This window comes from Pseudoalteromonas sp. RB2-MNA-CIBAN-0110, assembly GCF_040309305.1.
GTDB lineage: Bacteria > Pseudomonadota > Gammaproteobacteria > Enterobacterales > Alteromonadaceae > Pseudoalteromonas > Pseudoalteromonas arctica.
In genome coordinates, this window is record NZ_JBEOOQ010000003.1 from 1 (window position 1) to 57,671 (window position 57,671).

The 57,671-nt window shown below is 39.9% G+C and carries 49 protein-coding genes and 1 pseudogene (1 of these 50 running past the window's edge); 24 read left to right on the plus strand and 26 right to left on the minus strand.

What is annotated here, in order from left to right; all coding sequences use genetic code 11:
• Positions 1-211 precede the first annotated feature (211 nt).
• On the minus strand, positions 212-703 hold the full coding sequence (locus AAEY68_RS02680) for a hypothetical protein (protein ID WP_350585425.1): 492 nt from the start codon (positions 701-703) through the stop codon (positions 212-214).
• Positions 704-940: 237 nt separating this feature from the next.
• On the opposite strand from AAEY68_RS02680, the gene AAEY68_RS02685 reads away from it, so the two are divergent.
• Positions 941-1,909 carry an integron integrase gene (locus AAEY68_RS02685; RefSeq protein ID WP_024592411.1) on the plus strand — a complete coding sequence of 323 codons (969 nt, stop codon included), beginning with the start codon at positions 941-943 and terminating at the stop codon, positions 1,907-1,909.
• Between the two features lie 244 nt (positions 1,910-2,153).
• On the opposite strand, the gene AAEY68_RS02690 is transcribed toward AAEY68_RS02685, so the two are convergent.
• The 7 genes from AAEY68_RS02690 to AAEY68_RS02720 all read right to left on the minus strand — a co-directional run bounded on the left by AAEY68_RS02690 (position 2,154) and on the right by AAEY68_RS02720 (position 9,952).
• Positions 2,154-2,933, minus strand: a complete 780-nt coding sequence (locus tag AAEY68_RS02690; protein WP_024592410.1) for an SDR family oxidoreductase — start codon at positions 2,931-2,933, stop codon at positions 2,154-2,156.
• 9 nt (positions 2,934-2,942) lie between these two features.
• Positions 2,943-3,842 (minus strand): 3-hydroxyisobutyrate dehydrogenase, encoded by a 900-nt coding sequence (gene mmsB / locus AAEY68_RS02695; protein ID WP_166418994.1) that lies wholly within the window; start codon positions 3,840-3,842, stop codon positions 2,943-2,945.
• Positions 3,843-3,866: 24 nt separating this feature from the next.
• A complete protein-coding gene (locus AAEY68_RS02700) occupies positions 3,867-5,024 on the minus strand; it encodes an enoyl-CoA hydratase/isomerase family protein (protein ID WP_024592408.1) in 1,158 nt (385 codons plus the stop codon).
• On the minus strand, positions 5,024-5,815 hold the full coding sequence (locus AAEY68_RS02705) for an enoyl-CoA hydratase (RefSeq protein WP_169060213.1): 792 nt from the start codon (positions 5,813-5,815) through the stop codon (positions 5,024-5,026). The genes AAEY68_RS02700 and AAEY68_RS02705 overlap by 1 nt, the downstream gene beginning before the upstream one ends.
• Before the next feature lie 10 nt (positions 5,816-5,825).
• On the minus strand, positions 5,826-6,983 hold the full coding sequence (locus tag AAEY68_RS02710) for an acyl-CoA dehydrogenase family protein (RefSeq protein WP_007580235.1): 1,158 nt from the start codon (positions 6,981-6,983) through the stop codon (positions 5,826-5,828).
• A 167-nt stretch (positions 6,984-7,150) separates the two neighbouring features.
• The gene (locus AAEY68_RS02715) at positions 7,151-8,641 is read right to left on the minus strand and encodes a CoA-acylating methylmalonate-semialdehyde dehydrogenase (protein ID WP_024592407.1); all 1,491 of its coding nucleotides are present in this window, start codon (positions 8,639-8,641) and stop codon (positions 7,151-7,153) included.
• 129 nt (positions 8,642-8,770) lie between these two features.
• Positions 8,771-9,952, minus strand: coding sequence for a thiolase family protein (locus AAEY68_RS02720; protein WP_024590172.1), 1,182 nt, complete (start codon positions 9,950-9,952; stop codon positions 8,771-8,773).
• 330 nt (positions 9,953-10,282) lie between these two features.
• Between AAEY68_RS02720 and AAEY68_RS02725 the strand changes: the two genes are divergently transcribed.
• The 9 genes from AAEY68_RS02725 (at position 10,283) to AAEY68_RS02765 (ending at position 19,917) form a co-directional block, all read left to right on the plus strand.
• Positions 10,283-10,717, plus strand: coding sequence for a MerR family transcriptional regulator (locus AAEY68_RS02725; protein WP_024592405.1), 435 nt, complete (start codon positions 10,283-10,285; stop codon positions 10,715-10,717).
• Between the two features lie 55 nt (positions 10,718-10,772).
• On the plus strand, positions 10,773-11,948 hold the full coding sequence (locus tag AAEY68_RS02730; protein WP_024592404.1) for an isovaleryl-CoA dehydrogenase: 1,176 nt from the start codon (positions 10,773-10,775) through the stop codon (positions 11,946-11,948).
• A 10-nt stretch (positions 11,949-11,958) separates the two neighbouring features.
• Complete coding sequence (locus tag AAEY68_RS02735) at positions 11,959-13,578, plus strand: carboxyl transferase domain-containing protein (protein WP_350585426.1); 1,620 nt, start codon at positions 11,959-11,961, stop codon at positions 13,576-13,578.
• A 12-nt stretch (positions 13,579-13,590) separates the two neighbouring features.
• Positions 13,591-14,361: an enoyl-CoA hydratase/isomerase family protein gene (locus tag AAEY68_RS02740; protein WP_024592403.1), complete on the plus strand. Its 771-nt coding sequence runs from the start codon at positions 13,591-13,593 to the stop codon at positions 14,359-14,361.
• 8 nt (positions 14,362-14,369) lie between these two features.
• Entirely contained in the window at positions 14,370-16,373 is a 2,004-nt protein-coding gene (locus AAEY68_RS02745; protein ID WP_350585427.1) for an acetyl/propionyl/methylcrotonyl-CoA carboxylase subunit alpha, read from the plus strand.
• Positions 16,373-17,269 carry a hydroxymethylglutaryl-CoA lyase gene (locus AAEY68_RS02750; protein ID WP_024592401.1) on the plus strand — a complete coding sequence of 299 codons (897 nt, stop codon included), beginning with the start codon at positions 16,373-16,375 and terminating at the stop codon, positions 17,267-17,269. The genes AAEY68_RS02745 and AAEY68_RS02750 overlap by 1 nt, the downstream gene beginning before the upstream one ends.
• Positions 17,270-17,332: 63 nt before the next feature.
• Complete coding sequence (locus AAEY68_RS02755; RefSeq protein ID WP_007580250.1) at positions 17,333-18,031, plus strand: CoA transferase subunit A; 699 nt, start codon at positions 17,333-17,335, stop codon at positions 18,029-18,031.
• A 14-nt stretch (positions 18,032-18,045) separates the two neighbouring features.
• Positions 18,046-18,702, plus strand: coding sequence for a CoA transferase subunit B (locus AAEY68_RS02760; RefSeq protein WP_007580251.1), 657 nt, complete (start codon positions 18,046-18,048; stop codon positions 18,700-18,702).
• A 333-nt stretch (positions 18,703-19,035) separates the two neighbouring features.
• Positions 19,036-19,917 (plus strand): LysR family transcriptional regulator, encoded by an 882-nt coding sequence (locus AAEY68_RS02765; RefSeq protein WP_024592400.1) that lies wholly within the window; start codon positions 19,036-19,038, stop codon positions 19,915-19,917.
• Positions 19,918-20,798: 881 nt separating this feature from the next.
• Here AAEY68_RS02765 and AAEY68_RS02770 read toward each other — a convergent pair.
• Both AAEY68_RS02770 and msrA read right to left on the minus strand, forming a co-directional pair.
• On the minus strand, positions 20,799-21,575 hold the full coding sequence (locus AAEY68_RS02770) for a transporter substrate-binding domain-containing protein (protein ID WP_024592399.1): 777 nt from the start codon (positions 21,573-21,575) through the stop codon (positions 20,799-20,801).
• A gap of 133 nt (positions 21,576-21,708) precedes the next feature.
• The gene (gene msrA, locus AAEY68_RS02775; protein WP_024592398.1) at positions 21,709-22,998 is read right to left on the minus strand and encodes a peptide-methionine (S)-S-oxide reductase MsrA; all 1,290 of its coding nucleotides are present in this window, start codon (positions 22,996-22,998) and stop codon (positions 21,709-21,711) included.
• Positions 22,999-23,254: 256 nt separating this feature from the next.
• Here msrA and pxpB point away from each other — a divergent pair, with 256 nt between their 5' ends.
• The 6 genes and pseudogenes from pxpB (at position 23,255) to AAEY68_RS02805 (ending at position 28,328) form a co-directional block, all read left to right on the plus strand.
• On the plus strand, positions 23,255-23,905 hold the full coding sequence (gene pxpB / locus AAEY68_RS02780) for a 5-oxoprolinase subunit PxpB (RefSeq protein WP_024592397.1): 651 nt from the start codon (positions 23,255-23,257) through the stop codon (positions 23,903-23,905).
• Between the two features lie 7 nt (positions 23,906-23,912).
• A complete protein-coding gene (locus AAEY68_RS02785; protein WP_024592396.1) occupies positions 23,913-24,839 on the plus strand; it encodes a 5-oxoprolinase subunit C family protein in 927 nt (308 codons plus the stop codon).
• Positions 24,840-24,873: 34 nt separating this feature from the next.
• Positions 24,874-24,969, plus strand: a pseudogene (locus AAEY68_RS02790) (5-oxoproline transporter, DUF979 family subunit); the annotation flags it as partial.
• Positions 24,962-25,630 (plus strand): pyroglutamyl-peptidase I, encoded by a 669-nt coding sequence (pcp, locus tag AAEY68_RS02795; RefSeq protein ID WP_080670012.1) that lies wholly within the window; start codon positions 24,962-24,964, stop codon positions 25,628-25,630. The pseudogene AAEY68_RS02790 and the gene pcp, both read left to right, overlap by 8 nt.
• Before the next feature lie 153 nt (positions 25,631-25,783).
• A complete protein-coding gene (asnB, locus tag AAEY68_RS02800) occupies positions 25,784-27,457 on the plus strand; it encodes an asparagine synthase B (RefSeq protein ID WP_007583083.1) in 1,674 nt (557 codons plus the stop codon).
• A complete protein-coding gene (locus AAEY68_RS02805) occupies positions 27,441-28,328 on the plus strand; it encodes a PhzF family phenazine biosynthesis protein (protein ID WP_024592394.1) in 888 nt (295 codons plus the stop codon). The genes asnB and AAEY68_RS02805 overlap by 17 nt, the downstream gene beginning before the upstream one ends.
• Before the next feature lie 16 nt (positions 28,329-28,344).
• Here the strand turns inward: AAEY68_RS02805 and egtD are convergent, their stop codons facing one another.
• Positions 28,345-29,319 (minus strand): L-histidine N(alpha)-methyltransferase, encoded by a 975-nt coding sequence (gene egtD / locus AAEY68_RS02810; protein ID WP_024592393.1) that lies wholly within the window; start codon positions 29,317-29,319, stop codon positions 28,345-28,347.
• Complete coding sequence (egtB, locus tag AAEY68_RS02815; RefSeq protein ID WP_024592392.1) at positions 29,316-30,587, minus strand: ergothioneine biosynthesis protein EgtB; 1,272 nt, start codon at positions 30,585-30,587, stop codon at positions 29,316-29,318. Before egtB ends, egtD begins: the two co-directional genes overlap by 4 nt.
• Before the next feature lie 895 nt (positions 30,588-31,482).
• Here egtB and AAEY68_RS02820 point away from each other — a divergent pair.
• Positions 31,483-33,063, plus strand: coding sequence for a BCCT family transporter (locus AAEY68_RS02820; protein WP_024590156.1), 1,581 nt, complete (start codon positions 31,483-31,485; stop codon positions 33,061-33,063).
• A 242-nt stretch (positions 33,064-33,305) separates the two neighbouring features.
• On the opposite strand, the gene AAEY68_RS02825 is transcribed toward AAEY68_RS02820, so the two are convergent.
• From AAEY68_RS02825 to trhO, 3 genes are all read right to left on the minus strand, one after another.
• Entirely contained in the window at positions 33,306-34,016 is a 711-nt protein-coding gene (locus tag AAEY68_RS02825) for a 3'-5' exonuclease (RefSeq protein WP_024592391.1), read from the minus strand.
• Between the two features lie 3 nt (positions 34,017-34,019).
• Entirely contained in the window at positions 34,020-35,915 is a 1,896-nt protein-coding gene (locus AAEY68_RS02830) for a DUF294 nucleotidyltransferase-like domain-containing protein (RefSeq protein WP_024592390.1), read from the minus strand.
• A 148-nt stretch (positions 35,916-36,063) separates the two neighbouring features.
• Positions 36,064-37,071 (minus strand): oxygen-dependent tRNA uridine(34) hydroxylase TrhO, encoded by a 1,008-nt coding sequence (gene trhO / locus AAEY68_RS02835; protein ID WP_350585431.1) that lies wholly within the window; start codon positions 37,069-37,071, stop codon positions 36,064-36,066.
• A gap of 208 nt (positions 37,072-37,279) precedes the next feature.
• Here trhO and AAEY68_RS02840 point away from each other — a divergent pair, with 208 nt between their 5' ends.
• Together AAEY68_RS02840 and AAEY68_RS02845 are read left to right on the plus strand one after the other, a co-directional pair.
• Positions 37,280-38,608 (plus strand): DEAD/DEAH box helicase, encoded by a 1,329-nt coding sequence (locus tag AAEY68_RS02840; RefSeq protein ID WP_007583068.1) that lies wholly within the window; start codon positions 37,280-37,282, stop codon positions 38,606-38,608.
• 2 nt (positions 38,609-38,610) lie between these two features.
• Entirely contained in the window at positions 38,611-39,444 is an 834-nt protein-coding gene (locus AAEY68_RS02845) for a CvfB family protein (RefSeq protein ID WP_024590152.1), read from the plus strand.
• A 43-nt stretch (positions 39,445-39,487) separates the two neighbouring features.
• Here AAEY68_RS02845 and AAEY68_RS02850 read toward each other — a convergent pair whose 3' ends face one another.
• The 10 genes from AAEY68_RS02850 to gyrA form a co-directional block, all read right to left on the minus strand.
• Positions 39,488-39,862, minus strand: a complete 375-nt coding sequence (locus AAEY68_RS02850; protein ID WP_007583062.1) for a hypothetical protein — start codon at positions 39,860-39,862, stop codon at positions 39,488-39,490.
• 93 nt (positions 39,863-39,955) lie between these two features.
• Positions 39,956-40,660 carry an orotidine-5'-phosphate decarboxylase gene (gene pyrF, locus AAEY68_RS02855; RefSeq protein ID WP_010552857.1) on the minus strand — a complete coding sequence of 235 codons (705 nt, stop codon included), beginning with the start codon at positions 40,658-40,660 and terminating at the stop codon, positions 39,956-39,958.
• Positions 40,661-41,011: 351 nt separating this feature from the next.
• Positions 41,012-42,148: a lipopolysaccharide assembly protein LapB gene (lapB, locus tag AAEY68_RS02860; RefSeq protein WP_010552858.1), complete on the minus strand. Its 1,137-nt coding sequence runs from the start codon at positions 42,146-42,148 to the stop codon at positions 41,012-41,014.
• A 2-nt stretch (positions 42,149-42,150) separates the two neighbouring features.
• The gene (locus tag AAEY68_RS02865) at positions 42,151-42,432 is read right to left on the minus strand and encodes a lipopolysaccharide assembly protein LapA domain-containing protein (RefSeq protein WP_007583056.1); all 282 of its coding nucleotides are present in this window, start codon (positions 42,430-42,432) and stop codon (positions 42,151-42,153) included.
• A gap of 21 nt (positions 42,433-42,453) precedes the next feature.
• A complete protein-coding gene (gene ihfB, locus AAEY68_RS02870; protein ID WP_007583054.1) occupies positions 42,454-42,741 on the minus strand; it encodes an integration host factor subunit beta in 288 nt (95 codons plus the stop codon).
• Positions 42,742-42,808: 67 nt separating this feature from the next.
• Complete coding sequence (gene rpsA / locus AAEY68_RS02875; RefSeq protein ID WP_002961176.1) at positions 42,809-44,476, minus strand: 30S ribosomal protein S1; 1,668 nt, start codon at positions 44,474-44,476, stop codon at positions 42,809-42,811.
• A 95-nt stretch (positions 44,477-44,571) separates the two neighbouring features.
• On the minus strand, positions 44,572-45,282 hold the full coding sequence (cmk, locus tag AAEY68_RS02880) for a (d)CMP kinase (RefSeq protein WP_007583052.1): 711 nt from the start codon (positions 45,280-45,282) through the stop codon (positions 44,572-44,574).
• Positions 45,283-45,388: 106 nt separating this feature from the next.
• A complete protein-coding gene (aroA, locus tag AAEY68_RS02885; RefSeq protein WP_024590150.1) occupies positions 45,389-46,666 on the minus strand; it encodes a 3-phosphoshikimate 1-carboxyvinyltransferase in 1,278 nt (425 codons plus the stop codon).
• Positions 46,666-47,748 carry a 3-phosphoserine/phosphohydroxythreonine transaminase gene (gene serC / locus AAEY68_RS02890; protein WP_197151488.1) on the minus strand — a complete coding sequence of 361 codons (1,083 nt, stop codon included), beginning with the start codon at positions 47,746-47,748 and terminating at the stop codon, positions 46,666-46,668. Before serC ends, aroA begins: the two co-directional genes overlap by 1 nt.
• A 321-nt stretch (positions 47,749-48,069) precedes the next feature.
• Complete coding sequence (gene gyrA / locus AAEY68_RS02895; RefSeq protein WP_007583046.1) at positions 48,070-50,769, minus strand: DNA topoisomerase (ATP-hydrolyzing) subunit A; 2,700 nt, start codon at positions 50,767-50,769, stop codon at positions 48,070-48,072.
• A 176-nt stretch (positions 50,770-50,945) separates the two neighbouring features.
• Between gyrA and ubiG the strand changes: the two genes are divergently transcribed.
• The 5 genes from ubiG (at position 50,946) to yfaE (ending at position 56,495) form a co-directional block, all read left to right on the plus strand.
• On the plus strand, positions 50,946-51,656 hold the full coding sequence (gene ubiG / locus AAEY68_RS02900) for a bifunctional 2-polyprenyl-6-hydroxyphenol methylase/3-demethylubiquinol 3-O-methyltransferase UbiG (protein ID WP_008171708.1): 711 nt from the start codon (positions 50,946-50,948) through the stop codon (positions 51,654-51,656).
• Positions 51,656-52,336: an HAD family hydrolase gene (locus AAEY68_RS02905; protein ID WP_350585432.1), complete on the plus strand. Its 681-nt coding sequence runs from the start codon at positions 51,656-51,658 to the stop codon at positions 52,334-52,336. The genes ubiG and AAEY68_RS02905 overlap by 1 nt, the downstream gene beginning before the upstream one ends.
• Before the next feature lie 408 nt (positions 52,337-52,744).
• Positions 52,745-55,027, plus strand: coding sequence for a class 1a ribonucleoside-diphosphate reductase subunit alpha (gene nrdA, locus AAEY68_RS02910; protein WP_010552863.1), 2,283 nt, complete (start codon positions 52,745-52,747; stop codon positions 55,025-55,027).
• A 65-nt stretch (positions 55,028-55,092) separates the two neighbouring features.
• Positions 55,093-56,223 (plus strand): class Ia ribonucleoside-diphosphate reductase subunit beta, encoded by a 1,131-nt coding sequence (nrdB, locus tag AAEY68_RS02915; RefSeq protein WP_007583038.1) that lies wholly within the window; start codon positions 55,093-55,095, stop codon positions 56,221-56,223.
• Positions 56,223-56,495, plus strand: a complete 273-nt coding sequence (yfaE, locus tag AAEY68_RS02920; protein WP_007583035.1) for a class I ribonucleotide reductase maintenance protein YfaE — start codon at positions 56,223-56,225, stop codon at positions 56,493-56,495. The genes nrdB and yfaE overlap by 1 nt, the downstream gene beginning before the upstream one ends.
• A 79-nt stretch (positions 56,496-56,574) precedes the next feature.
• On the opposite strand, the gene pbpC is transcribed toward yfaE, so the two are convergent.
• On the minus strand, positions 56,575-57,671 hold the end of the coding sequence (pbpC, locus tag AAEY68_RS02925) for a penicillin-binding protein 1C (protein ID WP_350585433.1). Its footprint extends 1,285 nt past the window's final position; 1,097 of the gene's 2,382 nt are visible here — the last part of the coding sequence; the start codon falls outside the window, past its right edge; its stop codon occupies positions 56,575-56,577.

The following is a 57,671-nucleotide window of genomic DNA, read 5'->3' on the forward strand; positions in this document are numbered from 1 at the left end:
CATAACAGTTTACCGTGGGTGAATAATATCTATTAGATCACAGCGAACAGATGGATTCAAGGTTAAAAAGCAACCAATCAAGAATAGTTGGATACGTTCCTAAAAAGAGTAATTCTACAGCCTCAACGCCCTGTTAAGGGGCAAAAAATTGTTTGCTAAAATGTTGAGGAACGAAACAGCAAACTGTTTTTTGTCCCTCTTGAACAGCTTGTTATGTGGTTGTTTCGTATACAGTATTAGCTTGCTCTTTTACTTTTTTATTAACTGAAACATTCCAAGCATCCATTCGACTATGCCATTTTTTATGAACAAGAAATTGTTGCCAAGTTAACTCATAGATTACTTGCGCCATATAATTATCAGAAAAAACTACAATTAATAAGTAATCAAATAATTTTTCTGGCACTTCATCTGAATCTCGGTGCGGCAAGCCATAAAATACACCAGTTAAATTACCTGTAATTGATTTTATGGCATACCGATTACCTTTTTCACCAACGGCATCAATACTTTTTGCGCTTGTTGGCGCATCAGATAAACTTTCAAGTTGTTCGGAGCTTGAATAATAATCTATTGCAAAGCGCTCACCTAGATCTCCAACAACATTTTTAGTTCTGATGATATTTCTATTTTTTAACTCCGTGATTAATTCACCATAAAGAGAAATTAATTTAGAGTCATTTAAACCTGTGAGGTTACTCATATGCTTCAAACCACATAACAGCTTTATCAGAGGACACTTTCCTCTTTTTATGAGCAATGTATGTCCTCTTAATTATTTTTAATATTAATAACAAATCCTGTAACACATTGCCAGCTTTAAACTTTAAGTCAGGCTGTTCTTTTATTAAAATGCAGAAAAGAGGAAAATGTCCTCATTTCTTGACTTAGGAGGAAAAATGTCAATACTGTATATAAATACAGTTAATTGAGAATTAAAATGAAAACTAAATCCCCTTTTCTTAATAGTATTATCAACTATATGTATAGCCATCACTATGCTAAAAAATCTATCGAAACTTATGTATTTTGGATTACTGCCTATATCCATTTTCATAATAAGCGGCACCCTACCAGTATGGGCAATAATGAAGTTGAAATATTTTTAAATCACTTAACAGTCACTAAAAAAGTAGCAGCGAGAACACAAGCAACCGCTTTAAATGCACTAGCTTTTTTATATAAACATATTATCAAGAATGAGCTCTCATTAGATTTAAATTTCGTTAAAAGTAACCGCCAACAGAAACTTCCTGTCGTACTTACACAGACTGAGGTATCGCTATTTTTTAGAAATATAAATAAACGACATTATTTGATAGCAAGCCTGCTATATGGAAGTGGTTTACGGCTGATGGAAGCAGTAAAAATAAGAGTTCAAGATATTGACTTCGACTATAAAAACATACGCATTTGGAACGGTAAGGGTAATAAAAATCGTATTGTGACACTTGCTGAAGAATTAATACCAATGCTAAGAAATCAAATAATTCAAGTTGATGAATATTTACAGTTAGATTTAAAAAATGATGCGTACGCCGGTGTATGGATGCCTCATCGACTTAGTAAAAAATACCCAAGCGCTAATAAGTCTTTACAATGGCAGTTTTTGTTCCCATCACATAAATTAAGTACAGACCCTGAAACAGGAGAAATAAGACGTCACCACTTAGATCATTCAGGGGTAAGAAAGGCAGTTAAACTGTCTTCAACAAAAGCTGAAATTAATAAACACGTTACGCCACATACTTTGCGTCACTCTTTCGCTACGCATTTGCTGCAAAGCGGCGCTGATATCCGCACAGTACAAACACAGCTAGGTCATAGTGATGTGCGTACTACACAAATATATACGCATGTACTACAACAAGGTGCCAACGGTGTTATTAGCCCTTTTTCAAGATTATAAATATCTCAGTAACAAGGCAAAAATTTAGTTATATTGTTTGTCTATATGAGAAGTTTTTAACGCAGTTAATTAGAACGCTAGAATGTTCTACGCTTTAATTCAACGGGTATCCTACTCATGTTTTACAACAAATTGTCAACGCCGTTGTTAGCCCTTTTTCAAGGTTATAAACTCCCCGATTTAAAACAAAAAAGCACAGTCCACAACAACCATGCTTTTTAAATAAACCTTAATTCAGTTCGGTTTACAAACGAATACCGCCGTCTATTTCAACCACGCGACCGGTAAAAAAGTCGTTTTCGATTATGTATTGTGCAGTATGCGCAATTTCGTCGCTTTCGCCTAAGCGCCCGACTGGCGTTACTGCAAGCATACGCTGTTTGGCTTCGGGCTTCATGGCGTCGGTCATGGCGGTGCTTATTACACCTGGTGCAATAGCGCCTACACGTATACCAAAACGACCAAGTTCTTTAGCCCATGTGGTGGTAAGTGCCACTACGCCTGCTTTTGATGCCGCGTAGTTTGTTTGGCCTATGTTACCTGCTCGCGCTACGCTCGACATATTAACGATTACGCCGCCTTTACCTGATTCAATCATGTGGCTTGCCGCTTCGCGCCCTGCTAAAAACACACCTGTCAGGTTTACATCAATCACGGATTGAAATTGCTCAAGAGACATTTTTTTAACGACTTTACCGTCTTTTGCTTTTATAAACATGCCATCGCGTAAAATACCGGCGTTGTTTATAAGGACGCCAATGTGACCAAAATCGCTGTTAATGGTATTAAATACGTTTTCTACTTCGCTCTCATTTGTTACGTTTGCGGCATACCCTTTTATATTGCTAGTTACACCTTCAAGCTGCATTAGTTGCATAAGTTGCTCGCATGCGGTGTTTAATAAGTCTTGTGCCATATCTATTAAAGCGATATTTGCACCCATAAGAGCAAACTTTTGCGCCATTGCAAAGCCTAAACCTTGTGCGCCACCGGTTATTACTACCGTGTTATTTTTAATTTCCACGCGTTGCTCCTACTTAGAAAACAGTTTAAAAATAGCACTAAAGTCATCACTACCCGCACCTTGGTGCTGTAGCATAGTGTATAAATTTTTAGCCATTGAACCCATTGGGGTTGTTGAATTACTTTGCTGCGCGGCTTCCATGGCAAGCCCTAAGTCTTTAGCCATTAAATCAACCATAAAGCCTGGTTTATAACCGTTACTTGCAGGTGCACCGTCCATTACACCTGGACAAGGATTATAAAGTTCAAGCGTCCAGTTACGGCCAGAACTTGCGGTCATTATGTCGCTAAGTACTTTAGGATCGAGGCCGTTATTGATGCCCATTTGTAGTGCTTCGCTGGTGCCTGCCATTAAAATGCTAAGTAGCATGTTGTTACATATTTTGGCAACTTGCCCTGCGCCAATATCGCCTGCATGAAATATGTTTTTACCCATATCACTAAGCACTGTATTTGCTTTATCAAACGCTGCTTTTTCGCCGCCTACAATAAAGGTAAGTGTGCCTGCAGTTGCGCCTGCAACGCCGCCCGACACCGGTGCATCTACAAAGTTTATGCCCTGATCGCCAAGCGCACTGCCTACAATACGAGCTGACTCTGCATCTATTGTAGAGCAGTCAATTACTAATGTACTTTTGCTCAGCACGTTAATTAAACCGCTGTCGTCGTTATTACCTAAGTAAAGCGATTTAACATGTTTGCCCGCAGGTAACATGCTAATAAGCACGTCAGCATTAGTTGCACAGTGCTTTGCATCAACCGCTGCTTTTGCACCTTTGCTTGCAAGCTCATTTACGACCGATTGGTTTAAATCGAACACGCTAACAGTATGTCCAGCTTTAATTAAGTTAGCCGCCATTGGGCCGCCCATATTACCTAAACCAATAAAACCTATGTTTAATTTACTCATAGTTGTTCCTTTTAGATACCAATTTTATTTAACAGCAAGCTCATTGAGCGGGTGATTTTCGCCAAAGCGGTTAGCAAAAAAGCTATCTATTATTGTTTGTGGTACATCACTAAGTGTTTTGTATTGCCAATTTGGCGCACCGTCTTTATCTATTAGTAGCGCCCTTACACCTTCTTGAAACTCACCTACTTCGCCAGCGCGAACCGACATACCCAGCTCCATTTTAAAACACGCTAATAAGCTTTTGCCTTGGCTTGTTTTTAATTGCTCACTTACAAGTGCACAACTTAGTGGGCAGCCATGTTTAAGTGATTTTTGGGCGCGTTGTAGCCACTTATCGTCAGTGGTTAGCCCTAAAATGTAATCAACTTGCTCCTGCAAGGTTGTAAACTCACCCAGTCTTTGAATCGTTTTTAGGTTAGCCTTTATATTGCCTTTGGGCATACACGCCGACTGGTTGTCTAAATCGGTGAGTAAATCGGTTAATCGCTCATGATTTAGCCTGTCATGATTTGAATTTGCTGTTTTATCCCACTTGGCAGTTAAAATTTGTGCAAGCATGGCATCATATTTATTGCTATCGATAAAGTGATCGCTAAGCGATACAAAACGTGCGTCTTCGCAGTTTATAGAGGCCGATGTTAGCCCTAAAAATAACCCGACACTTTGTGGCATTTTATGTAAAAAGTAACTGCCGCCTACATCTGGGTATAAACCAATGGTTTGCTCTGGCATGGCAATGCGTGATTTTTCAGTTACGACGCGGTGGCTAGCACCGGCCATTAACCCTAAGCCGCCGCCCATTACTATGCCGTTACCCCAAACAAGAATTGGTTTATCAAAGGTATGAATAAGGTAATCAAGTTTATACTCTAGTGTAAAAAACTCTTCAACTAGGCTTGTTGGTTTACCTTGCGCCATTGCATGATGAAGGCTGACAACATCGCCACCAGCACAAAATGCTTTATCGCCAGCGCCTTTTAACAACACCATTGCAATAGCATCATCGTCTTGCCAAGCTCGCAGTTGCGGCTCAAGTAATTTGATCATGTCAAAATTAAGTGCATTTAAGGCTTTTGGCGCGTTGAGTGTAATAAGTCCAATTAAACTGCCATTTTCTGCGGCTGCGGTTTCAAATACCACGGGCTCATCGGCGTTATTTAATACTGTTAAAGCACTCATTAGCCGTTTACCCAGTTAGCGCGGCGTTTTTCTAAAAAGGCATTTACGCCTTCTTGTTGATCTTCGGTATCAAATAAACCAACAAATAACTCGCGCTCAAGAGGCAATACACTTGCCATTGGTTGATGGCGCCCTTTTTGAATCAATGTTTTACATGCTGCAACTGAGGTGGGGCTTTGATCGGCCACTTGGTTGGCCAGTTTTAATGCTGCCGCAAAGCTTTCACCCTGTGGTACTACTTCTTCTACTAAGCCAATTTGCAGAGCTTTATCAGCTTTTAGGCGCTCGCCACATAAAATCATGCGTTTTGCCCAGCCTTCGCCAACTAGCCATGCTAAATTTTGTGTGCCACCCGCACACGGTAACAACCCAACTTTAGCTTCAGGGAGCGCCATTTGTGCTTGCTCTTCCGCTATACGTATATCGCACGCAAGGGCGACTTCTAGCCCGCCGCCCATTGCATAGCCGTTTATGGCTGCAACCGACACGCCTCTAAAATTAGTAAGCGCTTCAAATGCTTCACCAAATACACGCGACATATCGGCGGCTACGCCTTTATCGCCACCAGCAAATACGTTTAGGTCGGCACCTGCGCTAAAAAACTTCTCGCCTTCACCTGTCAGTACTAATGCATAAATATTTTTATTATTATTAAGCGCGTTAACGGTATTTTTTAAATCAACTAGGGTGTCTTTTGTCCAGGTGTTTGCTGGCGGGTTAGACATCGTTAAAATAGCAACATGACCTTCGGTTGTTAGTTCAATACTCGGATTAGATTTAGATTCTGACATACATTGCTCCTTATAAAACGTCGTTTGCAGACTCAGCTAAAATTCGGCGCGCTATAATCACACGCATAATTTCGTTAGTGCCTTCTAAAATTTGATGAACACGTACATCACGTACATGGCGCTCAAGCGGGTATTCTTTTATGTAACCGTAACCACCATGAATTTGCAGTGCGTCGTTACACACGGTAAAGCCAACATCAGTAGCAAAGCGTTTAGCCATGGCGCAGTAAGTGGTTTTTTCAACGTCGTTATTATCAAGTTTAAATGCAGCAAGCCTAACCATTTGGCGCGCAGCTACAAGCTCGGTGTTCATATCGGCAATTTTAAATTGCAATGCTTGAAACGCAGCCAATGGTTTACCAAATTGTGTACGTTCTTTTAAATATTCACGGGCTGTATTAAGCGCCGCTTGCGCTGTACCAATTGAACATGTGGCAATGTTAATTCGGCCGCCATCAAGGCCTTGCATCGCAAATTTAAAGCCTTCGCCCTCTGCGCCTAATAAGTTATGCGCAGGAATGCGTACATCTTCAAAGCTAATTAGGCGTGTTGGTTGTGCGTTCCAACCCATTTTTTCCTCAGCTTTGCCGTATTCAACGCCTTTTGCATCGGCAGGCACTACAAATGCCGAAATACCCGCAGCGCCTTCGCCGCCTGTACGTGCCATTACAACTAATACTTCGGTTTCGCCCGCGCCCGATATAAACATTTTTGAGCCGTTAATAACGTACTCATCACCTTCAAGTACGGCTTTTGTTTTAAGTGATGCGGCGTCTGAACCCGACCCTGGCTCTGTTAAACAGTAAGAGGCAAGTAACTCGCCCATTACTAATTGCTCTACGTATTTGTCTTTAACTGCATCGGTACCAAAACTTGCTACCATCCAGGTGGCCATATTATGAATGGTTAACATGGCCGTTGTTGCGGTACAGCCCATAGCAAGCTGCTCAAAAATAATGCTCGAATCTAAACGTGATAAACCAAGGCCGCCCGCTTCCTCTGGCGTGTATAAACCACAAAAACCAAGCTCGCCTGCTGCTTTAATCGTGTCTTTAGGAAAAATATGTTCGCGATCCCATTTTGCTGCATAGGGGGCAAGTTCTGACTCGGCAAATTGGCGTGCAGTTTGCGCAAAGGCTTGTTGATCTTCAGATAAGTTAAAGTCCATGGTAGACCTCTTTAATTGTGTTAGTTGTGTTGTTAGTGTCTCCCGTCACGGGAGTAGTTCGTGACGAGCGGCGAAGGCTTATGTGTGTTGTGTGTTGTGTGTGAAGTAGCCTTCGCGCCCATCTTTATTATTAATTATTCTTTTATTTACTCATTTTTTAATTACGATTATTTTAAGTTAATGCTCATATTTGGACCCGACGCAATGTCGTCTTCAAACCAACGTGAGGTAATCGTTTTAGTTTCTGTGTAAAAACGAATGCCTTGTTTACCGTACGTGTGAGTATCGCCATAAAACGAGCCTTTCCAACCAGTGAACGAAAAGAACGGAAGTGGCACCGGAATTGGCACATTAATACCTACTTGGCCTACTTCAATTTCGTGTTGGAATTTACGAGCTACTGCGCCGCTTGACGTAAATAATGAGGTGCCGTTACCGTAAGGGCTGTCGTTAATAAGTGCGATTGCTTCATCAAGCGTGTCTACAAACATACACGCCAGTACAGGACCAAATATTTCTTCTTTGTATAAATCCATTTCTTTGGTTACATCAGTAAATAACGTTGGGCCAACCCAGTTACCTTGCTCATACCCTTCAACCGTAAAGTCAGAACCATCAATTAAACAGGTAGCGCCTTGCTTTTTACCACCGGCAATGAGTGATAAAATACGTGCTTTTGCTGCTTTTGATGTTTGTGGACCATATGCTGCATTAGCATCATCCCACACGCCTGGGCGTACATTTTCAAAGCCTGCTTTAATTTCATCTACCCACTGACTTGCTTGACCTACAAATACAGCAACCGAAATACCCATACAACGCTGGCCAGCAGCACCGACCGATGCGCCTACTAAGTTATTTACAACGTGCGATTTACTTGCATCAGGCATAATAACCATGTGGTTTTTAGCGCCAACACACGCTTGCACGCGTTTAAGATTTTGTGTGCCTTTAGAATAAATATAAGCACCTACACCACACGAGCCAACAAACGAAATAGCACGCACTGCTTTATCTTCTAGTAAGCGGTCTACTTGTGGTTTTGTACCGTGAACAACTTGTAATACCCCTTTTGGTGCGCCGGCTTCAATAAATAGCTCTGCTAAGCGCATTGGTGTAAGTGGATCTTGCTCAGACGGTTTTAAAATAAAGGTGTTACCACACACAATAGCCAGCGGGAACATCCAAAGTGGGATCATTGCAGGGAAGTTAAATGGGGTAACACCTGCACACACGCCAAGTGGCTGCATGTAAGAATACGTATCGATTTTACGCGCTACGTTTTCCATTGTTTCACCCATCATTAATGATGGCGCGTTAGCAGCTTGTTCTACTACTTCAATACCACGCCAAACATCGCCTTTTGCATCTTCAAATGTTTTACCCAATTCATGGCAAATAATGGTAGCAAGCTCATCATGGTGTTCTTTTAATAGCGCCGCGTACTTCATCATAATGCGAGCACGTTCAGTAATGGGTACGTCTTTCCATGTTTTAAACGTTTCAGAGGCTGAGGTAATTGCTGCGTCCATTTCTGACTCGGTGGTACATGGCACTTGTGCAAGTACTTCTTGAGTTGCTGGGTTTATAACATCGATAAGCTCTTTTGACGCTGATTGAATAAATTCGCCATTAATAAGTAGTGGTACTTGGTGCATGATTAAATCCTAGTGTGTGAGTTGTGTGTTCTCTTTTAAAATTGGTAGCGCCGCTTTGTTAGTATTATTAGTGCAGCGCCTTTATAGTTATTCGTTAAAGTATTCGTCTAGCTATTCATGTAACCTTAATTAGTACGCTTCTACGGCCATAGCAACCGCTTCACCGCCACCAATACATAAAGACGCAATGCCTTTTTTAAGGCCTCGGTTTTTAAGGGCATGAATAAGCGTTACTAAAATACGCGCGCCGCTTGCACCAATTGGATGACCCAATGCACATGCACCGCCGTTAACGTTTACTTTGCTTTCATCAAGTTTTAACTCGTTAATAGCCAGCATGGTTACCATGGCAAATGCTTCGTTAATTTCCCAAAGGTCAACATCGTTTACAGCCCAACCCGCTTTTTCAAGCACGCTGCTTATTGCACCTACTGGCGCTACTGTAAATTCACTTGGTTTTTGAGAATGCGTGCTGTGCGCTACAATTTTACAAAGCGGTGTTAAGCCTTGCTCTTTTGCTTTTGATTCGCTCATTAATATAAGCGCCGCGCCACCGTCTGAAATTGACGATGAATTAGCGGCTGTAATGGTGCCGTCTTTTTTAAAGGCTGCACGCAGACTTGGAATTTTTTCTGGGCGGGCGTTACCTGGTTGCTCGTCAATCGAAACTGTTACATCGCCTTTGCGTGTTTGCATCGTATGCGGGGCAACTTCGTTATCAAAACTGCCATTTTGTATTGCTGCTTTTGCTTTACTTAATGAGCCTAATGCAAATGCATCCATTTGCTCGCGACCAATGCCGTATTCGTCGGCGGTGTCTTGTGCAAAACAACCCATTGCTTTGTTATCGTAAGCATCTTCAAGGCCGTCGCTCATCATGTGATCTTTTATTTCGCCGTGACCCATTCGCATACCGCCACGCGCTTTTGGAATAAAGTACGGTGCGTTTGTCATGCTTTCCATGCCACCGGCAATGGCAGATTGGATAGAGCCTGCTTTAATTAAATCGTTTGCAAGCATGGCGGCTTTTAAACCAGAGCCACATACTTTGTTAATTGTTGTAGCGCCAGTGCTAAGTGCAAGGCCTGCTTTTAACATTGCTTGGCGTGCGGGCGCTTGCCCAAGCCCTGCTGGTAATACACAGCCCATAATTACTTCATCTATTGCATCATTAGCTAAACCAGTTTGTGCAAGTGCACTGGCAATGGCGGTAGCGCCAAGCTCGGTAGACTGCGCATCACTTAACGCTCCCATAAAACCACCCATTGGGGTGCGTTTTGCTGCTACAATTACCACTGATTCTAAAGTCATAACTAACTCCGTTGTAATTTAATGCAAATAATTGTTAGTATATTTGCTCTATTAATTTAGTATTCATTTATTATTTAATACCTACACACAATACTAACGTTTACGCCAACGTCAACTAAAAACAGCTTAATTTTTAGTTTTATAAGTGTAAGCATTATTTTCCAGCTGTTAGGCCACACTGAGGAAATAAAATTAACCTACTGAAAATTAATAAAATAAGTCAACTCTTCGCGCCAACACTCCTTTGTAAATAGTTTCAAAACACACCAAGCTTTACCTTTACGTAAACTTCACTTATATTGGAGTTATTCGAATGAGGTAAATACAATTATGAAACCAGATAATCAAACAAACTTTGCAAGCTCAGCCAAAATGCCGGCTAGTAATGAACAAACATTTAGCATTAGCGAACTCGCTAAAGAATTTGACATTACAACCCGCTCTATTCGCTTTTACGAAGATCAAGGGTTAATAACGCCTGATCGTAATGGTCAAACACGTATTTATTCAAAACGCGACAAAGTGCGTTTAAAACTAATATTACGTGGTAAACGATTGGGCTTTACGCTTGCTGAAACAGGCCGTTTGTTTGAACTGTACGACGCTGATAAGTCGAGTGCTAAGCAGCTGGTTACCATGCTTGATTTAATAGCCGATAAAAAGTCTGACCTATCTCAACAAATGGACGACATTAAAGTTGTTCTTATGGAGTTGGTGACGGCCGAGCGCCGCTGCAGAGACACGCTTAATAAAATAGACGAGTAAGTTTATTTTAAAATAACAACACACTGACAACACACACGTCACACAGGAATGAATCATGAGCACTATTTCACTATATAAAGAAATGAACTTTGGCCTAGGCGAAACCGCCGATATGATCCGCGACCACGTAAACAGTTTTGCGAGTCAGGAGATTGCCCCGCTTGCTGAGAAAACTGATTTAGATAACGCTTTTCCAAATCAACTTTGGACACAAATGGGCGAAATGGGTGTACTGGGTATGACCGTATCTGAAGAACTTGGCGGCGCCGGTTTAGGTTACTTAGAACATGTTATTGCTATGGAAGAAATTAGCCGTGCCAGTGCCTCTATAGGTTTAAGCTATGGAGCACATTCAAACCTGTGTGTTAATCAAATTAACCGTAACGGTACACAAGCTCAAAAAGAAAAATACTTACCAAAGCTTATTAGTGGTGAGCACATTGGTGCCCTTGCAATGAGTGAACCTAATGCGGGCTCTGACGTTGTATCGATGAAACTTAAAGCCGAAAAGAAAGGCGATAAGTACATTTTAAACGGCAACAAAATGTGGATCACCAATGGCCCCGACGCACACACGTTAGTTATTTACGCTAAAACAGATTTAAACGCCGGTGCTAAAGGCATTACCGCGTTTATTGTAGAGAGCAACTTTCCTGGTTTTTCTACAGCGCAAAAGCTCGACAAACTGGGCATGCGCGGCTCAAACACCTGTGAGCTAGTATTTGAAAACTGTGAAGTACCCGAGGAAAATATTTTAGGTAACTTAAACGAAGGCGTTAAAGTACTTATGAGTGGCCTTGATTACGAACGCGTAGTACTTGCAGCAGGCCCGCTTGGCATAATGCAAGCATGTATGGATATAGTAGTACCGTACATTCACGAGCGTAAACAGTTTGACACCCCTATTGGCCAATTTCAGTTAATTCAAGGAAAAGTAGCCGACATGTATACACAAATGAATGCTGCGCGCTCATATGTGTATACGGTAGCTCGCTCTTGTGACCGTGGTGAAACAACCCGTAAAGATGCTGCCGGTGCCATTTTATATGCCGCAGAGCTTGCGACTAAGATGGCGCTTGATGCGATTCAAATTTTAGGCGGAAATGGCTACATAAACGAATACGCAACAGGCCGCCTGCTTCGTGATGCTAAATTATACGAAATTGGTGCAGGTACATCAGAAATACGCCGCATGCTTATTGGCCGCGAACTTTTCACTGAAAGCCGTTAAGGATTAAACCATGACGATTTTAAAATCGAGCGTTAATCCTCACGATCCAACGTTTGTTCAAAACCATAAAAACATGTCGGCGCTGGTGGATGATTTACGCAGCAAAGTAGCAACAATTAGCCAAGGCGGAGGCGCTGCATTAAAGGAGCGCCACGAAGGCCGTGGTAAATTATTTGTACGCGACCGTATAAGTACGTTAATTGACGAAGGCTCACCGTTTTTAGAAATTTCACAATTTGCTGCCTTTGGTGTGTACGAACAAGCAATACCGTGCGCCGGTGTTGTAGCCGGTATTGGCCGTGTTAAAGGCATTGAATGCATGATTATTGCAAACGATGCCACGGTTAAAGGCGGTACGTATTTTCCGCTTACCGTTAAAAAGCATTTACGCGCACAAGACATCGCAGAGCGCTGCCACTTACCGTGTATTTATTTGGTGGATTCGGGCGGTGCTAACCTGCCTGAGCAAGACGATGTATTTCCGGACAAGTTGCATTTTGGTCGTATTTTTTACAATCAAGCCCGTATGTCGGGTAAAGGTATTCCACAAATAGCCGTGGTAATGGGGTTATGTACCGCAGGTGGTGCGTACGTACCTGCAATGGCCGATGAAAGCATTATTGTAAAAGATCAAGGCACTATATTTTTAGCCGGTCCGCCCCTTGTAAAAGCAGCAACAGGCGAAGAAGTAACCGCCGAAGAACTAGGCGGCGCCGATGTGCACTGTAAAGTGTCGGGTGTTGCCGATCACTACGCTGAAAACGATGCTCATGCCCTGTCTATTGCGCGCCAATGTATTGAGCGCATTAACTACACACGCCCTACCGCTCAGTTACTTAAACAAGAGCTAGAAGATGTAAAACCACCGCGTTACGATATTAACGAGCTTTACGGCATTGTAGGCACCGACCTTAAAAAGCCATTTGATGTACGCGAAGTAATAGCCCGCACAGTAGATGACTCATCATTTGATGAATTTAAACGCTACTTTGGTGAAACGTTAGTCACCGGTTTTGCCAGCATTTATGGCAACCCCGTTGGCATAGTGGCTAATAACGGTATTTTATTTAGTGAGTCGGCGCAAAAAGGCGCGCACTTTATTCAGCTGTGTGCTCAGCGCAATATTCCTTTAGTGTTTTTACAAAATATTACCGGCTTTATGGTGGGTAAAAAATACGAAGCCGAAGGCATTGCTAAGCACGGCGCTAAAATGGTGATGGCGGTTTCGTGTGCTGACGTGCCTAAATTTACAGTACTTATTGGCGGCTCTTACGGCGCAGGTAACTACGGAATGTGTGGCCGTGCATTTGAACCAACCATGATGTGGATGTGGCCTAATGCCCGTATCTCGGTAATGGGCGGCGAGCAAGCAGCGGGTGTAATGGCGCAAGTTAAACAAGATGGTTTAGCACGCAAAGGTCAAAGCATGAGCGAGCAAGAAATCAGTGACTTTAAAAAGCCAATTATTGATCAGTACGAAGAGCAAGGTCATCCGTATTACGCAAGCGCACGCTTGTGGGACGACGGCATTATAGACCCTGCCGATACGCGTAATGTATTAGGGCTTGCGTTAACGGCTGCGAATAACGCACCAAAACGTGATTCGAAATTTGGCGTATTTAGAATGTAACCGGAGCGCAAAATGTCAGTAACACTACAAATAACAAAATCTAATGTGGCTGTACTTGTGTTAAGTCGCCCAGAAAAAAGAAACGCATTTAACAGTGAAGTAATACACGAGCTGATTCAGTGTATTGAACATGCAAATACGCTTGATATTCGTGCTTTGGTTTTAAAAACAGAAGGTAAGCATTTTTCAGCTGGTGCCGATTTAGCCTGGATGAAATCAATGGCGGATAACAACTACGCCGATAACCTAGCTGATTCAATGCAATTAGCTAAATTAATGCAGGTATTAGCAAGCTCGCCACACCCTACAATTTGCGCTGTGCAAGGCGCTGCTTTTGGTGGTGCTCTGGGCTTAATAGCCTGTTGCGACATAGCCCTTAGTAAAGACGATGCGCAATTTTGTTTAAGTGAAGTAAAGCTTGGCCTTATTCCTGCGGTTATTAGCCCGTATGTAATTAAAGCCATTGGTGAGCGCGCTGCTCGCAGATACTTTTTAACGGCTGAAGTGTTTGATGCCCATACTGCTAAGCAACTTGGTTTAATTCATCAAGTAACCGGTAATTTAGACTGTGCGCTCGATAATATGCTGCAAACGCTGATTGATAACGGACCTGTTGCAGTAAAAGCCGCAAAAGCATTAATTAACGATGTAGCAAATAAAGAAATTACCGATGAACTCATTGAGCTTACCGCAGAGCGTATTGCAAAAATTCGCGTATCTGAGGAAGGTCAAGAAGGGCTAACTGCTTTTTTTGATAAACGCCCACCCGCTTGGCAACTGTAGGATTAATTATGAACACACAACGATTACAAAAAATACTGATTGCCAATCGTGGAGAAATTGCGTGCCGAGTAATGCGCAGCGCAAAACAAATGGGCTTAACCACGGTCGCGGTTTATTCTGATGCAGACAAACATGCCCGGCACGTAAAAATGGCTGACGAGGCTTACCATATTGGTGCTGCACCAAGTAAAGATTCGTATTTAGTAGCAGACAAAACTTTACAAGTTGCCAAAGACTGCGGCGCTGATTGTATTCATCCTGGTTACGGTTTTTTATCTGAAAACAGCGAATTTGCTAAAGCCTGCGAAGCTAACAACATTGCTTTTGTAGGGCCACCAGCAAGTAGCATTGAAGCTATGGGGTCTAAAACCCGCGCTAAAGAAATAATGGCAGCTGCTAACGTGCCTTTAGTACCTGGTTATTATGGCGATAAACAAGACCCTGCTTTTTTACAAAGTGAAGCTGAAAAAATTGGCTACCCTGTACTAATTAAAGCCGCCTTTGGTGGCGGTGGTAAAGGCATGCGCGTTGTACAAAATGCCAAACAATTTATGAGTGCTCTTGAGGGCGCACAACGTGAAGCGATTGCCGGTTTTGGTAACGATTTAGTATTGCTTGAGCGCTACGTAAACCAGCCTCGCCATGTTGAAGTGCAAGTATTTGCGGATAACCATGGTAACTGTGTTTATTTAGGCGATCGTGATTGTTCTTTGCAACGCCGTCATCAAAAAGTAATTGAAGAAGCCCCTGCTCCGGGTTTATCTGAGGAACTACGCAAAGAAATGGGCGAAGCAGCTGTACGTTGTGCACTGGCTATAAATTATAGAGGCGCAGGTACGGTTGAGTTTTTACTGTGTGGCGATGAATTTTTCTTTATGGAAATGAATACGCGCCTTCAAGTAGAACACCCAGTGACCGAAATGGTAACCGGTGTAGATTTAGTCAATTGGCAAATTAATATTGCGGGTGGGCAAACACTGCCTCTGGCACAAAGCGATATTCAATTGCAGGGTCATAGCTTTGAAGCGCGTATATACGCAGAAGATCCAGCTAACGACTTTATCCCGTGCTCAGGCACTATTGAAGCGCTACATACGCCACTTAACAGCGAATTTGTACGCATTGATACAGGCATTGCACAAGGCGACGAAATTAGCCCGTTTTACGATCCGATGATTGCAAAACTTATTGTGCACGACGACAATCGCGAACAAGCACTGAGCCGTTTACAACACGCTCTTGAGCAATTTCATTTAGCAGGTTTTAGCACTAACATTGGCTTTTTACATAATTTAGCAAGCCATCCTACGTTTAAACAAGGTGCGCCAAGTACGCACTTTATTGCAGAGCAAGGTGACTCGTTAGTTGCGGTTAATAAATCGTTATTACAAGCAAGTCAGCTTATTGGTGCTTTTGCATATTTAGAATCGTTAACTAATACCCAAAATGCGCCAAGCAGCACAAGTCCGTGGCAACAGCTCAGTGGTTTTACACTCAATGCACCGCAAGTAATTAAAGTCCCTTTTGCTGATTTACAGCTAAGCGCTATAAAAACCACAGCGGGCTATAGTATTACGCATAACGAGCATGTATTTAACATACAGGGCACATTAAATAGTGGTCTTTGCACTGTATTTATTAATGGCGAAAAACATAGTGCGCACGTAACTACGGTAGGTAATAATACTGTTGGCAATAGTGTGACGGTGATGAATAAAGCACTGCAAACTAAGCTTGAACTAGTTGATAAGCATTATATTAGTTCGCACGAAAGTGAAGCTTTGCCACTTGCCGCGCCGCTTAATGGCACGGTAGTTAAGCACTTAATCGACATTGGTAGCACAATTACCAAAGGCGATGCGGTTGTTATTATCGAAGCCATGAAAATGGAATACACGCTTAACGCACCGCATGACGGAATTTTAAAAAGCTACTGTTTTGGTGAAGGTGAATTGGTAACGCATGGTGCTCTGCTTGCTATAGTAGAAGATACAACAGAGGAAGGTGCATAATGAGTACCTTTGCAAATAAAGTACGTATTGTTGAAGTAGGTGCGCGAGACGGCCTACAAAACGAAAAAACAGTAAGCACAGCCGATAAAGTAGCGCTTATTAACGCCCTAAGTGCTGCTGGCTTAAAAGATATTGAAGCTGGCGCGTTTGTATCCCCCAAATGGGTGCCACAAATGGCAGACTCAGCGGATGTAATATCAGCGCTAGATTTACCTGACGTAAATTTAAGTGCCCTTACACCTAACTTAAAAGGTGCACAAGCAGCGCATGCTGTTGGCATTAAAGAGTTTGCTATATTTACCGCTGCGAGTGAGTCGTTTTGTCAAAAAAACATAAACTGCTCAATAGATGAAAGTATTGAACGTTTTAGCGAAGTAATGGCGTTTGCTAAAGCGAATAACATTCGCGTACGTGGTTATGTAAGCTGTGTGCTAGGTTGCCCTTATGAGGGTGAAATTGACCCACAAGCAGTACTGAGTGTATCGCAAAAGCTGTTAGATTTAGGATGTTACGAAGTAAGTCTTGGCGATACCATTGGTGTTGGCACCGCTAAAAAAGTAACGCAGTTAATAGAGTTACTTTTAACGCACATTGATAAAGCCAAGTTGGCCGTGCATTTTCATGATACATACGGCCAAGCGCTCACAAATATTTACGCAGCCTTAAGCCTAGGTATAGCAACGGTTGACGCGGCAGTAGCGGGCCTTGGTGGTTGTCCTTATGCTAAGGGTGCGTCAGGAAATGTTGCCACCGAAGATGTAGTTTACTTGCTGCAAGGGCTTGGCATTGAACACGGAATTGATTTACAAAGGTTAAGTGACGCTGGCTGGGAGATAACCAAAGCACTTGGTAAGCAACCTGTGAGCAAAGTATCTGTGGCACTGCACACTAAATAGCTATCTTGTAAAATGATAATTCAAGATAGTTAACAACAAATAGCACACAATGAGGAGAGACTCATGGCCGGTTTTGATAAGGTAGTTTATAGCTACGAAGCTGCAATGGAAGGATTAAAAGACGGCGATACTATTATTGCCGGAGGCTTTGGTTTATGTGGTATTCCTGAGGGCTTAATTAAACAAATTAAGCACATGCAAACAAAAAACTTAACTGTAGTATCTAATAACTGTGGTGTTGATGACTTTGGTTTAGGTATTTTATTACAAGACAAACAAATTAAAAAAGTAATTGCCTCGTACGTTGGCGAAAACGCCCTATTCGAGCAGCAGTTATTGAGTGGCGAAATTGATGTAGAGCTTACACCTCAAGGTACACTTGCTGAAAAAATGCGTGCTGGTGGCGCGGGTATACCTGCATTTTACACGGCAACCGGTTACGGTACTCCTGTGGCTGAAGGCAAAGACGTAAAAGAATTTAATGGTCGCCCATATATTTTAGAAGAGTCTATAACGGGTGAATTTGCTATTGTTAAAGCGTGGAAAGCCGATCGTTACGGTAATTTAGTGTTTAGACACACCGCCATGAACTTTAATCCAATGGCAGCAACGGCTGGTAAAATTACCGTTGCCGAAGTAGAAGAAATTGTAGAGCCGGGCGAGCTTGAACCAAGCCAAATTCATACCCCGGGTATTTTTGTAAATCGCGTTATTAAAGGCAACTTTGAAAAACGCATTGAACGTGTAACAACACGAGATTAAGCAGGAGCATAATTATGGCATTATCACGTGAACAAGTTGCAATGCGCGTTGCACAAGAACTTCAAGACGGTTACTACGTAAATTTGGGCATAGGAATTCCGACACTCGTCGCAAACTATGTACCGGATGATATTGAAGTTATGTTACAGTCCGAAAATGGCCTTTTAGGCATGGGCCCGTACCCTACTAAAGCAGAGCTAGATGCCGATATGATTAACGCGGGTAAAGAAACCGTGACAGCAGCTAAAGGTGCAGCCATATTTAATAGTGCAGATAGTTTTGCCATGATACGGGGTGGTCATGTAGACTTAACTGTTCTGGGTGCATTTGAAGTTGACCAGAACGGCAACATCGCATCGTGGATGATCCCTAAAAAGCTGATTAAAGGCATGGGTGGCGCGATGGATTTAGTCGCTGGCGCGAAAAACATTATTGTTACTATGACCCATGCAAGTAAGCATGGTGACTCTAAACTATTAGAAGCCTGCTCTTTACCGCTTACTGGCGTTAATTGCGTTAAAAAAATAGTGACAGATTTAGCCGTACTAGAAGTTAAAGACGGCGCATTTCATTTATTAGAACGCGCTCCGGGCGTAACTGTTGATGAAATCATTAGTAAAACAGCAGGTAAATTACTTGTTGACGGTGAAGTACCAGAAATGGTTTTTTAGGCTTTAGCTTAAAATAACGCTTTACCCTGTACCGACCTCATTCCCAGTGCCAATGGCGCTGAGTTACCCAAAATCCCTCTCACGAGGGATTTTTTTTATCTTTTGCCATTATTTTTACCGTCATTCATACATCTGTAGTAAATTTTATCTATAATACAAATATAAATTAAATGTAAGCGCTTAGATTCTTTGCACTATTTTGTGGATAGTCTGCACCCTTTTTGTGAACTAGCGTTAAATTTATTTTTAACCTACTGATATTTAAATATTAAATAGTTGGTTCAAATTTTGCCTAAGTAAGGCGTCTCAATAAATTAAATAATTCTGGAAAACATGCAAACTCCTATTCGTGGCCTTCGCTCTTTTTGCTTTGCCGCAAGAAGCCTAAGTTTTAAGCATGCAGCTAATGAGCTGTACTTAACGCCGTCTGCGGTAAGCCATCAAATAAAACAACTTGAAGAACAACTTGGTATTGAACTTTTTCAACGTAAAACGCGTTCAATTAGCTTAACCACAGCGGGTAAAAACTTTTTTGATGCAGTGTCTCCTATCATCACAATGTTAGAGGGCACCATTAACGAGTTTAGTCAGATGCAGCAAAATACAAATTTGACGATTACCCTGCCTGAGTTTTTTGCCAGCGAGCTACTCATGCCTAAATTAAGTGAGTGGACGTCAGAACACCCTAATATAAACCTGCAAATGGACACGCTTAAAACACGCAAAGAGTTAACGCGTCATAGCGATTTATCTATTGTATTGTCCTCTGGTAAACCTACAGAAGGATTAGCAACAGAGTTGTTTAACCTTGAATATATTCCTGCATGTAATAAAAAATTGCTCAATCAATGGAGGGACGATCATCGTCAAGCGCTTAACCAAGTTCCGCTGATCCTCCACAAAGCTCGCCCTTGGGCATGGCACCAGTGGGCCGAAAAAGCGGGTATTGATGACTTTTCTCCTTCGCAGATTATTCAAATAGATAGCATGTTTGGTGTAGCGCGTGCAGCGCAGCAAGGCATGGGCATTGCGCTTATTCCACTGCCTATTAGTCAAAGCTGGTTAGATGAGCAATGGCTTTATAAATTATTCGAGCAGCCTTTAACAACTAAAGATAAATACTATTTAGTACAGCACGAATCAAGCACGCCTAATCACCCGCTTGATTTATTTGCGAAGTGGGTTGTAAATACGTTTAGAAAAATCCAAGAATAATCCCCTATTAGACGAGTTCAGTAATACAACCCACTCTGTGTTGTATTACTGAACTCATCTAAACCTCCCTGCAATTTTTAATAATATTTTTTATTTAAATACATAAGCTTAACGCCGAGTATTAGACTAAAGTCTATAGTTTAATTTTTTTCACTCATTGGTTTCATTTTTATCGTTTGTCGAAAATAAAGTTAAATATTAAAGTTACTTCATCAGCTCAAAACAACTTAGTTAATTTGTTTTTTTTAAGAGCAATAAATGCAACCTTTTGAGTTTTAGTAACTCAAACTTAGCAGTTAAAAGAATCTTATATTGTGTGTGTAAGATGTTGTCAGTGTGAAAAAGCGGTTCAAGTTAGGTGGTGACTTGGCTTGAACTGTTTTTATTCTTGGCTCAACCACATGATATGCATTACCAAGCTACTAAAGCGTGGCAAACAGAATCTTTATATTGTGTGTGAAGATGTTGTCAGTGTGAAAAAGCGGTTCAAGTTAGGTGGTGACTTGGCTTGAACTGTTTTTATTCTTGGCTCAATCACATGATATGCATTACAAGGCTACGTAAGCGTAGTAAACAGAATCTTTATATTGTGTGTGAAGATGTTGTCAGTGTGAAAAAGCGGTTCAAGCTAGGTGGTGACTTGGCTTGAACTGTTTTTATTTTTGGCTCAAACCACATGATATGCATTACAAGGCTACGTAAGAGTCGTAAACAGAATCTTTATATTGTGTGTGAAGATGTTGTCAGTGTGAAAAGCGGTTCAAGTTAGGTGGTGACTTGGCTTGAACTGTTTTTATTATTAAGCACATACATAATATAGTTATATACAGGTTAATACCTTTTAAAAGCCCCGTAAGTTATAACTTACGGGGCTTTTTTAGTTAATTTTTTATTTGATACTCTTTTTTTAATTTACTTATTTGCACTTTATGTGAAAGCAAAAATGTATCAAATTGCTTAACTACCTCAGGGTAGTCAATCGACGATAATAAAAAGGCTTGTAAATCTGTCGGCAATTCGTTTTGAAAATAAACGGGTCGGGTTAATTTGAAATATTTAACAATATTATAGTTTAATACATCGTTAGATATGTAAATACACTCCACTCGCTCTTTTAAAAGCATCTCTATTAATTCCATTACGTTAGCTGTTTCAATTAGCTCAACGTTTTCGTTATTCATTAAAGGTTTAAAGCTTTGAGACGTAAACCCTCTCACCGTTGCAAAACTAACGCATTCATCAATAGTGATATTTTTATTTAAACTCGCAATACCCGTTTTAGTCACAACGGTTGGCTGCGAATAAATAATTTCATTTAAATCACCAAAGGAAGCTTTATAACTTGGTTTCCATTGTGGATTATCTGGGTATTTAAAATCAACATGATGGTGATCAATAAATTCTTTATAAAGACGATTAATTGGCAGCGTGTAAAACTCAAATTCAAAATCGTGCTGCTGGGCGAACAAAGTAAGTAACTTTTGACTGAAGCCATAATAATCTGCACCATTTGCTCCACTACCATCAAAGTAAGGTAGATACTCTATATTCTCTACGCCGACGACATAGTGGGTTGCCGACTTAGCATCGGTTATAAAAATTAATAAAGCTAAAGGCAAATACATTAACTGCGTTGTTATTTTTACAAATCGATTCATTAATAACCTAAGTAATATTATTGACGTTTTCCTGAACGCTTTAATTTTAACAAATTTGCAAAGAATATGATAAATCTATTTTATTTTATGCAAAAAAAGCCTGATTAAAATCAGGCTTTACAAAGTAAAAGGTTTAGCTTTTATCTCTTGGTACAAAATCGAGTACTGTTGCGTTTATACAGTAGCGGTCTGTGCCTCTAGGGCCTTCTCCTGGGAATAAATGACCAAGATGAATACCTGTACTTTTAGAACGTAGCTCAATACGTGTTATTCCCCAGCTGCTATCGTCATGCTGCGTTACACTACTTTTTACTGGGTGCTTAAACGACAACCAACCAGTACCGGAGTTAAACCTATCTCTTGTATCAAATAGTGGCTCTCCACTTAATTTATCAACAAAAGTACCATCAGGTGTATTTTTAAACTCTTTGTACTCTTTACAATAAGGTCTATCTGTTCGTGCATCGAATGCAACTTTATAAGCATCACTGTTACCTAATTTAAAAGCGCCTAATGCTTTATAAAACTCTTCAGGTGTTGCATAGCCTTGACGGCCATATAACTCAACGCCATTTTCTAAAAATAAAATAGTCGGCGTTGCCCACGTGGCTGACTTAATAGTTAAATCATTAAGTTGGTCAGCATGACGAAATGTCATAGGTATTGTGCCTTTGTAATCATTTGCGACTGCTTTTTTAAATTTTTCACAGTACGGGCAGTAATCACGAGAATCAAGTACCACTATTTGCTTACCTGCGAGTAGAGCACTGTTGTCTGCTTTTTCTACGGGTGTTTTATTAAAAACTACGCCTGTAGAATGATCGGGGCAATAGCCATTAGGGTTCTTTTCTAGATAATTTTGGTGATATTCTTCTGCCGATACAAAACCTGTAAGCGGTTTAATAACCGTTTCGATTTTGCCGTAGCTCGCATCAGTTAAAAGCTGCTGATATTGCGATTTAACTTGCTCAGCTACTTTAGCTTGTGCATCAGTAGTCGTTAATACAATTGAACGATATTGCGTACCGATGTCGTTACCTTGGCGATTTTTTTGCGTAGGATCGTGACTTTCAAAATAGTTTTTTAAGAGATCTTCTGCTGAAATTATATTGCTGTTATACATAACTTGCACAACTTCAGCATAATTGTTCTCGTCAAAACGACGAGACTGATCAGTAATATTTCTGTACGTTGCTTTAAACCCATTACCGTCAGCATAACCCGACTCAGCATCAATAACGCCATTAAGCGCTTCGTAGCGTTTTTCTGCTCCCCAAAAACAACCAGACCCCAGTACAATGGTTTCTACATGCATGGTGGCTTCTACATTACTGTGTTCTACCTTTTCCATAGATAAAGCAAAGCTGCCTGCGCTAAATATAATAGCAGCGCCTGATAAATATAATAAATGCTGGTGTTTCATAAAGTACCTCATAAACAAGTGCGTGCTAATTAAGACCTCCTTATCTTAATTTTCATTTCAACCTAATTACTTATTTAGTACGAAATGTATTAAGTTTTAGTCCTCAATAAGTTAAATTCGATTAATTGAATATAAAAACACTCTTAAAGTAAGCTGGGTAAATAAACACTAAACATAACCACTTAGTCGCAATGGTGTAAATAAATTAATAAAACTGTGTTACGTTTAAATTATGTTGTACAAATAGGTTTATTTAATGAAGCCAGCTCCCCATATTTATGCATTAACAAACAGTAGTTTACTGCTTGATGCATCGCATTTAGACACTATAGATAGACTCTCTATTCAAAAGAAAATTTGGGCTTTAACCAGCCACTGTAAATGCACTGATGAATTTACCGATTTGGTGCCAGCCATGAACTCGCTCACTCTCTATTTAAAATCAGATAAACACTTAAATAAGTGGTTACAAGTGCTACCTTCGCTGTGGAATGATATTAAAACGAGTACTTTTAAAGGGCAACATCACTTAATCGAAACCATATACAAGGGTGAGGATATTAATTACGTGGCTCGTTATCATAATTTAAGCGCTGATGAGGTTATTAATATTCATAGTAAAACCAAATACCACGTTTTATTTTTAGGCTTTCAGCCCGGTTTTGCCTACCTACATGGCTTAAATCAGCAATTACATACACCAAGGCGTGATGAGCCACGCATTAAAGTTCCTAAAGGCTCTGTTGCGATAGGTGCTGAACAAACCGGAATTTACCCCGCAGATACCCCTGGTGGTTGGCACATAATAGGTCATACAGATACTGCTTTGTTTGATTCGACCTCGGAGCAACCTTGTTTAATTCAACCAGGCGATACGCTTGAATTTGTTCCGCTAGTTAATAAATGAGCAACTCATGATTAAAGTACTCAAAAGTGGTGTATTACTTACAATTCAAGATTTTGGCCGTAATGGCTACCGTCATTTAGGTGTAAGCAAAGCGGGTAGCTTAGACCCCTTTGCACAAATAATTGCTAACAGATTACTTAACAATAACGACAATGATGCCGTTTTAGAAATAACCGTTGGTTTGTGCGAGCTGGAATTCACCTGCGACACAGTAATTGCGCTTCATGGTGCAGATTTGCAAGCAACCCTTGATGGACAAGCAATTTACCCTGGTTGGACATACACAGTAAAAAATAAACAAGTACTGAGCTTTGCTACTGGTAGAGCTGGATTAAGAGCTTATTTAGCAGTGAAAGGCGGTATACAAAACACTCAGGTTATGGGCTCTAAATCTACAGATTTAAACGCATGTTTTGGCGGTATTGAAGGTAGAGCTCTCGCCACTGGTGATGAAATACCTATTACTCCTTATTATGGAGAGTTTATAAAAGTAGGCGCAATTGCTCCCGCCCAGCGCAAGCTTATACGACTGCACCCAAGCCCTCATGCTAATTTGTTAGGCGAGCCTTTACTTAACAACTTTGTATCTACCCCATTTAAAGTTAGTAGTAACAGCAACCGAATGGGCGTAAGGCTTGAGCATAAAAATAATTTGACACATTCGCACTCTTTGCCATCACTAGGGGTGAGTCCTGGGAGTATTCAACTGCCACCGAATGGTGAGCCTATTGTGCTACTTAACGATGGTCAAACAACCGGGGGTTACCCTCTTTTAGGGACTGTAATTGAAGCCGACTTACATCAATTTGCACAATTTAGACCTTTAGATACTGTTGAATTTAAATATGTAACGTTTGAAGAAGCAGCAAAGGCGAAGCAGAAACTTGACGGGCACCTACATCAATTGAGCCTTGCACTTAAAAATAACCTATAAAATATTCTAGAATCAACACGCCCTAAATTTTAAAAATAGGTACCATGTAATAAAGGTTCAAATTCCGACGGCCGTTACCTTACTCGCCGTTAATATTATTTTAATGTATAGCTTGGTGTTTAATGACTAAATCAACTTCTACTATGCCGTGTGTATTAATAACTGGCTTTGCTCCTTTTGGTGGCGAAGCTATAAACCCTTCTTGGCAAGCAGTGCAAAAACTTGATGAAACTATCATCATGAAACACAAAATATGCACACTAGAACTTGCCTGTGAATTTAATACGTCTATCAGTCAGCTTATAAACGCCATTGAGTCACACAATCCGGCGGTTGTTTTATGTATAGGCCAAGCTGGTGGGCGCAGCGAAATATCAATTGAGCGTATTGCAATAAACGTTGACGATGCACGCATTAAAGACAATGCAGGTAAGCAGCCTATCGATACACCAATAGAAAAAAATGGCCCTGATGCCTATTTCACAAACTTACCAATAAAGCGCATGTTACAAGCATTGCACAACAGCAATATACCTGCTGCCATTTCCAATACAGCAGGTACGTATGTGTGTAATCACGTTATGTATGGTCTTATGCATTACATAAATGATCACTGCGCTGTAATGAAAGGTGGCTTTGTGCATATTCCTTATTTACCAAGCCAAGCTGTGCACCACAATGGCGCACCAAGCATGAGCGAAGAAACCGTTATTAATGCCCTGAGAGTTATGATTGCACAAGCTTTGAACAATAATAGCGACGTAAAAATAGCAGCAGGAACCACGCATTAACCACTTTGGTGCAATTACATCTAGCTTGGTGCATAAATTATTCTTAATTAATTGTAAAAGCTATGTGACTTGAGTAATTTTTTCTGATAAAACAAGGTTTCGCAGCACAGCAAATTGGCTCTGCTGCACACATAATAGGAATGAGGAGTTACTATGTGTTCAATTTTTGGGGTATTAGATATTAAATCTGATCCCACTCAATTGCGTACCCAAGCAATTGAAATGTCAAAGCTGCTTAGACACCGAGGCCCAGATTGGTCTGGTGTATATGCATCTGAAAAAGCTATTTTAGTGCATGAGCGTTTAGCTATTGTTGGTGTATCAAGCGGTGCACAGCCTTTATATAATCCTGAAAAAACAAATATTTTAGCGGTTAACGGCGAGATTTATAATCATAAAGAACTTGCAGCAGAGCTAGACGTTGATTTTACTTTTCAAACTCAATCAGACTGTGAAGTTATTTTAGCGCTTTATAAACAAAAAGGGCCTGACTTTTTAGATGATCTAAATGGCATTTTTGCATTTTGTTTATACGACGAAGAAAATGACGCTTACTTAATTGGCCGTGACCATATAGGTATTATCCCGCTTTACACCGGTCATGACGAGCACGGTAACTTTTACGTTGCTTCTGAGCTAAAAGCACTTTCTCCAATTTGTAAGCATATTGAAGAATTTCCACCAGGGCATTACCTGTACAGCAAAGATGGCAAAATGACGCCTTATTACAAACGTGATTGGGAAACATTTGATGCAGTTAAAGATAACAGTGCAGAAGCGCAAGACGTTAAAGATGCATTAGAAGCGGCCGTTAAACGCCAATTAATGTGTGACGTGCCTTACGGTGTATTACTTTCTGGTGGTTTAGACTCATCGGTTATCTCTGCTATTACCCAGCGCTTTGCTGCAAAACGTATTGAAGATAACGACGAAAGCGACGCATGGTGGCCTAAGCTGCATTCTTTTTCAGTAGGTCTTGAAGGCTCACCTGATTTAGCGGCTGCACAAAAAGTAGCTGACATGATTGGTACTATTCACCACCCTATCATTTTTACCATTCAAGAAGGTATTGATGCATTACGTGAAGTGATTTACCACATAGAAACCTACGACGTAACAACAATTCGTGCCTCTACACCTATGTACCTAATGGCTCGCCAAATTAAAGCAATGGGCATTAAAATGGTGTTATCTGGCGAAGGTGCTGATGAGCTATTTGGTGGTTACTTATACTTCCATAAAGCCCCTAACGCACAAGAGTTTCATGAAGAGCTAAACCGTAAAGTATCAAAACTGCATATGTTTGACTGTTTACGTGCTAATAAATCAATGGCGGCATGGGGCGTAGAAGCACGTGTACCGTTTCTTGATAAAGAATTTGTTGATGTTGCTATGCGTATCAACCCTGAAGCTAAAATGTGTAAAGATGGAAAAATTGAAAAACACATTTTACGTGAAGGCTTTGAAGGTTACTTACCTGATGAAGTGCTATGGCGTCAAAAAGAGCAATTTTCAGACGGTGTAGGCTACAGCTGGATTGATACCTTAAAAGAGTTTGTAAATGAGCAAGTGAGCGATCAAGAGCTTGAAAATGCGAAATTTAAATACCCTATTAATACGCCAGATTCAAAAGAAGCTTACTACTACCGTACTATTTTTGAATCGCATTTCCCTGGTGATGCATCAGCTAAATGTGTACCTCATGGTAAATCGGTAGCGTGTTCGACTCCTGAAGCACTTGCATGGGACGCATCGTTCCAAAACAACGCTGATCCATCAGGTCGTGCTGCCGGCGTTCATAACGACGCATATGCAAGCAAAGGTTAATACTCTTTGTTTAGCGAAGCGTAAGCCTAAATGGCTTACGCTTCGCTTTATAGAGCTCATTTCCACCGAATCTGTTTTTTATAGCCCTGCACATAACTTAAAAGGCTCAAGTGCTTTAATTGTTATTTATAAAAATGGGTTAACTTCAAAAACAATGCAATATATTGCATCACAATCAACTTACCCTGCTACCGTATTTTTAAATCAAAATGAGATAACTAAACGCCATTGTAAAATTCGTTGGTTTAACCAAACGAGTGAAATTAAACGCTGTGGACATGGTACTTTAGCAGCCGCTAATTTTTTAATAAAGCATTTTGGTTATTGCCCTGAAGTATTTACTTCAATGAGTAATGAGCGCTTTACTATAAGAGTAAAAAAACAACGCGCTCAGCTGTTACTAAAAAGCATAGAGCCTAAAAAAAGCAAGTTAGCTAAAGGTGAGTTACAAAGTGTGTTTTCATTAGCAATAAAAGCAGCCTACAGTACCGGCGACAAAAACGGTTATACGGTTGTGTTATTTAATGAAGAATTTAATAAAAAACTCGATAAAGAATTCGATAAAGCAGTTGAAAAAGACGATTTAAAAAGCGTACACGTTGATTTTAAAGCTTTATGTGCACTCCACAAAAATGCAGTAATTGCCCTTAGTATAAAAAATAAAGACAAAAAAAATGCCATAGCGCATTTTAGATACTTTGCACCCCAGTTTGGTGTAAATGAAGACAGTGCTACAGGCTCTGCGGTATCTGTTATTGCCCCCCTGCTATTTAGACTGTACGGTTTAAATAAAGCTATGCTTGTACAGCAGTCAAATAATGGCGCATTGCTAAACTATGAGTTTAACAATGCTAAAGTTGTCATTTACTAAACATATTAAGTAATGCTTAAAGCGGTCTTAATAAACACAGGGCAAAATAGTTACTATCGTCTTGCCATGTTTGCTCTAACTTTAAATTAGCTTGCGCTGCAAGCTGCTTAAACGACTCGAGCGTGTACTTGTGAGAGTTTTCTGTATGGATACTTTCGCCTTCTATAAAGTCTATTTGCTGATCATTTATAATCACGCTTTGAGTACGATTACTTACTAAATGCATTTCGATACGGCTATGTTGCCCGTTAAAGCGTGACTCGTGGCTAAAGTTATCTATATTAAATGTGCCGTTTAGCTCGTTATTAATACGTTGTAGTAAATTTTTATTAAAAGCAGCGGTAACTCCCGCCTTATCGTTATATGCATCAAGTAACACTTGGCGCTCTTTTACTAAATCAACCCCAATTAATACATAACCATTTACACCGCATAAGCGATGGAAATTATTCATAATCTCTATGGCTTTAACTGGGGCAAAATTACCAAGAGTAGAGCCCGGAAAGTACACCAAATTAGTTTGACTGTCTAAAGCGGTGTCTTTGGTTAGCTGTTTGACCATTTGGCTATGTGTAAAGTCTCCTAATAATGGCGAAATTGCCAAATCTGGAAATAATGGTGACAAATGTGCAAGTGAATAACTGAGCATCTCCTCAGATATTTCAAACGGTACAAAGGTTTTAACGTTTGCCATATGCGCTAATAAATAGGCTACCTTTTTACCCGAGCCACAGCCGGGCTCTATAATAGAGAGGTTTTCAGGTAGCATTTGAGCAATCGACTTCGAATGTTGCTCTAATATAGAAAGCTCAGTACGTGTAACATAATACTCTTGTAAGGCTGTTATTTGCTCAAATAATGCAGCGCCTTTATCATCATAAAAATATTTACACGGAAGCGTTTTTTGTTGTTGAGTTAATCCGCTTATCACGTCGTTTAGAAATTCAGTGTCGGTTATGTTGCTTTGCTTAATCGCTGTTACTTGGCTCATACTATATCCTTAGCTAGTCTTATCCCGCTGCACATCCACACTTGATGCGGGTAATAAAAATTACGGTATGTTTGTCGTAAATGGTTTTGAGGGGTAAACACACACCCACCACGTAACACCATTTGGTTATTCATAAACTTACCATTGTATTCCCCTGCTATTCCTTCAATAGGCTTAAAACCGGGGTATGGTAAATATGCACTGTTCGTCCATTGCCAACACGAATCAGTTAACTGATTTATTTCAGCATCACCTTTTGCTTGCGGTGGTGTTAGGTGGTGATTATTAATCTCTGTTGAAGGAGTATTTTTAGCTGCATATTCCCATTCGAACTCTGTAGGCAAGCGAGCTTTAACAAAATTAGCATAGGCGCTGGCCTCAAAATAACTAACATGACAGATCGGGGCATTTAAATTGAGAGGCTCTAATCCATAGTGTGTAAACTCAAACCATTCGTTATCTATACAATGCCAATATAATGGTTGCGTTAGAGCGTTGTTTTGTATATTTGCCCAACCGTCACTTAACCAATACTGTGGATTGCTGTATCCACCTGCATTTATAAAGTCTAAATATTCACCATTGGTGACCAATCTATTAGCAAAACTGAATGGATGAATTAATACTTGGTGTTTGGGGCGCTCGTTATCATATGCAAATTCATCGTAGGCATTTGTACCTATATTAATAATACCTTGCTCAAAATTTATAAAATTGAGAGGCTTAATATCTGCTGATTTGTTTTGGCTGTTTAAAGGCGATGTTTTATATTGCGGAAATAACGGATTTACTGAAAAGTTATATTTGATGTCCATAAGCATTAGTTCTTGATGCTGTTGCTCGTGGTGTAACCCAAGTTCAATAATATCTTTAATTTGTGGGCTAACTTCAGTTTTAAGTAATTCAACCACACAGCTATCTACATGCTCTCTGTAAGCTAGCACTTCATCTAAACTAGGCCTAGATAAACTACCTCGGTGCGCGCGCTTAAATTGCTCTCCAATCCCATTGTAGTAAGAATTAAAAAGCATTCTATAGTGAGAGTTAAACACAGTGTACTGCTTGCAATAAACACTAAGTAAAAACGTTTCAAAAAACCACGTCGTGTGCGCTAAATGCCATTTGCTTGGGCTGGCATCTGCCATAGCTTGTAATTGGCAATCTTCTACAGTGAGTACCTCGATAATAGCCAGGCTTTCGTCTCTAACGCTGTAAAAGCGTTTAACAAGTTCGTTTTGATTGGTATTGTTTAAAGCGCATTCACGCATAATAGTATTAATCCTTTGCCTATCTATTTATAAAATATAGCTTAGGGCATGCTGAGCTTTTTGGATTGAAATTTGTTCAATCTAGGGGCGATTAAATCGCGGCACGAGGTTTGTAACCTATTGGGCTAAGTAAAAACCGAGTAACAAAGAGTTAATCGTCCCTAGAAAGAACCCAAAGGGCAGTGTATGTTTGGTATTTATGCTGCGTTATCGCCTATTTATGGGGAATGACCACACTACATAGGCTCTGCCTTGCCTAAAAACCAAACATACTACTGTAAATTCAATCGCCAAAATTCAACATGCCCTAATGTTGTGTTAAATCATATTCATATTACAACTTGATTAAAGATGCTTATCAGCTTATAAATTTATACTAGCCCTAAAGGGAAATTTGCTCTTTGCTGCTCAGCTTTTAATTATTCTCACGTGTATGTAAGCATGCAGAATAACGCAGGAGCAGTTATCGAACCGTTAGGTTACAAACCTAGGATCGATTAAACAGCTCCTAAATTGAACAAATTTTAATCCTAAAAGATCAACAAGCCCTAGTATTTAAGCATTAATTAAGTTGCTTAAAAGTGATCTTTTTTTACTTAACTAAGTAAATTAATACTTTTAATAGCAAACTAAATTTTAACGTTCACTGAATTTATAATTTTAGGGCTTTTTAAATAAAAGAATCATTAATTTGGCTATATAAACAGCGTTTTAAATACAAATTCATTTACATTTAATATTTAACTCATACACTACTAGCTGTATGATCACTCTTCAAATTAGTTAGTCTTCAAATAATTACGGTATTACTTTTTACTTAATATTTAAAGGCTAATGTAATTCGATATGACGCCGAATTTATTTTGGCTTGTTAGGACAACTAAAGAGGTATTGCATGAAGGAAAATCATGACAAATATAGTATTGACAATACGGACTACACCGTAGGTCAGGACAACGTACAAAAGTGGGGGTTTGATATACACAACCCTGTTTTTGGAACTAGTGCGGGCCTGATTGTCATCTTTTTAATCGCCATACTTGTTACCGACCCACAAACTGCAAAAACAGCGCTTGATAGTATCAAGACCGATATTATTAATAATTTTGATGCCCTCTTTATGTGGGCTGCTAACTTCTTTGTACTCTTTTGTTTAGCACTTATTGTTTCTCCTTACGGGAATATTCGCCTTGGTGGTGATGATGCTAAACCTTCTCACTCTCGAGTTTCATGGCTTGCTATGTTATTTGCTGCAGGTATGGGTATCGGCCTTATGTTTTGGGGCGTTGCTGAACCGGTTGCTTACTTTACTGGTTGGTACGAAACACCACTTAATGTAGCCGCTAATACACCAGAAGCTGCAAAATTAGCAATGGGCGCAACTATGTTCCATTGGGGTCTTCATCCTTGGGCTATTTACGCTGTTGTTGGTTTATCTCTTGCATTTTTTACGTATAACAAAGGTTTACCGCTTTCTATTCGTTCTATTTTTTATCCTATATTAGGTGATAGAGCATGGGGTTGGCCTGGTCATATCATTGATATCTTAGCTGTACTTGCTACGTTATTTGGCCTTGCAACATCTTTAGGTTTAGGTGCTCAACAAGCCTCTGCAGGTATTAACCATGTATTTGGTACAGAAGGTGGCATTGGCTCTCAAATTCTAGTTATTGCGGGTGTAACACTTTTAGCCATTGTCTCGGTGGTTCGCGGTATTGACGGTGGTGTGAAACTGCTAAGTAATGTAAACATGTTAATTGCTTTCTCATTACTATTGTTTGTTTGTTTAGTGGGCTTTGCTGTAGCAATGGGTAATGTACCGACTACCGTGATGGGCTATGTAGAAAACATTATTCCATTGAGTAATCCTCACGGCCGTGAAGACGAAACATGGATGCATGGCTGGACTGTATTTTACTGGGCTTGGTGGATTTCTTGGTCACCGTTCGTAGGTATGTTTATCGCGCGTGTATCACGTGGTCGTACAATTCGTGAGTTCTTAATTGCGGTATTACTCGTCCCTACTGCTGTTACCATTTTATGGATGTCTATATACGGCGGTATTGCTATTGATCAAGTAGTTAATGGTGTTGGAGCACTAGGCACTAATGGTTTAACTGATGTCCCTTTAGCTATGTTCCAGATGTTTGATGCATTACCTCTATCTAATATCTTATCATTTATTGCGATTATATTAGTGTTAGTATTTTTTATTACGTCATCTGACTCAGGCTCATTAGTCATTGATTCAATTACAGCTGGCGGTAAAATTGACGCACCGGTGCCACAACGTATATTTTGGGCAACGGTAGAGGGCGCAATTGCAGCGGCCTTACTTTGGATTGGTGGTACACAAGCAATCGAAGCACTACAAGCAGGTGCTGTTTCTACAGGCTTGCCATTTACTATTGTATTGTTGTTTATGTGTTTAAGCTTAGTTTTAGGTTTACGAACTGAGCCTCGCCCAGTTAAATAATACTTTTAGTAAGTAATACTTTTAATTAGTAACGAAAGCGCCGCAATTTTTGCGGCGCTTTTTTATTTAACTATTTAAGGTTATATCCATTCGCTTAATAAAGTGATCTATTTTGTGGCAGGAAAAACTTCTCGATAGTAAGGCAAAATTTCTTTATTTAGTTGCTCTAAATGAGAAATTTTTAACGCAGCTAGCGTCAGGTTTAACCCTCAATATGATTAAAGTATTATTGCGTATTAGTATTATACCCACAACTCTGAGATTGGAGTATCTACACGGTAATGATGACTCAGTTGCGCTTGTAAAAGCTCAGCTGTGGCAAGTGCATCCGTTAACGCATTATGATTTTGGTACGCAGGTAGGGAATAACGCGCACGGCAATCTGTTAATCTGAGCGAGCCTAGTTTTGTATTAAATAATCGGCCTAATAAACCTTGCCTCTCTTTTAGTGCTCTTTTTTCTAGCTCCATTGTGTCAACAAGAGCAAACTCAATACCTTCTTTAAGCCTTAGTAATAACGCATTATTTAAAAAATGGCGTTCTATTGCGGCGTAATGTACCACGACAACTTTACCACTTAGCGCTTCAAGTAAAGGCTCAATAATTCGATTAAAGTCTGGGGCGTCATCGACCTCAGAGTGCGTTATTCTATGGATTAAAATAGACTCTTCATGCAGGTTACGTCTTGGTTGAACAACCCAATGCCGGCTGTGTTTGCAATAAATACGCTTTAAATTAAACGGCACTAAGCCAACACTCACAATATCGTCGTTCTGGCTATTTAAACCTGTTGTTTCAAAGTCCATTGCTACAAAAGGCACATCTTCTACTGCGGCTTTATCTTGGTTATAAGCACCTGCATAAAAGTGTTTTAGAAGTTTATTTTCGGTGTTGTTGGCAAGCTCGGTGTATCTAGTTTGCCAATCAACTGCTTTGTAATTACGCGGATTCATAGGCTACTTCACACCAGAATTTGCTGTGTAGCTAAATTTTAAATAGCTTTGTGCTTTTTCTAAAATAGCGAATGCCTCTTTCAAGTTTCGCTGTTCAAAAGGAGACAGTAAATGTGGGTCTAAGTCGTTATCAGGCTCTTCGCCCTTCTCTATTTGCCACGCTTGATGGCGAATTCGCATCATGGCAATATACTCAAGTGAATCACGTAAATCTTGCGCTTTACCCTGCGGTAATAGCTTAGCTTCAATAATATCTTCTAATCGCTCAAACGAGTTTTGTTTACGCGAACCAATAGCTAATGCGTGTACACGTATAACATCAGAAAGTGGTGCAGTACCTCTTCGTTTTAAGTTCATTGAACGCTTATGTTGGCCGTTATGCTCCATAACAAAGCCTTTAAAAAAGCCAAGAGGTGGTGTCCTATTTCGAGCATTTGCCGCCATATTTGCTAGAAATATACGATTCACTTTACTTTGTTTCGCTATAAATATTTTAAGCTCGTCGGCCCACTTGGTTTTGCCCCACACACCGTCTAAATCAAAAAATATAGAACTATTAAGTAGTGCTTGTGGTTTTGGCTCGGCTATCCAATCAGCAAATTGATCGAACCACTCTGAGCGAGTTTTACGCCATTTTTTAAACGACGCCATTATTTCTCCATCACAGTAGGTGTAACCACACTGCGCTAAGCCATCACACACAAAATCGGCAATATTTTGAAAGTACGCGTTATGTTTTTCATCGTCGTAACTGTCATCTAAAATTAGTGCGTTATCTTGATCAGTTACAATAAGTTGCTCGTCGCGAGCCATTGAGCCCAGTGCAATAAAACAATAAGGAACGGGAGGTGGACCAAACTTTTCTTCAGCTAATACCAGTAATCTTTGTTTAAAAGTACGTCCGATAACGGCCATGGCAGTACCAATCATGTGTGAATTTGCATCTTCGTTAACCATACGGACAAATACATTGGGTAATTGGCGTGCATAATGCGCTAAATCCTCAATTGTTTGTTGAGCAAGTATGCCGCGTACAAGTAATAAGCTGCTTTGCGATTCGTAACGTAAAATATCAGAGAGCGAGATAACTCCTATAGGACGTCTTTTTTGTACTACGGGTAAATGATGGAGATTATCTCTGAGCATGGCCAGTACCGCTTCAAAAATATAGTCATTAGCATCTAAAAGCACTAAGTTAGTAGACATAATCTCTTTTGCTTGTGTGTTAAAATCAAGCCCTTTAGCCACTACTTTTGAGCGTAAATCCCTATCGGTTATTATGCCAACGACTTGTCCATCATCTTCCTCAGGATCGTCGTTTATTGGTTTATTTACATCGGTTACCAAAACTGACGATACCGCCTCTTCGGTCATTAATTTAGCGATATCTTGTATTGTAGATGTTGCATCTACGGTGACTACATCTCTGTGAATTAATGATTTTACTTTAGCGGTTGTAAGGTCATTGCCATCAGCTTGTTCAACAATAGCTTGATGTAAACGCACGTTACCATCTGTTTCAAAGTAATCAGCAAACGCATCAAACTCATCACAGTAACGATTAAATAGCTCAACATTTATACAATAAACTAACGTATCTTCAAGAGCAGTTGCAGGAAAACGCACCTTACGGTTCATCAATAAACCCATTTGACCAAATATTCCTGCGATGGCCAAACGATTGTATAGCTCACCATTTCGGCGATACATTTCTACAGAACCACTTCTAATCACATACAAATCAGATATGTCTTGTCCAAAACTTAAAATGTCTGTTTTTGCTCTAAAATAAGCAACTTCTACTTGTTGAGCTAGCTCATTAAGCGCTTTTTGAGGTAAGTCATCAAAAGGAGGATGTTGTGCTAAAAATTGTGCGATTTCAACTTGTTCGGCTTGCATAAATCCCTTCCTGTATGCGCATTAAAATGACTAAATATGTTTTGCAGATTAACACTATCATCGGAGTGTGAAAACAATTACTGCACAATTTTGGGCACAAAAAAAGAGCCTAAATAGACTCTTTAAATATAATACTTATTGTAAAAATTTATTTACCGCGCTGAGCGTCTTTTTGGGCTTTTTTGGCTTCTTTACGTTGCTGTAAAACAGCTTGAGCCTCATTACCAATATGGCCTTCGCCACGGGCTTGCGCTAATTCTATTTGCTTTTGGCGCTCCGCAAAACGTGTCCGTTGCTCGTCTGTCACTTCTTCAATACAATGATGACAAGATACACCTTCCATGTATTCAGGCTTTAACTTTTCGTCTTCTGTAATTGGCATACGGCACGCGTGGCATTGATCATAAGAGCCCTTTTGTAAGTCGTGATCAACCGCAACGCGATTATCAAATACAAAACATTCGCCTTCCCACATGGTTTCTTCTTTTGGCACTTCTTCTAGATATTTTAAAATGCCGCCTTCAAGATGATAAACTTCGTCAAAACCTTGCTCTTTCATGTAGGCCGTCGATTTTTCGCAGCGGATACCACCGGTACAAAACATCGCTACTTTTTTATGTTTTTCAGGGTCTAAGTTTTCTTTAGCCCACTGTGGAAATTCGCGAAAAGTTTTAGTATTTGGATCGACTGCATTTTGAAATGTACCAATTTCAATTTCGTAATCATTACGTGTATCAATTAAAATTACTTCTGGGTCAGATATAAGTGCGTTCCACTCATTTGGCTTTACATAGCTACCCACAACTTTAAGCGGATCTACGCCTTCAACGCCCATCGTTACAATTTCTTTTTTTAGTTTTACTTTAGTGCGGTAAAACGGGCATTCATCATCGTAAGATTCTTTTGTTACGATGTTTTTTAAATTTGGTTGCTCATCAAGCCATGCTAATAAGTTGTCTATCCCTTCACGTTTTGCAGAAACAGTGCCGTTTATACCTTCGGCAGCGAGTAGTAAAGTACCGCGTACTTCATTTGCTTCCATCACTTCAAGCAACGGCTTACGGATAGCTTCAAATTCAGGTAAACCAACAAATTTATACAGCGCACATACTACAAAGTGCTCATTTGTTACATTATCTTTATGGACAGCCGTCATTTTATTTCCTATTTTGCTTTTTTAGCCAGTATTGGCGTTTACCGAATCGTAAATCCGGCGCATATGGGGCGCGTATTTTACGCTTTTTTAGTTTAATTGCAAAAAATAGCGCTATAGATTGGTTTTTACTGTTAGCGACCTATCTGTGTAAGCTATAATGCGCTGATAAATTTATAGACTTAATTTGCTCATTTTGGAGAAACACACATTGCAGTTTACTGATCTTGGGATTGATACACGCCTTGAAACACAACTAGCACATCAAGGGATCACCCAGCCCACCGATATTCAAGCGCATGCAGTGCCTACCGCACTTGCAGGGCATGACATTTTCGCTCAGTCTAAAACTGGGTCGGGCAAAACCTTGGCGTTTTTATTACCTGCTGTACAAAGGGTTATGAAACAAAAAGCACTCAGTAAACGCGATCCTCGTGTACTTATTGTTGCTCCTACTCGTGAGCTTGCTACGCAAGTATTTACTCAGCTGCGTTTATTAATTGCAGGCACAGCCATTAAGGCCGTAAAAATACTTGGTGGCGAAAACTTTAATGACCAAATAAAAGCACTTAGAAACGACCCACAATTCGTAGTTGCTACACCAGGGCGTTTAGCTGATCACATTACAAAACGTTCATTACAATTGAGTGGACTAGAACTGCTTATTTTTGATGAAGCCGATCGTATTTTAGATTTAGGCTTTACCGAGCAGTTAAAAATGATTAACGAGCAAGCTAATCACCGTTTACGTCAAACGTTATTGTTTTCTGCAACACTTGACCATGCTCAAGTAGATGCTCTATCACGTAACCTATTAAAAAAACCAAAGCAAATTACGCTAAGTGCAGCGAACGAGCAACATAGCGATATTAAACAAACTTTATATCTAGCCGATCACCTTGATCATAAAGAAGCGCTATTAGAGCACTTTTTGAATCAAGATGATGTTGGTCAATGCATTATCTTCACAGCAACACGTTCTGACACGAGTCGCTTGAGTGAAGCGCTTAATGCTAAAGGCTTCAAGTCTGTAGCGCTTGCTGGTGATTTAACACAAAATAAACGTTTAGATATAATGGATTCGTTTAGTCGCGAAAACTTTAAAATATTAATCACCACCGATGTTGCATCTCGTGGTTTAGATTTACTAAGTGTAACGCATGTTATTAACTTTGATTTACCAAAACACGCTGAAGAGTATGTACACCGCATAGGTCGTACAGGACGAGCTGGCTTTAAAGGTAACGCAATTTCATTAGTTGGCCCAAAAGATTGGGCAAGTTACTTAGCTATTAAAGCATTTTTAAATGATGAGTTAAAATTTGCGAGCGTAGAGGGCTTAAAAGCTAAGTTTAAAGGTTTAAAAGAGAAAAAGCCTGAGGCAACATGGGATAAATCTAAAGAAAAATCCGCCGCTGTTAAAAAGCCTGTATTTAAACGCAAAGCCAAACCTAAAAAGCCAACAGCACCAATTAAAGCACCAATGAACATTGATGGCGATACACCAATGCGCCGTAAAAAAAAGACTGAGCAGGAATAATTATGAGTTACCTAGGAACCACACAAACATTATTTGTAAAAGAAGTGAGTAACGAAGGTGCTTACTTAGATGGTCATGATTTAGGTGAAGTGTTTTTACCAAAACAAGAAATTAAACATGAGCTTGAAGCGGGCGATAGCATTAGTGTATTTATCTTTTTAGACAACGCTAACTTAGCAACTGCCACAACTAAAAAGCCACACGCACAAGTAGGTGAATATGCCCTGCTTCGCGTTAAAGAAATTAATAGTATTGGTGCGTTTTTAGATTGGGGTCTTGAGAAAGATGTACTAACCCCGTTTAACGAACAAAAACCACGCATGCAAGAAGGTCACTCATATTTAGTTCGTTTGTACCTTGATAATGCAAGCCAACGTATTTGTGCATCAAACAACTTTAATCGCTTCCTATCTAAAGATGAGCCGCAATATACTCACTTACAAGAAGTGGATTTAATTGTTGCTGGCAAAACAGATATTGGCTACAAGGTATTAATTGAAGAATCGCATTTCGGTGTTGTTTTTTATAATATGGTATTTAAAAGCTTATTTGTGGGTCAAAAGCTTAAAGGCTTCATTCAGAAAGTACGTGAAGATGGAAAAATTGATGTTGTATTAGAAAAACCAGGTATGGGAAAAGTAAGTGACCTTGGTGAAACTATTATGCAAAAACTAAAAAATGAAGGTGGTGTTATCCCATTAGGTGATAAATCTGAACCTGAAGCAATAAAAAAGATGTTTTCTACTAGTAAAGCTAATTATAAAAAAGCAATTGGTGGATTATTCAAACAAGAGTTGATAGATATTGAAGCGAAATCCATTCGCTTAAGATCTTAATTATAAATAATAGGCTGTAATTACTAATATTATCTGTTTGTAATTAACCTAAAATATACTTATAAGGCAATGTACATTGCGTATATTGCCTTGAATAATCAAGCACTTCACCTTTTGACTCTAGGTTAAGCGGTGCCAAACGAAAAACCTTCTTTTCGCATTCTATTTTTTTATCATCAAGCTTAGATATGCAATCAGTTACTGTTATATGCTGAGATGTAAGTGTATCCTCATTTTTGTAACACAGGTGGTGTGCATAATCTTGCATTGTTTGTTTAAAATCGAACATATTGACAGGGTAATTCGTGATTATATCTGTTACTGATGTAACATCATCATATGCTTTATTAGAAAAAAGATTTTTATTTACTGAAAAACCCGCAACAATAATAATTATAAAACCTAATAATAACTTCAAAACAAACCCCTACTACATTTCAATCCTAATAATGTAACATAAAATATACATGAGGTAAGGGCTTTTAGCACTATATTGCTGCTTTTTGTTAAATTATGCTATAGATCTATTAACATCACTAAGCACTTTTACGGGATCATCCGCCTGAGTAATAGGTCGTCCTATAACTAAATAATCACTTCCTGCATCTATTGCTTGCTTAGGAGTCATAATACGCTTTTGATCGCCAGCATCACTGCCTTCAGGACGTATACCTGGTGTTACAAGTTTAAAGTTCTCACCTAACTCTGCTTTTAAAGCTTTTGCTTCTTGTGCAGAACACACAACGCCATCAAGCCCTGCTTCCTTTGCAAGCTTAGCTAAATATATAACTTGCTCTTGAGCAGATTTATCAACGCCTAAACGCTTTAGTTCTGTTTCATCCATGCTTGTTAATACAGTAACCGCGATAAGTAATGGCGCTTTATCGCCAAATTGTTCCAGAGCCGATTTAGCTTTGCTCATCATTTCAAAACCACCAGAAGCGTGAACGTTTACCATCCACACACCCATTTTCGCAGCTGCAGTAACAGCTTTAGCTACTGTATTAGGGATGTCATGAAATTTTAAATCTAGAAAAACATCAAAACCTAAATCAATTAACTCTTTAACAAATGCAGGTCCAAAATAAGTAAACATCTCTTTGCCTACTTTAAGACGACATGTATCAGGAGAAAGTTGTTTAACAAAGTTTAAAGCAACCTCTTGATCATCGTAATCTAATGCTATAAGAATTTTTTTTGAGTGTTCGAAAGACATGACTATCCTAATGTATGGCTATAATACCAATCCGCAATAATACTTAATCAATTTGAGGACCAAATCTGACGCTAACTGCGTTAAAAATTTCTTATATAGAACAATAATATTACGAAATTTTTTGCCTTGTTATCGACACAATTTTCTTACCTCAAAACAGACCACTTAATTAAGCGAATTGATATAAAGTAATTGTATAAGTAGATTTAATGCAATAGTGCTAGCTGGTAATTTGAGAGAAGGTGTAGAGAAATTTATATAGACACAACATCAAAAAATTCCAACCCAGTAAACTCTCAGTTTAATTTGCTAAAATTATCATAGTTAAATCCGATATTATTTAAGGGGTTATTAAAATCCGTCTAAGCCTCGACTTGGAACAATGGTTTCCCAATGCTTACAAGAAGGGCAATTCCAATATATGGTGTAGCTTGTAAAACCGCAATGCTGACATTGGAAATCAGGTTTTGTAGCAATATAAGAGGTTACAAGCTTATCAATTTCATTAAGTACTTCTTTAGTATTTTTATTTTGGTCACCCATTAATTGCAGTAAAAAACTGAAACCACGAATAGTAGGTTGACGTTTTAAGCTATCAGTTAGAAATTCAAAGGCTTGTTTAGTGTGTCCTTGCTCAAGCAATGCTTGGCAATGTTTTATTTTAATTAATACACCGCCCTTTTCTAACAAGTCACTGACTAATTCATGAAATTGATGCGTTAAATTTAATTGTTTATAGCTGTGAGCTAGCTCATCAATAAACAACGGCGCAAACAAAGTGAATTGTGATACAAGCTCACGCCAGTAATAAATAGCTTTAACGTAATCTTCTTTCGCGTAAGCAACTAATCCTAACTCGTAAAGCGGACGTACGGCTTTATAATTTAAGCTAATCGCTTTTCTCATTAGTTGGGGTGTGTTATCACTTAAAGCTGATTCACAATAAAAATTAGCAATCGCTTTAAATTGTTGTTCTTTTGAAAATAGTTCGCTGTGGGCTTCAAACATGTTGATGCCTTTTTCCCATTCACGGGTTTGCGAATATAAAGTAATAATAGGGTCTAGCGCTTCTACATGGCCAGCCTTAACTAACCAAACTAAGTGCTCTTCTGCACTATCTAGTAGACCAGCCATTATATAATCTTCGGCAAGTTCTAAACGGCTAGTTGCAGCTTGTTGTTCATTTAAGCCTGGGTGTTTTAATAGAAGTTCATGAATTTTAATTGCGCGGTCTAATTCACCTCTACGGCGAAACATGGTGGCAAGTGTAGAATAGTGTTCAACAGAGTCAGCTGAAACTTCAAGCAAATTAATCAAGTGCTCTAAGCCTTGGTCTTCTTCTCTGTCGAGTAGAAACTTTAAGCCTTTGCTGTATTCAGAAGTGATCTGACGATTTAGTTGATGAGCTTGGTTTTTAGCACTGTTTTTACCCATAATCCAGCCGTAACCGGCGGCAACAGGTAATAGTAAAAACAAAAGCTCAATCATAGTTAGGTGTCTTTATTCGCGGCAAGCTTTTTTTTATCTTTTTCAGGCGCTAATTGCTTTTTTAAGCGGTAGTTTTGCCACTTTAATTGTGAAAACAATTTAAAGCTAATAAAACAACCCACTAAAACACCTAATAAAAAGCAGATACTTATTATTACAGCTAAAGGTAGTGTATTACTGGCTATAATATAATTTATTTGTACTAACTGTGGGTTTTGTGACCCTAATACAAATGCACTGATAAGGCATAGCGCAACCAGAATAATTTTTAATACCTTGAACAAGTAACTACTCCACTAAGTTAACTAGGCAATGCTTTCATTTACGCGGTCGCGTAATTCTTTGCCTGGTTTAAAATGAGGTACATGCTTTCCTTCCAGCTCAACTGTATCGCCAGTCTTAGGATTACGGCCTGTGCGAGGAGCGCGGAAATGCAAAGAGAAACTACCAAAACCTCTGATCTCAATACGATCTGAAGTAGATAATGAGCCGGCCATTTGTTCAAGAATTTCTTTTACAGCATTCTCAACATCTTTCACTGGAACGTGTGCGTGTTGTTCCGCAAGTGTTTCTATCAGTTCTGACTTAGTCATAGCGTTTCCTTAAAAAGAGATATAGGAAGGGCAAAAAATGCCCTTCCAACTAAAAACTAATTATATATTAGTCTTTTTGTGCATTTGCGAAAGCAGCTGCCATTGCGTTTTCAAACACTGGCTCTTCTTTCTTAAGCTTCTCTAGTACTTCTTTCTCTTCTGCTTCGAAAAGAGCTTTTACAGATAAGCTTAAAGTGCGGTTCTTACGATCAACACCAACGTATTTAACTTCAATCTCGTCGCCTACAGAAACAACAGTAGTTGCATCTTCAACGCGTTCTTGAGCGATATCAGCTACACGGATGTAACCTTCAACGCCTTCGATAAGTTCAACAGTTGCGCCTTTCGCATCAACTTCAGTCACTTTACCTTTAACAATAGCACCTTTTTTGTTTGCATCAAGGTAGTTATTGAATGGGTCAGCTTCGATTTGCTTAACACCTAGAGAGATACGTTCACGCTCTGGGTCAACTTGCAATACGATAGCAGTGATTTCGTCGCCTTTCTTGAATTCACGTACAGCTTCTTCGCCAGGTGTATTCCAAGAAATGTCTGAAAGGTGTACAAGACCGTCAATACCACCGTCAAGACCGATAAAGATACCGAAGTCAGTGATTGATTTGATCTTACCAGTAACTTGATCGCCTTTGTTTTGTAGACGAGCAAATTCCTGCCAAGGATTAGCAATACATTGCTTAAGACCAAGAGAAATACGACGACGTTCTTCGTCAATTTCTAAAACCATAACTTCAACAGTGTCGCCTAAGCTAACAACTTTTGAAGGATGGATATTTTTGTTAGTCCAATCCATTTCAGAAACGTGTACTAAACCTTCAACGCCTTCTTCGATTTCCACGAAACAGCCGTAATCTGTAAGGTTAGTAACACGACCAGAAAGTTTAGAACCTTCTGGGTAACGACCAGCGATAGCTGCCCATGGATCTTCACCAAGCTGTTTAAGGCCTAGAGATACACGAGTTTTATCTTTGTCGAATTTTAGAACTTTAACTGCGATTTCGTCGCCAACATTAACGATTTCTGAAGGGTGCTTAACACGCTTCCAAGCCATATCAGTAATGTGTAGTAGACCATCAACACCACCAAGGTCAACGAATGCACCGTAGTCAGTAAGGTTCTTAACGATACCTTTAACTTCTTGGCCTTCAACAAGGTTAGCAAGAAGCTCTTCACGTTCTTGTGAGTTTTCAGATTCGATAACTGCACGACGTGAAACAACAACGTTGTTACGTTTTTGGTCAAGCTTGATTACTTTAAATTCAAGCTCTTTGCCTTCAAGGTGAGTTGTGTCACGTACTGGACGAACATCAACAAGTGAACCAGGTAGGAAAGCACGGATTGAATCAACTTCAACTGTGAAACCGCCTTTAACTTTACCGTTGATAACACCAGTAACAGTCTCTTGCTCTTCACATGCTTTCTCAAGACGGATCCATGCTTCGTGACGCTTAGCTTTCTCACGAGAAAGAATAGTTTCACCGAAACCGTCTTCAATTGCATCTAGTGCAACATCTACTTCGTCGCCTACAGCAACTTCAAGTTCACCAGCAGCATTTTTGAACTGCTCTGCAGGGATAGCACTTTCTGATTTAAGACCAGCATCTACAAGTACAATGTTATTCTCGATAGAGATTACTGTACCTTTAACGATAGAGCCTTGCTCTGCTTCAAAACCCTTTAAGCTTTCTTCAAATAACTGCGCAAAATTTTCTGACATACGAATATACGTCTCATATATTAATACCAATAAGCAACCATGCTGCATGGGGTTGTTAAAATAGCACTGGCATCCTGCTGGCGCATAAAATGTGTTTAGCTTCGTTTAGGAAGCTTACCTTCAGAGATTGCAATATCCAATAAAGTTATTACCTTATCAAACACTTGCTGTGCATTGAGCTCGCTAGTATCAAGCTCAATAGCATCATCTGCAGGTACAAGCGGAGCAACGGCACGATTCATATCGCGCTCGTCACGAGCTTGAATGTCCTGTAATAGACCACTTAGTGTAACATCAAGACCGCGCGTATTCAACTCAACAAAGCGTCTACGAGCACGCTCTTCTGCACTTGCTGTTAAATATATTTTTAACGGCGCATCTTGAAAAACCACAGTGCCCATATCACGGCCATCGGCAATTAAGCCGTTTTCAGTGCGAAATGCACGCTGGCGACGTAATAACGCTTCACGAACGCGAGGTAATGCTGCAACCTTTGACGCTGCAGCGCCCACTTCTTCATTACGAATAGTAGTGGTTACATCTTCGCCTTCTAAAATAACTTTTCCTGCATTAGTTTGGCTATCTACCAAAAACTGCACATCTAAATTTGCAGCAAGAGGGACAAGCCCTTCTTCATTGTCTAATGCAATTTGGTGATGAAGTGCAGCTAAAGATAAAACGCGATAAATCGCACCGCTATCTAATACATCCCACCCTAACTTGTCGGCTAACAAGCGACAAACAGTTCCTTTACCTGAACCACTTGGGCCATCAACGGTGATCACGGGCATTAATAACGCCTGCATTTAAAACCTCCTGCAATGCACACCTAAATAAACCGCGACATTATACGTCAGTTATTAAAATATATCTGCTATTAGTGTGTAACTTTTGTAATTACTTCTAATTAGCTTATTCACTGACTGACGCTAAAACATTGAAAAATGTAGGAAATGTTTTATAGGTACACTTTGGATCATTAATCGTTATTGGCTTTCCACCAACGGCAACCATTGCAAAACACATGGCTATACGGTGATCGTCGTAAGTGTCTATTGCTACATCGTTGAAGTGTTTAGGCGGTGTGATTTCTATAAAGTCATGCCCTTCTACCACTTCTGCACCTACTTTTCTAAGCTCAGTTGCCATCGCATATAAACGGTCTGTTTCTTTTACTCGCCAGTTATAAATGTTACGAATGGCAGTTGGGCCTTTAGCGAAAAGAGCAACAGTTGCAAGGGTCATAGCAGCATCAGGAATTGCATTAGCGTCAATATCTACGCCTTTTAATTCGCCTTTGCGAACAACTAAACGCTCATCATACCAATCGATTTTCGCGCCTACTTGCTCCATTACTTTAGCAAAGCCTATATCACCTTGAACTGATTTAGCACCCACGCCTTTAATTTCAATCTCGCCGCCAGCAATTGCAGCCGCAGCAACAAAGTAAGAAGCAGAAGATGCATCGCCTTCAACCATAATTCGTTCGAGTGATTGATACTGTTGACCACCTTTAACTTTAAAAGTTGCATAATCACTGTGTTCAACATTAACACCAAAACGTGCCATTACATCAAGCGTAATATCAATATAAGGTTTAGATACTAAAGTACCTTTAATAGTTATCGTTGTATCACCGCTAAATAATGGCGCTGCCATTAATAGAGCCGTTAAAAATTGACTTGAAATACTACCGTCAATTTCAACCTCACCACCTTTTATTTGACCACCTACAATTTTAAGTGGTGGATAGTCTTTGTGTTTTGTATAGGTAACATCACCACCAAGCGCTTGTAGAGCATCAACCAAGTGCCCTATCGGACGCTCTTCCATACGTGGCTCGCCAATTAGCTCATACTCACCAGCAACGGCAGCAAGTACAGCCGTTAAAGGTCTGTAAGCAGTACCTGCATTACCTAAAAACAAGGGCTCAGTAGGTGTATTAAACACACCACCAACTCCCTCTACGGTCGCTACAGTGTGTTCATCATTTAAAGTTACATTTACACCTAATAACTTTAAAGCACCCAGCATATGGCGTATATCGTCACTATCAAGTAAGTTTTCTACAACGGTGGTACCGTTTGCCAGTGCTGCTAATAATAAAATTCTGTTCGATAGACTCTTTGAACCTGGTAGGGTTACCGTACCATTTACTTTAGAAATAGGTTCTAAACGGAGCTGCTCCATTAGCTGTGCTCCTTTGCAAATGCAGCCATAAAATCTACAAGTGCTTGAACACCTTCAAGAGGCATAGCGTTATAAATACTTGCGCGCATACCGCCCACAATTCTGTGACCTTCAAGTGCAAGTAAACCGGCCTCGTTCGATTGAGCAACAAATTTGCTATTTAAGCTTTCATCGTTTAACCAAAATGGAACATTCATGCGTGAGCGGCAATGTTTAGCGACTATATTTGAATAAAAATCTGAGTTATCGATAAAATCATACAGTAAATTTGCTTTAGCAATATTTTGTGCTTCCATGGCTTTTACCCCACCATTGCTTTCAAGCCATTCAAATACTTCAGCCGCTAAATACCATGCAAAGGTAGGTGGGGTATTAAACATACTGCCCTGCTTTGCTTCAAGTGCGTAATCTAAAATACCGGGCTTTGGCAAACCTTCGCGCTCAAGTAATGCTTTACGAACAATAACAATTGATATGCCCGATGGACCGATATTTTTTTGCGCACCAGCGTAAATCAAATCAAATTTATTAACGTCTATCTCACGCGATAAAATAGTTGAAGACATATCAGCAATAATCGGAGCTGTTGGGTGGCTTGGTACATCAAAAATCTCTAAGCCATCGACAGTTTCATTAGGGCAATAGTGGATGTACGCAGCGTCTTCTGGCAATTCCCAGTCAGCAACGTCTTTAATTGAAAACTCACCATCAGCATCATTACGGACATCCGTAAAAGACGTTTGAGTAAACTTATTCGCTTCATCTCTGGCGCTTTTCGACCATACGCCATTCTCGCAATAAAACGCTGTTTTGCCTTCTTGGTGTAAGTTTAATGGCACAGCACTAAACTGGCCACGACCACCACCATGCATAAACAGCACTTCAAATTCATCACTAATATTCATTAGGCGACGAAGGCTAGCTTCACATTTAGCTGTAAGCGCTAAAAACTCTTTACTACGATGGCTAATCTCCATCACAGACACACCTAGGTCTTGCCAATCTAGAAACTCTTTTTGCGCCTTTTTCATAACCGCTTGCGGGAGCATAGCTGGCCCCGCACAAAAATTATATTTACTCATTACCTTTGCCTCATTCCAGTAATTTAACTACTAAGCATGAACATTTAATACCAATCCGCTAAACCTTTAAAATTTAATGAATAATACCAATCCGCAATAATACTTAATCATTTTGCGGGGCTAAACGTGTCGCTACTTGCGTTAAAAAATTCTCATTTAGAACAATTAAATAGCGAATTTTTTGCCTAGCTATCAACACGTTTTTCCACCCTCAAAATAGATCTCTTAATTAAGCGAATTGGTATGAGTATAATTTCACACCCTATTAATTTTTTTCAACAACATTAAAAAAAGCGGCCAAGGCCGCTTTTTCAATATCAATTATTCTGAAGGAGGATTATCATCCGCTACTTCATCAATAACCGTATCTACTGTTTCAACGTCTTCAATATCAATTAAGTCACTTTCTGTAACTTCAATCTCTTCTATACGTTGTAAACCAACTACTTGCTCTCCGTCAATAGTTCTGATCAAAATAACACCTTGTGTGTTACGTCCAACCGTTGAAACTTCATTAACGCGAGTTCGTACTAAGGTACCACGATTCGAAATAATCATTATTTCATCGTTGTCATCAACTTGCACAGCACCAACAACAGCACCGTTACGTTCACTCACCTTAATTGATACAACACCTTGTGTTGCACGGCTCTTAGATGGGTAATCTTCAAGTTGTGTACGCTTACCGTAACCATTTTCAGTTACCGTTAGAATGGCACCGTCAGTTTTTGGTACAATTAACGATACTACGCGTTGCTCGTCTGGCATTTTAATACCACGAACACCTGTAGCAGTACGACCCATTGGGCGAACACCTTTGAAGCGAATCTCAGGGTTACCTTCTTCGTCTAATACTGGGTTGCCGTTTTCATCAACAACTGTTGTTTCTTCAGCTTCTTTGAAGCGTACAACTTTACCTGCATCAGTGAACAACATAATTTCGTTGCTACCATCGGTAATATCAACACCAATCAAGCTATCGCCATCATTTAAGTTAACAGCAATAATACCGCTTGCACGTTGACGACTGTAAGCCGTTAATGGTGTTTTCTTAACTGTACCGAATGCAGTTGCCATAAAGATATATTTATCTTCTGCGTACTCGCGTACTGGCAATATAGCAGTTATACGTTCATCAGCTTCAAGTGGTAACAAGTTAACAATTGGCTTACCGCGCGCTGCACGACTTGCTAGTGGTAACTGATACACTTTAAGCCAATATAAACGACCGGCCGTAGAGAAACATAAAATAGTATCGTGTGTATTTGCAACTAACAGACGTTCAATGAAATCTTCATCTTTCATCTTCGTTGCTGACTTACCTTTACCACCACGACGTTGTGCTTCGTAATCAGACAATGCCTGATACTTCACATACCCTTCGTGAGAAAGCGTTACAACAACGTTTTCTTCAGTAATTAAGTCTTCAAGGCTGATATCGTGAGCCGCTGCATTAATCTCAGTACGACGTTCGTCGCCATACTGCGCTTTAATTTCAACTAGTTCGTCACGAATAACTTCCATTAAACGCTCAGGTGTTGCCAAAATATAAAGTAGTTCAGCAATTAACTCTAATAACGCTTGATATTCAGTTAAGATTTTTTCGTGTTCAAGACCAGTAAGCTTGTGTAAACGCAAATCTAGAATTGCTTGAGCTTGTTGCTCAGAAATATAGTATTGACCGTCGCGAATACCTAAATCATCAGCAAGCCAATCTGGACGGGCTACATTATCTTCGCCTGCTTTTTCAAGCATACCTTGTACATGACCTAATTCCCACGGACGTGCAGTTAAAGCAATTTTAGCTTCAGCAGGTGTTGGGGATTTACGAATAAGCTCGATAATTGGGTCAATGTTTGCAAGCGCAATTGCTAAACCTTCAAGAGTATGAGCACGGTCACGCGCTTTGCGTAAATCAAACACGGTACGACGAGTTACTACTTCACGGCGGTGAATAATAAACTCTTCAAGCATTTCTTTTAGATTAAAACACTTAGGTTGGTTGTTAATTAATGCAACCATATTCATACCAAACACAGTTTGTAACTGAGTTTGTGAATACAAGTTATTTAAAATAACTTCGCCTACATCACCACGTTTAATTTCAATAACGATACGCATACCGTCTTTATCTGATTCATCACGTAGTGCACTAATACCTTCAATTTTCTTATCTTTAACAAGCTCAGCAATTTTTTCAATTAAACGGGCTTTATTAACTTGATAAGGAATTTCGTGAACGATGATTGTTTCACGGCCTGTTTTTTCATCGGTTTCGACGTCGGCGCGTGCACGCATGTACACTTTACCACGGCCAGTTAAATAGGCTTGTTCAATGCCTTTTTTACCGTTGATAATTGCAGCCGTTGGGAAATCAGGACCAGGAATATAATCCATTAACTCTAAAATAGTTAAATCAGGATTTTGAATAAGTGCCAAACACCCGTTCACAACTTCAGTTAAGTTATGTGGTGGTATATTTGTAGCCATACCTACTGCAATACCCGACGAACCATTCACTAATAAATTAGGGACTTTCGTAGGTAACACGTCAGGGATGAACTCAGTGCCGTCGTAGTTAGGAACGAAATCAACCGTTTCTTTTTCAAGATCGGCTAATAACTCATGCGACATTTTTGCCATACGTACTTCTGTATAACGCATTGCCGCTGCTGAATCACCATCAACCGAACCGAAGTTACCTTGGCCATCTACAAGCATGTAACGTAGTGAGAATGGCTGAGCCATACGAACTATCGTGTCATAAACTGCACTGTCGCCGTGTGGGTGGTATTTACCGATTACGTCACCGACCACACGGGCCGATTTTTTGTAAGGCTTGTTCCAGTCATTACTAAGCTCGTTCATTGCAAACAAAACGCGGCGATGAACAGGTTTTAAGCCGTCACGTACGTCTGGTAATGCACGTCCTACTATTACGCTCATTGCGTAATCTAAGTAGGAGTTTTTTAACTCGTCTTCAATATTGACTGGCAGAATTTCATTGGCGAGATCAGTCATTTGATATCACATTCCTTCAGTATCAGCTCTCAACAACCCGGTATTGGGTATTAAGAGTATTGTTATTATTTCTAACAGCCATGCTATCACAATTAATTTTAATTTACAGGCGCAAAACTTTGCGATTTATCAATTTAGCCCTATATAATGGCCTCAGATTGACGAGGAAGTATTTTATGACCGAACATCAAAATGTAGATCACGCAGAAATAGCAAAATTCGAAGCCATCGCTGAGCGTTGGTGGGACCTAGACGGAGAATTCAAACCTCTTCACGAAATTAACCCGTTACGTTTAGACTTTATAGCAAACAAAACGCAAGGCTTATTCGATAAAGAAACACTCGACGTTGGCTGTGGCGGCGGTATTTTAAGCCAAAGCATGGCGCGTATGGGTGCAAAAGTAACTGGCATCGATATGGGCCAAGAACCTTTAACTGTTGCTAAGTTGCACAGTTTAGAAACTGGCGTAAATGTAGATTATATAAAAGTGCCTGCAGAAGAGTTTGCAACACAGTACCCTGAGCGCTTTGATGTAATAACGTGTATGGAAATGCTTGAGCACGTTCCCGACCCAGCATCTATCATTCATGCTGTAGCTGCACTTGCCAAACCAGGCGCGGACGTGTTTTTTTCAACCCTGAACAAAACACCTAAAGCATATTTATACGCGATTGTTGGCGCTGAAAAACTCTTAAAAATGGTGCCTGAAGGTACACACGACCATAAAAAGTTTATAAAGCCTGCACAGCTTATTGCATGGGCAGAGCAAGCCGGTTTAAAAGTTCGTGCAAGTACAGGGCTTTCTTATAACCCACTATCAAAGCAATATACGCTCAATAGTGACGTTAGCGTAAATTACATACTTTATTTTGAGAAGTTAGCTTAATGGCTAACTCTCAAGCCCCCCTACCCCTTATTGAATACGATGCATTTTTATTTGATTTAGACGGCACCCTACTCGACACCGCTGATGATTTAGGTGCCGCTTTAAACGCAGTTCTTATTAGCAATAAAATAAAACCTGTTAGTAGTGATATATACCGTCCTGCCGCATCTAACGGCGCAGGCGCATTATTAGAGGCTGGTTTTAAAGAATTATGGGCTAAACAACCCCAAAGCGAGCTTATAAAGCAATTAGTTGACGAGTACGCCACAAACATAGTAAATCACACTCGTTGCTTCAGCGGAGTTGAATCGTTACTTATCGCCCTTGATCAGAAAAAGATCAAATGGGGGATCATGACTAATAAACCAGAGTTTTTAACCGATCCTTTAGTGGCAGCTATTCCCGCATTAAAAAATGCCAGTGTAGTAATAAGTGGCGACACATTAGCTGAAGCTAAGCCATCACCTTTAGCACTGCTACATTGTGCAAAGCTTATGCAGGTAGAACCAAGCCGTTGTTTATACATTGGTGATGCACAGCGTGACATACAAGCAGGCAAAGCGGCAGGTATGCATACCGCAACGGCACTTTGGGGTTACATCCCAAGTATTGATGAAGCCAACAGCTGGAATGCTGATTTTAACTGGCAAAGCCCAATTGATGGTTTTAACCATATATAGTGCTATGTTAATTATTAAACACTATATATTGTGATTGTGTTAGTTTTCACACAAAGCTTGCTGATAAAAAAAGCAGTCAAAATTTATTTTTAAAATGCGTAAATTTAGCAGATCATTAGTTGATTTTTGCATATTTCAACTTAAATGATTGTTCGAAGGTGAGTGTCTACTAACACAAATGCGTTATCCCAAAGTTATCCACAAACAGGGGCAATTATGTCCCTTGCAAAACAACTCAGACCACACTATCTTGTGATCTCTAAATTGAACAACACCAGATATTGTGGCCAAATGTTATTCAATTAAATTCGCCAATACGGTGAAACCTATAATAAATGAGTATGTACCTTGCTTCGGCGAGGCATAAAGCATTGGTCAAAATACATAATTCCCAAGGAATACAGGCAAATGAACCAACAGTTATCTGTAAGCAAACGTGACGGGCGCAAAGAGCCTCTTGATCTGGATAAGATCCATCGCGTTATTGAATGGGCCGCCGAAGGTTTAAGCAACGTTTCGGTTTCGCAAGTTGAATTAAAATCGCACATTCAGTTTTACGACGGTATTCGTACTAAAGACATTCACGAAACCATCATTAAAGCAGCAGCGGATCAGATTTCAAAAGAATCGCCTGATTATCAATACTTAGCTGCACGTTTAGCTGTATTCCATTTACGTAAAAAAGCGTACGGTCAATTTGAGCCACCACGTTTATTTGACCACGTAACAAAAATGGTTGGCGATAAACGCTACGATGCTCACTTATTAGTAGATTACACAGAGCAAGAATTAGACGAGCTTGATGCATACCTTGATCATTCTCGCGATCTTAACTTTAGCTACGCGGCTGTAAAACAGCTTGAAGGTAAGTATCTCGTTCAAAACCGTGTATCGGGTGAAATCTACGAAAGTGCACAGTTTTTATATATTTTAGTAGCAGCGAGCTTATTCTCTGACTACCCACGTGAAACACGCGTTTCTTACATTAAGCGCTTTTACGACGCAGTATCGTTATTTAAAATATCTCTACCAACGCCAATTATGTCGGGTGTACGTACACCTACTCGCCAGTTTAGCTCGTGTGTATTAATTGAATGTGGCGATAGCCTTGATTCAATCAATGCAACGTCGTCAGCTATTGTTAAATACGTTTCACAACGCGCAGGTATTGGTATTAATGCTGGTCGTATTCGTGCGCTAGGTAGCCATATTCGTAACGGCGAAGCGTACCACACAGGTTGTATTCCTTTTTATAAGCACTTTCAAACAGCTGTTAAAAGTTGTTCGCAAGGTGGTGTACGTGGCGGCGCTGCAACATTGTTCTACCCGCTTTGGCATTTAGAAGTAGAGAACCTACTTGTACTTAAAAATAACCGTGGTGTAGACGACAACCGCGTTCGTCACCTAGATTACGGCGTACAGTTTAATAAACTAATGTACTCTCGTTTAATTAAAGACGACTACATTACGTTATTTAGCCCATCAGATGTGCCAGGCCTTTACGATGCATTTTTTGAAGACCAAGCTGAGTTTGACGCGCTTTACGTAAAATACGAACAAGACGAATCGATTCGTAAAAAACGCATTAAAGCCATTGAGCTTTTCTCTATGTTTGCGCAAGAGCGTGCAAGTACAGGTCGTATTTATTTACAAAATGTGGATCACTGTAATACACACAGCCCGTTCATTGCTAAAGTTGCGCCTATTCGCCAATCTAACTTATGTTTAGAAATTGCATTGCCAACTAAGCCACTTAATAACGTAAATGACGAAGAAGGCGAAATTGCCCTTTGTACACTGTCTGCGTTTAACTTAGGTGCAATAGAATCACTTGATGAGCTTGAAGAGCTAGCTGAACTTGCAGTACGCGCACTTGATAACTTACTTGATTTCCAAGACTACCCAGTACCGGCTGCTAAAAATGCAACTATGGGTCGTCGAACGTTAGGTATAGGCGTGATTAACTACGCATACTACCTAGCTAAAAACGGTAAACGTTATTCAGATGGCAGCGCAAATGCATTAACACATAAAACCTTTGAAGCTATTCAATACTACTTGATGAAAGCATCAAACGAGCTTGCTAAAGAGCGTGGTGCCTGTCCTAAGTTTAACGAAACAACGTATTCACAAGGCATTATGCCAACAGATACGTACAAACGTGATTTAGATAAAATTTGTGATGAGCCACTTCATCTTGATTGGGATACACTACGTGCAAATATTAAAGAGCACGGTATGCGTAACTCAACACTAAGTGCGTTAATGCCATCAGAAACATCGTCGCAAATCTCTAATGCAACAAATGGTATTGAACCACCACGTGGACATATTAGCGTTAAAGCAAGTAAAGACGGTATTTTAAAGCAAGTTGTTCCTGAGTATGAGCGTTTAAAAGATCAATACGAGCTACTGTGGGACATTCCATCAAACGATGGTTACTTGCAGCTTGTTGGTATAATGCAAAAATTTGTAGACCAAACAATTTCTGCAAATACAAATTATGATCCAAACAAGTTCGAAGGCGGTAAAGTACCTATGCAAGTCTTATTAAAAGACTTACTAAGCGCGTACAAACTAGGTGTTAAAACCTTGTACTACCACAATACTCGTGATGGTGCCTCAGATATGCAAGAAGATACTCCAGAAGTGGAAGATGATGATTGTGAAGGCGGCGCGTGTAAAATATAACTGCTGATTTTTATTTTAAGCGGGCATTTAGCCCGCTTTTTCTGATAGTTTTTTGAGTGATAAACATGTCTTATACTACTTTTAGCCGAAACCATAATAACCAAATGCAAGAGCCAATGTTTTTTGGCCAAACTGTAAACGTATCTCGTTACGACCAACAAAAATACCCTATTTTTGAAAAATTAATCGAGAAGCAACTGTCTTTCTTTTGGCGTCCTGAGGAAGTAGATGTAAGTAAAGACCGTTTAGACTTTCAAGCGTTACCCGATCACGAAAAGCATATATTTTTAAGTAACCTAAAATACCAAACTCTACTTGATAGTGTGCAAGGTCGCTCGCCAAACGTGGCCCTACTTCCCATTGTATCGCTACCAGAGCTTGAAACATGGATAGAAACGTGGGCATTTAGTGAAACGATTCACAGCCGCTCATACACACATATTATCCGTAACGTAACACAAGCACCTGAACTTATTTTTGATGATATTGTTAGCAACGATAAAATTAGCGAACGTGCCGATGCCGTAACTAAATACTACGACGACTTAATCAACTCTGTATCGCTTTACAATTTATATGGTGAAGGCAAACACGAGATTAACGGTAAAACTGTTATCGTGAATTTGTTTGAGCTTAAAAAGAAACTTTACCTGGCTATGATGTCGGTAAATATTCTTGAAGCGATTCGCTTTTACGTAAGCTTTGCATGTTCGTTTGCGTTTGCTGAGCGTGAATTGATGGAAGGTAACGCTAAAATCATCAAACTTATTGCGCGCGATGAAGCACTTCACCTTTCGGGTACTCAGCATATTTTAAACATTATGCAAGACGGTAAAGACGACCCAGAAATGGCGATTGTTGCAGCCCAGTGCCGCGACGAAGCGATTAAAATGTTTGTTGATGCTGCAGAGCAAGAAAAAGAGTGGGCTGAGTATTTATTTAAAGATGGTTCAATGATTGGCTTAAATAAGCATATTTTATGTCAGTACGTTGAATACATTACTAATGCACGTATGACTGCCATTGGCTTGCCAGCACAGTTTGAAAACAACAGTAACCCTATCCCATGGATAAACTCGTGGTTAGTGTCTGATAACGTGCAAGTAGCGCCTCAAGAAGCAGAAATTAGCTCATACCTTGTTGGTCAAATAGACTCTCAAGTTGATGCATCAGAATTTGGTGATTTTGATTTATAATGAGTGACAAGTCTACTGCAAGCATAACGCTTGCAGAAAACAGCCAGTGTATAGAATTTACCGCTGGCTGCCCTTCTCTTTTACAGTGCTTAGAGTCCATGAAAATAGACGTCGCATTCCAATGCCGTGAAGGTTACTGCGGCGCTTGTAGAGCAACGTTAGTGTCAGGTAGTGTTGAATATAACGAAGAGCCACTTGCGTTTGTGCGCGAAGGCGAAATACTCCTGTGCTGCTGTAAACCCAATGGCAATGTAAGTATTAATTTAAAGTAGTCTAAACGCTAAATACAGTTTATAAACGCCAATCTAATTGCTTAATACCCGATAACTAGCTCTTTAGCTTATTTACGTATCACTGAACGAGCTTTACACGCATTGAAACTGATGCGCTACGCCCTAAATTATCAACCACTCTTACGTCAAATTCGCCTACTTGCGGGTGCCAGAAAAAAGGCGTATCTCGCTCTACTTTACCAACAAAGCTGTTATCTACAAACCAATATAAAATACGTGAATCTGTATCTGTGATTGCGCTAAAAGGCAGGCCTTCTTGCTTCAATTTACTGGCTCTTATCGTGTAGCTAATTAAATTACTCGGGGATGTAATACTCGGTGCTGAGCCTCGTGTACTCGTGTCATTAATTAAGCATGAATCTAAATAAGGTGGAGGCTGGCGTTTAACAATGCCTGCTTGTTTAAATAATCTGACTAAGTCAGATGGCCAAAATTCATAAACTGCCTTTGTAGTTGTAGATTCAACATACTGACAAGCACGTAATCCCGATACTTTATCAATATAAATTTCACGATGTACATCGGACACTTTAATTGGCGACTTACCTGGAATAAAAAGCCCTTTTTCTGTTTTAGGGCAATGCACATTAGGTAAATCACCTGTTGTTGAACAAATATCTACTTCTGTAATATTTAAACCACCTGGTTTTATATTGCCTTTGATTAAGCCGTAACTATCTAATGAACGTATTATTTCAAAAAATACAGGCGCGGCTGCTTGTCGCCCAATAAAAGATGGGTGCCCTTCTCCTGAGAAATTACCCACCCATGTAGCTAAAACATACGGACCAACAATACCTACTGACCATGCATCGCGAAAAGCAAATGAAGTACCTGTTTTCCAATATACAGGGTATGATTGTCTTCTTTCTTTTTGAAATGAGATTTCATCAACTGCACTATTTTCACTTAGCATTTGTAAAGTCAGGTAGGCTGCCTCTGGGCTGATGAGTTGCTTGATATGATTGTTTTGATTATTTGGGTTGTTTTCGTTAATAACAGTGGCGTCTTTTTTTAATATAACTTCATCCTTATACACCCCTAAATTAGCTAACATGGCGTATAACTTAACGAGCTCTAGCATCGTTACTTCACTGCCGCCCAGCGCAAGCGCTAAACCATAAAACTCTTTGGGCTGAAGCTTTTTAATATCGG

What these genes read in the sequence shown, in the direction of transcription:
- AAEY68_RS02740 (WP_024592403.1), top strand. Translation starts at nt 13,591, where the DNA reads ATGTCAGTAACACTACAAATAACAAAATCTAATGTGGCTGTACTTGTG.
- asnB (WP_007583083.1), top strand. Translation starts at nt 25,784, where the DNA reads ATGTGTTCAATTTTTGGGGTATTAGATATTAAATCTGATCCCACTCAA.
- AAEY68_RS02905 (WP_350585432.1), top strand. Translation starts at nt 51,656, where the DNA reads ATGGCTAACTCTCAAGCCCCCCTACCCCTTATTGAATACGATGCATTT.
- pyrF (WP_010552857.1), bottom strand. Translation starts at nt 40,660, where the DNA reads ATGTCTTTCGAACACTCAAAAAAAATTCTTATAGCATTAGATTACGAT.
- AAEY68_RS02685 (WP_024592411.1), top strand. Translation starts at nt 941, where the DNA reads ATGAAAACTAAATCCCCTTTTCTTAATAGTATTATCAACTATATGTAT.
- AAEY68_RS02745 (WP_350585427.1), top strand. Translation starts at nt 14,370, where the DNA reads ATGAACACACAACGATTACAAAAAATACTGATTGCCAATCGTGGAGAA.
- AAEY68_RS02710 (WP_007580235.1), bottom strand. Translation starts at nt 6,983, where the DNA reads ATGGACTTTAACTTATCTGAAGATCAACAAGCCTTTGCGCAAACTGCA.
- AAEY68_RS02720 (WP_024590172.1), bottom strand. Translation starts at nt 9,952, where the DNA reads ATGACTTTAGAATCAGTGGTAATTGTAGCAGCAAAACGCACCCCAATG.
- AAEY68_RS02715 (WP_024592407.1), bottom strand. Translation starts at nt 8,641, where the DNA reads ATGCACCAAGTACCACTACTTATTAATGGCGAATTTATTCAATCAGCG.
- AAEY68_RS02805 (WP_024592394.1), top strand. Translation starts at nt 27,441, where the DNA reads ATGCAAGCAAAGGTTAATACTCTTTGTTTAGCGAAGCGTAAGCCTAAA.
- AAEY68_RS02830 (WP_024592390.1), bottom strand. Translation starts at nt 35,915, where the DNA reads ATGCAAGCCGAACAAGTTGAAATCGCACAATTTTTAGCACAACATCCT.
- AAEY68_RS02845 (WP_024590152.1), top strand. Translation starts at nt 38,611, where the DNA reads ATGAGTTACCTAGGAACCACACAAACATTATTTGTAAAAGAAGTGAGT.
- AAEY68_RS02770 (WP_024592399.1), bottom strand. Translation starts at nt 21,575, where the DNA reads ATGAATCGATTTGTAAAAATAACAACGCAGTTAATGTATTTGCCTTTA.
- msrA (WP_024592398.1), bottom strand. Translation starts at nt 22,998, where the DNA reads ATGAAACACCAGCATTTATTATATTTATCAGGCGCTGCTATTATATTT.
- AAEY68_RS02755 (WP_007580250.1), top strand. Translation starts at nt 17,333, where the DNA reads ATGGCCGGTTTTGATAAGGTAGTTTATAGCTACGAAGCTGCAATGGAA.
- AAEY68_RS02705 (WP_169060213.1), bottom strand. Translation starts at nt 5,815, where the DNA reads ATGTCAGAATCTAAATCTAATCCGAGTATTGAACTAACAACCGAAGGT.
- egtB (WP_024592392.1), bottom strand. Translation starts at nt 30,587, where the DNA reads ATGCGTGAATGCGCTTTAAACAATACCAATCAAAACGAACTTGTTAAA.
- AAEY68_RS02820 (WP_024590156.1), top strand. Translation starts at nt 31,483, where the DNA reads ATGAAGGAAAATCATGACAAATATAGTATTGACAATACGGACTACACC.
- AAEY68_RS02730 (WP_024592404.1), top strand. Translation starts at nt 10,773, where the DNA reads ATGAGCACTATTTCACTATATAAAGAAATGAACTTTGGCCTAGGCGAA.
- egtD (WP_024592393.1), bottom strand. Translation starts at nt 29,319, where the DNA reads ATGAGCCAAGTAACAGCGATTAAGCAAAGCAACATAACCGACACTGAA.
- AAEY68_RS02725 (WP_024592405.1), top strand. Translation starts at nt 10,283, where the DNA reads ATGAAACCAGATAATCAAACAAACTTTGCAAGCTCAGCCAAAATGCCG.
- AAEY68_RS02680 (WP_350585425.1), bottom strand. Translation starts at nt 703, where the DNA reads ATGAGTAACCTCACAGGTTTAAATGACTCTAAATTAATTTCTCTTTAT.
- AAEY68_RS02735 (WP_350585426.1), top strand. Translation starts at nt 11,959, where the DNA reads ATGACGATTTTAAAATCGAGCGTTAATCCTCACGATCCAACGTTTGTT.
- AAEY68_RS02760 (WP_007580251.1), top strand. Translation starts at nt 18,046, where the DNA reads ATGGCATTATCACGTGAACAAGTTGCAATGCGCGTTGCACAAGAACTT.
- ihfB (WP_007583054.1), bottom strand. Translation starts at nt 42,741, where the DNA reads ATGACTAAGTCAGAACTGATAGAAACACTTGCGGAACAACACGCACAC.
- AAEY68_RS02825 (WP_024592391.1), bottom strand. Translation starts at nt 34,016, where the DNA reads ATGAATCCGCGTAATTACAAAGCAGTTGATTGGCAAACTAGATACACC.
- AAEY68_RS02700 (WP_024592408.1), bottom strand. Translation starts at nt 5,024, where the DNA reads ATGAGTGCTTTAACAGTATTAAATAACGCCGATGAGCCCGTGGTATTT.
- aroA (WP_024590150.1), bottom strand. Translation starts at nt 46,666, where the DNA reads ATGGAGCAGCTCCGTTTAGAACCTATTTCTAAAGTAAATGGTACGGTA.
- cmk (WP_007583052.1), bottom strand. Translation starts at nt 45,282, where the DNA reads ATGCAGGCGTTATTAATGCCCGTGATCACCGTTGATGGCCCAAGTGGT.
- ubiG (WP_008171708.1), top strand. Translation starts at nt 50,946, where the DNA reads ATGACCGAACATCAAAATGTAGATCACGCAGAAATAGCAAAATTCGAA.
- trhO (WP_350585431.1), bottom strand. Translation starts at nt 37,071, where the DNA reads ATGACGGCTGTCCATAAAGATAATGTAACAAATGAGCACTTTGTAGTA.
- rpsA (WP_002961176.1), bottom strand. Translation starts at nt 44,476, where the DNA reads ATGTCAGAAAATTTTGCGCAGTTATTTGAAGAAAGCTTAAAGGGTTTT.
- pxpB (WP_024592397.1), top strand. Translation starts at nt 23,255, where the DNA reads ATGAAGCCAGCTCCCCATATTTATGCATTAACAAACAGTAGTTTACTG.
- AAEY68_RS02750 (WP_024592401.1), top strand. Translation starts at nt 16,373, where the DNA reads ATGAGTACCTTTGCAAATAAAGTACGTATTGTTGAAGTAGGTGCGCGA.
- lapB (WP_010552858.1), bottom strand. Translation starts at nt 42,148, where the DNA reads ATGATTGAGCTTTTGTTTTTACTATTACCTGTTGCCGCCGGTTACGGC.
- mmsB (WP_166418994.1), bottom strand. Translation starts at nt 3,842, where the DNA reads ATGAGTAAATTAAACATAGGTTTTATTGGTTTAGGTAATATGGGCGGC.
- nrdA (WP_010552863.1), top strand. Translation starts at nt 52,745, where the DNA reads ATGAACCAACAGTTATCTGTAAGCAAACGTGACGGGCGCAAAGAGCCT.
- yfaE (WP_007583035.1), top strand. Translation starts at nt 56,223, where the DNA reads ATGAGTGACAAGTCTACTGCAAGCATAACGCTTGCAGAAAACAGCCAG.
- nrdB (WP_007583038.1), top strand. Translation starts at nt 55,093, where the DNA reads ATGTCTTATACTACTTTTAGCCGAAACCATAATAACCAAATGCAAGAG.
- AAEY68_RS02785 (WP_024592396.1), top strand. Translation starts at nt 23,913, where the DNA reads ATGATTAAAGTACTCAAAAGTGGTGTATTACTTACAATTCAAGATTTT.
- serC (WP_197151488.1), bottom strand. Translation starts at nt 47,748, where the DNA reads ATGAGTAAATATAATTTTTGTGCGGGGCCAGCTATGCTCCCGCAAGCG.
- AAEY68_RS02765 (WP_024592400.1), top strand. Translation starts at nt 19,036, where the DNA reads ATGCAAACTCCTATTCGTGGCCTTCGCTCTTTTTGCTTTGCCGCAAGA.
- gyrA (WP_007583046.1), bottom strand. Translation starts at nt 50,769, where the DNA reads ATGACTGATCTCGCCAATGAAATTCTGCCAGTCAATATTGAAGACGAG.
- pcp (WP_080670012.1), top strand. Translation starts at nt 24,962, where the DNA reads ATGACTAAATCAACTTCTACTATGCCGTGTGTATTAATAACTGGCTTT.